At 48.0% G+C, this 57,671-nt stretch carries 50 protein-coding genes (1 of these 50 cut by a window edge); 19 read left to right on the top strand and 31 right to left on the bottom strand.

Annotated features, from left to right (window positions below):
• From Pan54_RS03155 to Pan54_RS03145, 3 genes are all read right to left on the bottom strand, one after another.
• Positions 1–3, bottom strand: partial view of a biotin/lipoyl-containing protein gene (locus tag Pan54_RS03155; protein WP_146502121.1) — the 5' end (the start) only. 297 nt of this gene lie to the left of the window's left edge; only the first 3 of its 300 coding nucleotides appear in the window; it begins with the start codon at positions 1–3; its stop codon lies off the left edge, out of view.
• Between the two features lie 15 nt (positions 4–18).
• Positions 19–912 carry a lipoyl synthase gene (gene lipA, locus Pan54_RS03150; protein WP_146502120.1) on the bottom strand — a complete coding sequence of 298 codons (894 nt, stop codon included), beginning with the start codon at positions 910–912 and terminating at the stop codon, positions 19–21.
• A gap of 139 nt (positions 913–1,051) precedes the next feature.
• Positions 1,052–1,771: a hypothetical protein gene (locus tag Pan54_RS03145; protein ID WP_146502119.1), complete on the bottom strand. Its 720-nt coding sequence runs from the start codon at positions 1,769–1,771 to the stop codon at positions 1,052–1,054.
• A 339-nt stretch (positions 1,772–2,110) separates the two neighbouring features.
• Here Pan54_RS03145 and Pan54_RS03140 point away from each other — a divergent pair, with 339 nt between their 5' ends.
• The 7 genes from Pan54_RS03140 to frr all read left to right on the top strand — a co-directional run bounded on the left by Pan54_RS03140 (position 2,111) and on the right by frr (position 8,249).
• Complete coding sequence (locus Pan54_RS03140; protein WP_146502118.1) at positions 2,111–3,151, top strand: DUF1559 domain-containing protein; 1,041 nt, start codon at positions 2,111–2,113, stop codon at positions 3,149–3,151.
• Between the two features lie 116 nt (positions 3,152–3,267).
• Complete coding sequence (locus tag Pan54_RS03135) at positions 3,268–3,705, top strand: hypothetical protein (protein ID WP_146502117.1); 438 nt, start codon at positions 3,268–3,270, stop codon at positions 3,703–3,705.
• Positions 3,706–3,921: 216 nt separating this feature from the next.
• Complete coding sequence (locus Pan54_RS03130) at positions 3,922–4,410, top strand: hypothetical protein (protein WP_146502116.1); 489 nt, start codon at positions 3,922–3,924, stop codon at positions 4,408–4,410.
• Between the two features lie 206 nt (positions 4,411–4,616).
• Positions 4,617–5,366, top strand: a complete 750-nt coding sequence (gene rpsB, locus Pan54_RS03125) for a 30S ribosomal protein S2 (protein WP_146502115.1) — start codon at positions 4,617–4,619, stop codon at positions 5,364–5,366.
• 326 nt (positions 5,367–5,692) lie between these two features.
• Positions 5,693–6,523 (top strand): translation elongation factor Ts, encoded by an 831-nt coding sequence (gene tsf, locus Pan54_RS03120; protein WP_146502114.1) that lies wholly within the window; start codon positions 5,693–5,695, stop codon positions 6,521–6,523.
• A 100-nt stretch (positions 6,524–6,623) separates the two neighbouring features.
• The gene (gene pyrH, locus Pan54_RS03115; protein ID WP_146502113.1) at positions 6,624–7,370 is read left to right on the top strand and encodes a UMP kinase; all 747 of its coding nucleotides are present in this window, start codon (positions 6,624–6,626) and stop codon (positions 7,368–7,370) included.
• Positions 7,371–7,688: 318 nt separating this feature from the next.
• The gene (frr, locus tag Pan54_RS03110; RefSeq protein ID WP_146502112.1) at positions 7,689–8,249 is read left to right on the top strand and encodes a ribosome recycling factor; all 561 of its coding nucleotides are present in this window, start codon (positions 7,689–7,691) and stop codon (positions 8,247–8,249) included.
• A 191-nt stretch (positions 8,250–8,440) separates the two neighbouring features.
• Here the strand turns inward: frr and Pan54_RS03105 are convergent, their stop codons facing one another.
• From Pan54_RS03105 to Pan54_RS03050, 12 genes are all read right to left on the bottom strand, one after another.
• Positions 8,441–12,631, bottom strand: a complete 4,191-nt coding sequence (locus Pan54_RS03105) for a c-type cytochrome (protein WP_146502111.1) — start codon at positions 12,629–12,631, stop codon at positions 8,441–8,443.
• An 18-nt stretch (positions 12,632–12,649) separates the two neighbouring features.
• On the bottom strand, positions 12,650–13,456 hold the full coding sequence (locus Pan54_RS03100) for a PDZ domain-containing protein (RefSeq protein ID WP_146502110.1): 807 nt from the start codon (positions 13,454–13,456) through the stop codon (positions 12,650–12,652).
• Positions 13,457–13,720: 264 nt separating this feature from the next.
• On the bottom strand, positions 13,721–14,218 hold the full coding sequence (locus tag Pan54_RS03095) for a hypothetical protein (protein WP_146502109.1): 498 nt from the start codon (positions 14,216–14,218) through the stop codon (positions 13,721–13,723).
• Positions 14,211–14,813: a type 4a pilus biogenesis protein PilO gene (gene pilO, locus Pan54_RS03090; RefSeq protein WP_146502108.1), complete on the bottom strand. Its 603-nt coding sequence runs from the start codon at positions 14,811–14,813 to the stop codon at positions 14,211–14,213. Before pilO ends, Pan54_RS03095 begins: the two co-directional genes overlap by 8 nt.
• Positions 14,810–15,445 carry a PilN domain-containing protein gene (locus Pan54_RS03085; RefSeq protein ID WP_146502107.1) on the bottom strand — a complete coding sequence of 212 codons (636 nt, stop codon included), beginning with the start codon at positions 15,443–15,445 and terminating at the stop codon, positions 14,810–14,812. Before Pan54_RS03085 ends, pilO begins: the two co-directional genes overlap by 4 nt.
• Positions 15,442–16,512 carry a hypothetical protein gene (locus Pan54_RS03080; RefSeq protein ID WP_146502106.1) on the bottom strand — a complete coding sequence of 357 codons (1,071 nt, stop codon included), beginning with the start codon at positions 16,510–16,512 and terminating at the stop codon, positions 15,442–15,444. The genes Pan54_RS03085 and Pan54_RS03080 overlap by 4 nt, the downstream gene beginning before the upstream one ends.
• A gap of 11 nt (positions 16,513–16,523) precedes the next feature.
• Positions 16,524–17,735: a type II secretion system F family protein gene (locus Pan54_RS03075; protein WP_146502105.1), complete on the bottom strand. Its 1,212-nt coding sequence runs from the start codon at positions 17,733–17,735 to the stop codon at positions 16,524–16,526.
• Positions 17,736–17,759: 24 nt separating this feature from the next.
• Entirely contained in the window at positions 17,760–19,508 is a 1,749-nt protein-coding gene (locus Pan54_RS03070; RefSeq protein WP_146502104.1) for a GspE/PulE family protein, read from the bottom strand.
• Positions 19,505–19,840 (bottom strand): STAS domain-containing protein, encoded by a 336-nt coding sequence (locus Pan54_RS03065; protein WP_146502103.1) that lies wholly within the window; start codon positions 19,838–19,840, stop codon positions 19,505–19,507. The genes Pan54_RS03070 and Pan54_RS03065 overlap by 4 nt, the downstream gene beginning before the upstream one ends.
• Positions 19,837–21,261 (bottom strand): sensor histidine kinase, encoded by a 1,425-nt coding sequence (locus Pan54_RS03060; protein WP_165441555.1) that lies wholly within the window; start codon positions 21,259–21,261, stop codon positions 19,837–19,839. Before Pan54_RS03060 ends, Pan54_RS03065 begins: the two co-directional genes overlap by 4 nt.
• A gap of 58 nt (positions 21,262–21,319) precedes the next feature.
• The gene (locus Pan54_RS03055) at positions 21,320–21,715 is read right to left on the bottom strand and encodes a response regulator (RefSeq protein WP_146502101.1); all 396 of its coding nucleotides are present in this window, start codon (positions 21,713–21,715) and stop codon (positions 21,320–21,322) included.
• A gap of 54 nt (positions 21,716–21,769) precedes the next feature.
• Positions 21,770–22,198, bottom strand: a complete 429-nt coding sequence (locus Pan54_RS03050; protein WP_146502100.1) for a type II secretion system protein — start codon at positions 22,196–22,198, stop codon at positions 21,770–21,772.
• A gap of 276 nt (positions 22,199–22,474) precedes the next feature.
• Here Pan54_RS03050 and Pan54_RS03045 point away from each other — a divergent pair, with 276 nt between their 5' ends.
• The 5 genes from Pan54_RS03045 (at position 22,475) to Pan54_RS03025 (ending at position 26,810) form a co-directional block, all read left to right on the top strand.
• On the top strand, positions 22,475–24,124 hold the full coding sequence (locus Pan54_RS03045; RefSeq protein WP_146502099.1) for an HD-GYP domain-containing protein: 1,650 nt from the start codon (positions 22,475–22,477) through the stop codon (positions 24,122–24,124).
• 23 nt (positions 24,125–24,147) lie between these two features.
• Entirely contained in the window at positions 24,148–24,618 is a 471-nt protein-coding gene (locus Pan54_RS03040; RefSeq protein ID WP_146502098.1) for a GspH/FimT family pseudopilin, read from the top strand.
• Between the two features lie 11 nt (positions 24,619–24,629).
• Complete coding sequence (locus tag Pan54_RS03035; protein ID WP_146502097.1) at positions 24,630–25,124, top strand: hypothetical protein; 495 nt, start codon at positions 24,630–24,632, stop codon at positions 25,122–25,124.
• A 7-nt stretch (positions 25,125–25,131) separates the two neighbouring features.
• On the top strand, positions 25,132–25,668 hold the full coding sequence (locus Pan54_RS03030; RefSeq protein WP_146502096.1) for a type IV pilus modification PilV family protein: 537 nt from the start codon (positions 25,132–25,134) through the stop codon (positions 25,666–25,668).
• A gap of 146 nt (positions 25,669–25,814) precedes the next feature.
• Entirely contained in the window at positions 25,815–26,810 is a 996-nt protein-coding gene (locus Pan54_RS03025) for a hypothetical protein (RefSeq protein ID WP_146502095.1), read from the top strand.
• Between the two features lie 8 nt (positions 26,811–26,818).
• Here the strand turns inward: Pan54_RS03025 and Pan54_RS03020 are convergent, their stop codons facing one another.
• The 5 genes from Pan54_RS03020 to Pan54_RS03000 all read right to left on the bottom strand — a co-directional run bounded on the left by Pan54_RS03020 (position 26,819) and on the right by Pan54_RS03000 (position 35,011).
• On the bottom strand, positions 26,819–29,017 hold the full coding sequence (locus tag Pan54_RS03020; RefSeq protein ID WP_146502094.1) for an alpha-amylase/4-alpha-glucanotransferase domain-containing protein: 2,199 nt from the start codon (positions 29,015–29,017) through the stop codon (positions 26,819–26,821).
• A 281-nt stretch (positions 29,018–29,298) separates the two neighbouring features.
• Positions 29,299–30,654, bottom strand: coding sequence for an ABC transporter permease (locus Pan54_RS03015; RefSeq protein ID WP_207310026.1), 1,356 nt, complete (start codon positions 30,652–30,654; stop codon positions 29,299–29,301).
• A gap of 109 nt (positions 30,655–30,763) precedes the next feature.
• Complete coding sequence (locus Pan54_RS03010) at positions 30,764–31,510, bottom strand: ion transporter (protein WP_146502093.1); 747 nt, start codon at positions 31,508–31,510, stop codon at positions 30,764–30,766.
• 167 nt (positions 31,511–31,677) lie between these two features.
• Positions 31,678–33,678, bottom strand: a complete 2,001-nt coding sequence (locus tag Pan54_RS03005) for an ABC transporter transmembrane domain-containing protein (RefSeq protein WP_146502092.1) — start codon at positions 33,676–33,678, stop codon at positions 31,678–31,680.
• A 322-nt stretch (positions 33,679–34,000) separates the two neighbouring features.
• The gene (locus Pan54_RS03000) at positions 34,001–35,011 is read right to left on the bottom strand and encodes an ABC transporter permease subunit (protein ID WP_146502091.1); all 1,011 of its coding nucleotides are present in this window, start codon (positions 35,009–35,011) and stop codon (positions 34,001–34,003) included.
• A gap of 349 nt (positions 35,012–35,360) precedes the next feature.
• Between Pan54_RS03000 and Pan54_RS02995 the strand changes: the two genes are divergently transcribed.
• Complete coding sequence (locus Pan54_RS02995; RefSeq protein WP_146502090.1) at positions 35,361–35,924, top strand: TlpA family protein disulfide reductase; 564 nt, start codon at positions 35,361–35,363, stop codon at positions 35,922–35,924.
• Between the two features lie 182 nt (positions 35,925–36,106).
• Here Pan54_RS02995 and Pan54_RS02990 read toward each other — a convergent pair whose 3' ends face one another.
• Entirely contained in the window at positions 36,107–36,673 is a 567-nt protein-coding gene (locus Pan54_RS02990; protein ID WP_146502089.1) for a hypothetical protein, read from the bottom strand.
• Between the two features lie 193 nt (positions 36,674–36,866).
• On the opposite strand from Pan54_RS02990, the gene Pan54_RS02985 reads away from it, so the two are divergent.
• Positions 36,867–38,702, top strand: coding sequence for a cytochrome c peroxidase (locus tag Pan54_RS02985; protein WP_146502088.1), 1,836 nt, complete (start codon positions 36,867–36,869; stop codon positions 38,700–38,702).
• A 318-nt stretch (positions 38,703–39,020) separates the two neighbouring features.
• Positions 39,021–39,503 (top strand): hypothetical protein, encoded by a 483-nt coding sequence (locus tag Pan54_RS02980; RefSeq protein WP_146502087.1) that lies wholly within the window; start codon positions 39,021–39,023, stop codon positions 39,501–39,503.
• 75 nt (positions 39,504–39,578) lie between these two features.
• Here Pan54_RS02980 and Pan54_RS02975 read toward each other — a convergent pair whose 3' ends face one another.
• Positions 39,579–40,412: a sensor histidine kinase gene (locus Pan54_RS02975; RefSeq protein WP_146502086.1), complete on the bottom strand. Its 834-nt coding sequence runs from the start codon at positions 40,410–40,412 to the stop codon at positions 39,579–39,581.
• Positions 40,413–40,771: 359 nt separating this feature from the next.
• Here Pan54_RS02975 and Pan54_RS02970 point away from each other — a divergent pair, with 359 nt between their 5' ends.
• On the top strand, positions 40,772–41,728 hold the full coding sequence (locus Pan54_RS02970) for a hypothetical protein (RefSeq protein WP_146502085.1): 957 nt from the start codon (positions 40,772–40,774) through the stop codon (positions 41,726–41,728).
• 158 nt (positions 41,729–41,886) lie between these two features.
• Here Pan54_RS02970 and Pan54_RS02965 read toward each other — a convergent pair whose 3' ends face one another.
• Positions 41,887–43,164, bottom strand: coding sequence for a tetratricopeptide repeat protein (locus Pan54_RS02965; RefSeq protein WP_146502084.1), 1,278 nt, complete (start codon positions 43,162–43,164; stop codon positions 41,887–41,889).
• A gap of 357 nt (positions 43,165–43,521) precedes the next feature.
• On the opposite strand from Pan54_RS02965, the gene rpsU reads away from it, so the two are divergent.
• Positions 43,522–43,713: a 30S ribosomal protein S21 gene (gene rpsU, locus Pan54_RS02960; protein WP_146502083.1), complete on the top strand. Its 192-nt coding sequence runs from the start codon at positions 43,522–43,524 to the stop codon at positions 43,711–43,713.
• Between the two features lie 238 nt (positions 43,714–43,951).
• Here the strand turns inward: rpsU and Pan54_RS02955 are convergent, their stop codons facing one another.
• The 5 genes from Pan54_RS02955 to Pan54_RS02935 form a co-directional block, all read right to left on the bottom strand.
• Entirely contained in the window at positions 43,952–45,034 is a 1,083-nt protein-coding gene (locus Pan54_RS02955) for a DUF1559 family PulG-like putative transporter (RefSeq protein WP_146502082.1), read from the bottom strand.
• A 383-nt stretch (positions 45,035–45,417) separates the two neighbouring features.
• On the bottom strand, positions 45,418–46,020 hold the full coding sequence (locus Pan54_RS02950; protein WP_165441554.1) for a glycosyltransferase family A protein: 603 nt from the start codon (positions 46,018–46,020) through the stop codon (positions 45,418–45,420).
• Between the two features lie 243 nt (positions 46,021–46,263).
• Complete coding sequence (folP, locus tag Pan54_RS02945) at positions 46,264–47,139, bottom strand: dihydropteroate synthase (RefSeq protein WP_242631204.1); 876 nt, start codon at positions 47,137–47,139, stop codon at positions 46,264–46,266.
• On the bottom strand, positions 47,136–48,611 hold the full coding sequence (locus Pan54_RS02940) for a DUF1501 domain-containing protein (RefSeq protein ID WP_146502080.1): 1,476 nt from the start codon (positions 48,609–48,611) through the stop codon (positions 47,136–47,138). Before Pan54_RS02940 ends, folP begins: the two co-directional genes overlap by 4 nt.
• A 126-nt stretch (positions 48,612–48,737) precedes the next feature.
• Positions 48,738–49,547 carry an HAD-IIB family hydrolase gene (locus tag Pan54_RS02935; RefSeq protein WP_146502079.1) on the bottom strand — a complete coding sequence of 270 codons (810 nt, stop codon included), beginning with the start codon at positions 49,545–49,547 and terminating at the stop codon, positions 48,738–48,740.
• 247 nt (positions 49,548–49,794) lie between these two features.
• Between Pan54_RS02935 and Pan54_RS02930 the strand changes: the two genes are divergently transcribed.
• Both Pan54_RS02930 and Pan54_RS02925 read left to right on the top strand, forming a co-directional pair.
• The gene (locus Pan54_RS02930) at positions 49,795–51,975 is read left to right on the top strand and encodes an HAD-IIB family hydrolase (protein WP_146502078.1); all 2,181 of its coding nucleotides are present in this window, start codon (positions 49,795–49,797) and stop codon (positions 51,973–51,975) included.
• Positions 51,947–53,911 (top strand): alpha-amylase family glycosyl hydrolase, encoded by a 1,965-nt coding sequence (locus tag Pan54_RS02925; protein ID WP_146502077.1) that lies wholly within the window; start codon positions 51,947–51,949, stop codon positions 53,909–53,911. Before Pan54_RS02930 ends, Pan54_RS02925 begins: the two co-directional genes overlap by 29 nt.
• Positions 53,912–54,034: 123 nt before the next feature.
• Here the strand turns inward: Pan54_RS02925 and rdgB are convergent, their stop codons facing one another.
• The 3 genes from rdgB to Pan54_RS02910 all read right to left on the bottom strand — a co-directional run bounded on the left by rdgB (position 54,035) and on the right by Pan54_RS02910 (position 57,598).
• Positions 54,035–54,655 (bottom strand): RdgB/HAM1 family non-canonical purine NTP pyrophosphatase, encoded by a 621-nt coding sequence (rdgB, locus tag Pan54_RS02920; protein ID WP_146502076.1) that lies wholly within the window; start codon positions 54,653–54,655, stop codon positions 54,035–54,037.
• 51 nt (positions 54,656–54,706) lie between these two features.
• Positions 54,707–56,410, bottom strand: coding sequence for a GH3 auxin-responsive promoter family protein (locus Pan54_RS02915; protein ID WP_146502075.1), 1,704 nt, complete (start codon positions 56,408–56,410; stop codon positions 54,707–54,709).
• A gap of 111 nt (positions 56,411–56,521) precedes the next feature.
• A complete protein-coding gene (locus Pan54_RS02910; protein WP_146502074.1) occupies positions 56,522–57,598 on the bottom strand; it encodes a GNAT family N-acetyltransferase in 1,077 nt (358 codons plus the stop codon).
• Positions 57,599–57,671 lie beyond the last annotated feature (73 nt).

Below are 57,671 nucleotides of genomic sequence, written 5' to 3'. Positions count from 1 at the left end.
CATGAGAAGTATTATACTTCAGGAAGTCGCCTCTGCCGCCATTTCACCGGCATGGTAACTTGATCTGACAAACGGTCCACTCGCAACCATCGAAAACCCAAGTTTCCGGCACTGTTCGCCGAGTTCATCAAACTCTTCTGGCGGAACGAATCGCTCGACAGGAAGTTGATCTGCGGAAGGTTGCAGATATTGTCCCATCGTGAGCATATCGCATCCAACGGCTCTCAAGTCTGCGGCCACATCGAGAACTTCATCAAAGGTTTCTCCCAGGCCAAGCATTAACCCACTCTTGGTTGGCATGTCGGGAGCTTCATCCTTAACTTGCTTCAGTAAATCGAGTGATCGCTGATAAATAGCATTTCTGCGAACCCGACTGTACAAGCGGGGAACAGATTCGACATTGTGATTGAAAACATCGGGGCGAGCTTCAACCACACGGGAAATTGCGGCACGATTGCCGCGAAAGTCGGAAGTCAGAACTTCGACATCGGCTCCGGTCTTTGCCCGGACCGCCTGCACACACTCATAAAAATGCTCGGCTCCCCCATCGGGCAGATCATCGCGTGTCACGCAGGTGATCACGACATATTTCAAGCCGAGACGAGCGGCTGCTTCAGCAACGCGTTCCGGTTCATCGATCAGAATCTCACCAGTTTTCCCTTTAGGCACGGAACAGAACCCGCAAGGGCGAGTACAGACATTCCCAAGAATCATGAACGTAGCAGTTTTTTGGGCCCAGCATTCTGTTCGATTCGGACATTTTGCACTCTCGCAAACCGTTTCCAAATTCAGATCTTCGATAACATTTGAGGTAAATGCCATTTCGGTACTAGGCAGCGGACGCTTCAACCACTTAGGTAATCGGCGTTTAGGACGTTCTGGCTGCGGAGTAACGATGGTTAACTGTTGCATAGGATTCGACTCAGGAAGCGTGGTTCAAATTAAGGAGCGTGCATCTGAAACGATTATAGACCTTCTCCTCTGCTCTGCGTACCGTCTGATGAGAGTTCGTCTCAAAATGAGCAAATTTGTTTGCGATTGAACTCAAAAATCAGTCGAGTTCATCCAGATTGGGTAAATCACTCAAACGATACTTTTTAAGAAGTGGATGCGTCGTGAAAATAGAAATTTTTGAATCCGTCAACCATTGGCTGAATTGATCAACAATTGCGGTTTTAAGGGATTGAATCGATATTTTCTGCATTATTTCTGCAGAGAGACTTGAATTTTGAGGCCGTGAACTGATTCGATAATTATGACTCACATTCAAGTAAATCACACTTTGTACGATGGAATCTCGAACCGTAAACGCCGTTCTGGCGACTACTCCCGAACGCCCGTGAATCCCGAAACCCGGCTCAAGAGTAAGGTTACGAATTCCAACTTGCATACAGGCCTCTTTGACGAGAACTTCAACCGCCCGACAGAATGACAAGGGCGACAGTTCTGTTTTTTCGAGGGAGAAGGTCACAAACACTCCCAACTGCCCTGGTCCATGCTCCCACAAACCACCCGGTCGATTGACGGCAATCGCCTGTCTGCGAGCAGCTAGTAATTCAGAACTGACTGAAGACGTTTCCCGAAATTCCTCGGCTGAATTTCCTGCAGAACGACACGCGGAGTGCTCTGTCAGAACAGCAACCCCACTATGAATCACTTGTTGCCGAACCTCCAAAGCAAAGTGCTTTTGCATTAACAGAAGCGAAGAGAGATCGAGATACCTCAACAAAAAGCAATCGAGTGTTCGAGGAGCCCTGAGAATTGTTGTCATAATTGAGATCCGTTGTCAAAAACGGCTACGATCTGATACGAGCAGTAAAATGAGAAATGAAATCCCAAAAACGACATTTATCGCTATAAATGAGATTAATTTGGGTCGTCGATATTCTTTTTCAAGTGGGTGTTTATAAAATTTCAGGATTTTTTGATATTTTCCGAAACTTTGGTCTTGATATATTGATTCGCATCGACGAAGGTCGATATGGCGATTCCGCCACTTTTACGCGTACATAATCAATTTAATGTCTTTCGACATTGAGCTTCCCATCTACATATCTTCTTAAGTACGCAAACGGGAAGATTCTATCATCCAATTCAAGGAGTACTTGAGATGAGTAAGAATTTCAGTGCCTTTCAGTTTCGTAAGGCGTTCACATTAATCGAGCTACTTGTAGTGATCGCAATCATTGCAATCCTGGTTGCTCTTCTTCTCCCCGCAGTGCAACAAGCCCGAGAAGCGGCTCGCCGATCTTCCTGCAAGAACAATCTGAAACAGATCGGATTAGCACTTCATAATTATCACGATACTTATCGTGTCATGCCACCGGGATATATTGGAGATTATGGTCATTACAGCAATTCCGGCGGCACGCCTCTTGTTCATCCCAAAGGAGCAAATAATAACGTGGGACAATGGACCTGGACGGCTATGATCGCTCCGATGATTGAGCAGAGTGCTGCTTTTGATGCTCTCAATGTCAGTGGTCGCAGCGGAGCCGCAGCGCTGAACAACTGGGCAAACACTCAAGCTGTCTTCCAAACTCCAGTCGCCTCGTTACGTTGTCCATCCGATACTGGTCCAGATACTGCGGGTGGGCTCAGACGACCTTCTACAGCAGGTGGAACAAGACGCAACGTGGCTGTTGTGAATTATGTTGGAGTGAATCGTGGTGCCAACAGCCATAATGTCCGAGCCAGGAAAAATCAGTCGAACGGTATCTTCTACGTGGACAGTAAGGTCCGTTTCCGAGACATCACAGACGGGACAAGTAACACATTGATTGTTGGAGAAAGAGCATGGAGATACAAGGTGACGAATCCTTCCACCGGGGGTCTGGATAATGTCGATTCCCGAGCATCAAACCTCTGGATCACGAGATCATCTAACGATCCGAATAATGAATGTGGTGGCTGTGGCTATTCAGATGCCCTGGGAGTGACCGGCATCGGGGTCAACGGCAAGGATCTTTACAATGCATCCTTTGTCTTACAGCAAGGCCGAGCCAGAGGAAAGTTCTCATCATTTCATGATGGAGGAGCTCAGTTTGTGCTTTCTGATGGATCCGTTCGATTTCTTTCTGAGAATCTCAGCACGACGACTTATAGTCGATTGGGCAATAAATCAGACGGAAATCTAATCGGTGAATTCTAATTCTCTCGGCTGGATTTTACTCTTTTCAGCAGTCGGCTACTTTTCAAAGGTGTCGGCTGTTTTTATGTACCGTTTTTACTCCGTTTTACTTGGGCCCGATGTAATTGGAATCATTGATGTCACCATCGTCATATTTTAAAACTGTGTTGTTTATCGTTGTGCTTATTGTATTTTCAGGATGCAGTGGAGGGGCCAGTGGACCTGAGCGACTTGCTGTTTCTGGCTCGGTTAATGTTGATGATGCTCCACTCCAATTTGCCAAAATTGAATTTCACCCCAATACTGGAGACTTGGCCAATTCTCCGACTGCGTTCGGGTATATCGAAGATGGAAAATATGAAATCAGCGAAATTACGGGAGCCGTTGTAGGGCCTCATGATGTCATTATACGACCATTACAGGTAAATAATGACGACGATTCTGAAGAGGCTGGCGAAATCGTGTTAGGCGAATATCTCGGAGTTGCCAAAGTTGAAAAAAATGGGGAAAACGTATTCAACTTCCAATTTAAGCAAGCTGAAATGCGACCAGATCGAAATGCAGTGGAAGAATAGCTTGGGATTTCATTGATTCTCAGCAGAGCGATCAATTTAGACTGCTCGCAATGAAGACAGGTGCAGCTCACGGACGATATAACCGTTATAATTAAACCTTATCTCGGCTATTGTGACATGCCTGTTCTTATCAAAACTCCCATGCTGACTTTGCTTCTTATCCTGCTTATCCTCCCAGGGTGTGCAGGGGTACATAATCCTGCAAATCTATTTTATATGTCTTGGGACTCGAATACCTATTTTCGGCCGGGTCTGGTATATGAACGCATCAGCCACGACAGTTCCAGTCATGCCTCAGTGAATTATTTTCGCTGGCTTCACGGCCCGATTCCTTACGAGCCAGGCCCCTCCGAGTATGCACGGATCACGAATTCTGCGAGACCGGAACCTCTAAAGGCTCCACAACTCAGGGTCGATCCTCCCATGCAGAATCAAATTCCGCAATCAGGCCCTCAATTTCAGCCAGATTCCAATCCACCGCAAGCACCTCCAGTTGAGATCGTTGTTCCTCCAGAACTGACGCCTTATCCTGAACGAAATCTTCAAATACCTGTCCCACCCGCTCCATTTGAGGACCAATCGCTCCAGCCACCTACTAAGGATGGACCGACTGCATATCAATCAGGTCCGAAACGTGTTCAACCTGCGGGTTACCGCGGCAGTTCTCGTCTGTCGATGACAAATGTCATTTTTGCCAGACCGTGAACAACATCAGTGGAACTGTGTCGAACTTCACGAGCAACTGCCTGCTTTGTACAGGGCTCGTCGTTGACCGAGTCGTCTTCAGGCGTTAACCTGTTGCTTCATTCTTTGCCAATTGCTGTTCGAAGAGCCAATCTTAGCCTTCGTAAAACCAGATCGTCTTCGTGGCGTTGCACGATCGGTTCAGCACACTCAGGAGTTAAATTTCGATGGCTGACATTAACGTAAAAGACATTCTCGATGCTGGTGTTCACTTCGGTCACCCGGCTGCACGCTGGAATCCTAAAATGCGACCTTATATTTATGGTCGCCGTAACCGAATTCATATCATCGACTTAAAAGAAACAGTCCGCGGCTTGATTAGAGCCCAGCGGTATCTGGAAAAGGTCTCTTCACAAGGGAGCCTCGTACTCTTTGTAGGCACCAAGCGACAAGCAGCAGCAACCGTCAAAGAATGTGCGCTAGCCTGTGGTATGCCTTATGTGAGTGAGCGTTGGCTGGGCGGAATGCTGACCAATTACCGCACCATCCGTAACCGCATCAAAAAACTTGAGGAACTCGAAGCAATTCAGGAATCTGGCGATATGGCCAGCTTTTCAAAGAAGGCTCAGTCCAAGATGCTGCGTGAGTACAAGAAAATTAACCGTAACCTCGGTGGTATTCGAGATTTGAATCGGCTCCCTGAAGCGTTGGTAGTAATCGATCCGACGAAAGAGCATAACGCAGTCCATGAAGCACGCCTGCTAGGCATTAAAATTGTTGCATTGATCGATACCGATTCTGACCCCGATCTTGTCGACCTGCCAGTTCCTGGTAACGATGACAGCATGCGATCGGTTCGTCTGATCACAACGCATCTTTCGAACGCAATTATCAGTGGAAAAAGTAAGCTGCCTCAGGATAAGGAACGATCCAACCCAGCTGAAGATTCCATGAAGCCTGTTCCAACGATTTCTTAATTCATGATAAAGGGCAAATCTAACTTTGCCTTCACTGAAATCATACAATGTTCATAACCGTATGTTACGATTTCTGAATCGAACAGCGGTTATGGCTTTGAATGATCTAACTGCACTGTTCGTCAGAGCAAAGATCATCAACGCGATGGAGCGGAATGCTAATCCAGGTCGCTTATCCTTTGAAAATGAATTTCGACAATACGATCGTCAACGTTGAAAATTCGGTTAGACAATTACATAAAGCATGACACTGGGAGTGCTTTACAGAGAATTGACCACCAAAATCATGCCCAGAGTGGGCACAACAAACACAGGAGAATAGTCTGATGGCCGAGATTACGGCTGCTGCAGTTCGCTCACTACGCGAACGAACCGACCTACCCATGATGCGCTGCAAGAAAGCCCTTGTTGAAGCTGGCGGCGATGAAGAAAAGGCCATTGCAATCCTGGCCTCTGAAACTCAGAGTATCAAGGATAAGCGAGCCGACAATAAAACGACCGAAGGTCGAATATTTGTCGCCATGAAAGAAGACGGCAGTGAAGCTGCAATCGTCGATTTTCAATGCGAAACCGCCCCAGTTGCTTCCAACGAAGGTTTTATTACTCTCGGCGAGATGATGGCCAAGCAATTGCTTGAAGGCCCTGGAGCGGAAACTACCGAAGAACTGATGTCCCAGAAAGCACCTGGTCAGGATCGCACTTTACAGGAAGTGCTCGATGAACTGGTCAACAAAATTGCAGAAAAATTCAGTGTCGAGTTTGCGAAACGCGTTCCTGGTCCTGTTGGGTTTTACATTCACCACGATGGCAAATCTGGTGCATTGTTCCAGGCCGAAGGAGAACCTTCAACCGATCCTGTCCTGCGGGATGTCGCGATGCATGTCACGGCTATTCGTCCGATTCATGCGAGTGTTGCCGATCTGGATCCAGCCATTGTGAAAGCAGAAAAAGATCGACTGTCTGAAGAAGCCCGCAGTACAGGCAAACCGGAAAACATCATTGAAAAGATGGTGGAAGGCCGCATGAAGAACTTCTATTCCGAACAGGGAGTTCTCGAAGCTCAGGCATTCGCAAAAGACGAAACGAAAACTGTTGGTAAGATTCTCGAAGAAAAGAAACTCAAACCAAAAGCGTTTTATCTACGCGTGATTGGTTAATTTCTCGTTATTCATTAAATTACGGGCCGATCAGAATTTTCTGACGGTCCGTTTTTGTTTGATATTCGCTATTACTCACAACGATCTTTGAGGTCCGACCATGTCCGAATCGACAGCTCCCCTGGCATACAAGCGCGTACTCCTGAAATTGACTGGCGAAAGTTTTTGCCGGGATCGTAAGGGAGGGATCAGCATGACGGAAATCACTCGCCTCTCCGAAGAGATCCGCAATATTGTAGAATCGGGAGTTGAACTGGCGATTGTGTGTGGCGGTGGAAATATCCTGCGAGGAAAACAATTCTCCGATGGCAGCGAAGCGATCAAGCCGGCGACTGCCCATTATATGGGAATGCTCGCAACGGTGATTAACGGTCTGGCCTTGCAGGATGCTCTCGAACATATTGGTGTTCCAACTCGTCTGCAATCGGCCATCAGTATGGATAGCGTTGCCGAGCCCTTCATTCGTCGGCGATGTGTGCGACATCTTGAAAAAGGACGTGTTGTCATTCTGGCGGGAGGGACTGGGAGTCCCTATGTGACAACCGATACCGCTGCCGCTTTAAGAGCCCGTGAAATTGAAGCCGATATTGTGATGAAGGCCACGCGGGTCGATGGCGTTTATTCGGATGACCCCGAGAAAAATCCACATGCGATTCGATACGATCGTATCTCTTTCCAGGATGTCATCGCCCAACGTCTGCAAGTGATGGACGCGCAAGCATTCCATCACTGCATGGAACACGATATCCCGATTCTGATCTTCGATTTCCAGAAGGCAGGCAACATCATTAATGCCGCACGTGGCGTACAGGTGGGAACATTGGTTAACAGCAATGCTGCCTCCTGATCGAGTTGAACTCCATTGATCGCATTGAGTTTAAGTGTATCGCATTAAAGCCTACAATTTCAGGTTTATTTGCATCACCAGCCGCTAAAGTAAAAGTAGACTTGGTCTAGAGCATATTCAAAAATTACCTGCAGCGTTCAGCAGGAGCAATCACATCGTTTTTAGGACATTTGATGTCCATGCGACTGCAGATACCATTTGAAAATGGCCTAAAGAATGCAAACGCTGGCATGAGTGAACGGGGATGCGTTATGCTTTATAATGGAGCACAAAGTCATCGCTTCCGACATCAAACGTATCGAATAATTTGAGGGTATTATGAACAGTGACGAAATTCTGCTCGATTGTGAAGAGCGTATGGAAAAAGCGGCCAGTGTGCTGCAGGATCAACTCAAAGGGCTGAGAACCGGACGAGCCAATCCTGGTCTGGTCGATTCCATTCGCGTCGACTACTACGGCTCCCCGACACCGCTCAAGCAATTGGCAAACATCAGCGTGCCTGAGCCACAGCAAATAGTAATTCGTCCATTCGATGCTTCTGCTCTTGGAGAAATCGCTAAAGCGATCCAGGCCAGTGATGTTGGACTAGCTCCCAACAATGATGGCAAACTCATTCGTCTGACAATTCCCCCCCTATCAACAGAACGTCGTAAGCAACTCGTTTCTCGCGTTAAAGAGTTCGCTGAGGAAGCACGGATTTCAATTCGCAATATCCGTCGGGATGCGAATAAACACGCGGATCAAAGTGCAAAAGATAAACTTATGTCGGAAGACGAACGTGATACCGCCAAGGATGATGTTCAGAAGCTGACTAAAAAATATGAAGGCGTCGTCAACGATGCCGCCAACGCCAAAGAAAAAGATGTCATGGATGAATAAGATCGAACGTTATGTTTGACTACACCAAACCAAGAAACGCTTCGAATCCACAAATGGTTTCGGGGCGTTTTTTGTTGGGTGAATCCGTGAGAGTTCTTAATGCTTCCGCAAAACAGACATCCTGCTTGCCAGATCTCATATGTGGTTCGCATTCTGTGAATTGACTGACTGGAAGCCTGTCCTACGGATTACTATGGTTTGGGAATCTGGTTCATCGTGTAGTAAGCAGATGCGGGAAACACTTCCAATGCTTCGTTCAGGTGCAACTCATAGACGAAGCTGGGCTTGAGTTGATCGACATTGATTCGGACAGTTTTTCCACCGTCGCCCACTTCCAGAGATTTGATTTCTGGTCGATAGCGGCCGGAATCGGGTGAGGCATAGGCTCCTTCCCAAATACGGGTATAACCGACCAGGTCATACGTTTCTTTTTTCTGCAACGCCTCTTCGGAAACCGGCTCCAGAAATTCCAGTTCAAAACCGGTACTGGTTGCTCGAAGTTCGCGGATTCCGTTGGGAAGTTTATCCTGAGGCGTCAGTCGGATAATTTCCCCGGTGTTTTGTCCACCCAGCCAGCCGCTGTCGTGAATGTTGCCAATATAAATCAGACCATCTGGACTCACACCGCCGCAGATGGGGCCGAGAAAGACTGGAGCATCCGTTGGCAGGTTCTCTGCTGATTTCGTCAACTCGTAACAGGCCCCCTGCAGTTCTCCGTTGACTTCCTGAAGTGAAAACCGCACCAGAAAACGATTGTTGTATTCGCAGCCGACGCCATGACCCCGAAATGCGGAAAGCGCGCCAAGGCCATCACGATCGGGAATGAAAAAGATGCCGTTTACGCTGCGTGTCCAGGGATGTGGAATCTGAATGGCTGCCCGTTTTTCTTGACCGGGACTGGTTCGCTGTCCTGGCACGCCATAAGTTGCATCTGGAACAATGTAATTGATCTCATTGAAACAGTTCTGCACCCCCTGCTGGTCAGAAACAAATACCCGACCTTTGCTGTCAGAAGCAATTCCAATCGGATATCGCAATGCGGAGGCTATCGGGGTTAATTCAGAATCCTGCTCCAACCGCAGGACATCGCCTCGCCAGAGTGTTAACTCTCTTTCACGATCTTTCTGAGTGTAATCGCTTCCGGTCGCGATCAGGAGTTTTCCATTCTTGTCTTGTGCAAAGCCGGTGACCCAGTCGTGATAATTTTCACTGTGCCCCCAGCCATCGGCGATAACGTTCAATTGCGGGCGATCAGACTGAAATTGATCGATCCGTAAAATCTCCGGTTTGTGAGCAACGTATAAACTGTCTCCTTCACAGTACACACCGAAGGGAGCCGCCAAGCCACTTTGAATCAACTGGAGTTGATCATCGAGTCCATCTCGATCACTATCCTTTAATGAGAAGACATCCCCTTTCAAAGAGGAAGCAATCATCTGCCGATCTTTCGACCAGGCCAAAGCTGTCGGCATGAGAGTACTGGTTAACGGCAAACGATGAGCATCAAACCCGGGAGTGCCGGTAATGACTTCAGGGCGACCTGCCACTTGGGGTTTATCGGGATAAGGAGTCGTAGCGCGGGTATAAAGCTTTGTCCAATATTCGAGGTTCAGATCTTGGGATCCATTCGCGCCTGCCTGAAATAAGATCGGATCCGGTTCTTTCGAGCCGAGGGGAATCTGTTTTCCTTCGACAATCAATTCAGGTTGTGCAACCGAAGTCGGTTCGATCGATTGCTGCAAGGCGAGATGATACCCCTGAGGAACATCCGTTGCTTCAATTCTACGTGCAAAGCCTGATTGCTTATCATCCGTCAGGGGCAGCATATGTTCGGAGATCTTAACGATGTGGAGTTGACCATCAATGCGAAAATCGATCTCATAATGTAAAACGACTCCTTGAGATTCCACACGGTAATCCCGTAGCCGTCCCGTACGAAATCCTTCTTTGGAGGGTTGAATCAACAATGCCGAAGGTTCATTGGATTTCCTTAATACGAAATCTGCCTGTTGCGTAAACTCTTTAACAACTGGAGCACCAGCCATGTGCCAGAACCAGGATTTGCCTTCGGTTTGCTGAAAGGCGAAATCACCATAAGTCCACTCGCGTAGACTTACGGCATCCAGATCAAATAACAGGCTGTGTCCGTTATCGAGTCCAATTGCCAGTGGCCTTGCAAGAAATTCTCGATCTTTTTTTGAGCCAGTTCTCTCAAAGACATCTCGTACAATTCTTGAAGGTTCGCCGGGCTGAACGACCAAATACTTTTCCACAACAGTCGGATTTGAGGGAGCCTTAAATTCCGGATGATTCATTCCCTGCCACAGAACAGTAAGTTGCTCGTGGATCGTTTCGATCGGGAAGCCGTGCTTCGGCTGATTGTAACTGGGCATCTCCATGCCAGGGACAATGCGTAATGGCGAAGAGGTCCATCGCAGAAAATAGGGCGATCTCATTCGGCTGGCCAGCCCGAGCAAATCGGAACCACGAGTTCCCAATGCGGTGTTCCTCGGCTCGTATTCACCAAATTTATGACAAGCGATGCAATTGAATGCGCGTCCGCCAATCAACTCTCGTCCTGTCAAGAGGACCTCAGCTGATGTCAAATTGACTTCTGCTAACTGCAGGCGTTCATCAGGAATGGTGTCAGGCAGGCGATCATGGCCGATCAGATAGCTCAACAATTGTTTGGATTCGGACTCCGTGTGATTGAACTTTGGCATGCGAACAGACAACCACGGCAAGCGTTTCGGTAACTCTCCACGGATACCTTTTGCGAGCGATTCCGTCAGCATCCGATCTCCCACGGCTGTTAAGTGGGGTGGAATTAATCCCTGGCTTTGCCCAGTGAGACGGGGATCCTTTTTAGAAACTTTTCCAGCCACTGCAACAAGTCCAGCTTCTCGATCTCGGGGATGACAAGCCGTGCAGTTTTTTTCAATCAGCAAATCGGCCCCACGGAAATAATCCATTGTTTGATGATGTGCATTCTGCTCACGGACTTCTGGATAAGTTTTCATCCAGGCACGAATTGCCTCGACATTGGCTTGAGGATAATAAGGCTGGTGGGCAGCTGAGTTTTCCTTACGCTCTGCAAGACAGCCGAGTAAATTCGAATTTTCTGGCAATTCTTCATAGACACGAATGTGGTATTCATAAGGCAGGGGTTCGCCATTGATCTCCTGCTCGAAACCAGAGATTTCGTGGCAGGAGACGCAACCAAAAAATTGAATCGCTTTTTTACCGCGAGACAATTGTTCTTCATCTGCCAGAGTCGGTAGTGACTTTTTTTGATGGTCAGTCTTACCTTTGAGCGAAGAAAGATAGACCGCAAGTTGCTGAGTTTCTTTTTGATCCAGTTGAAATACGGGCATGCGGTGATGTGTATTCAGAGAAGCCGGGTCTTTCAGCCAGGCGGCGATCCATTCCAGACTACGTTTGGACCCCACTTCATCAAGTGTTCCTCCACCAAAGTCGCCACTGGTGCCCAAGTCTCCAATTGTATGACAAGCCAGGCAGCCGGTTGAGAATGCCAGCAATTCACCAGCCACGGTTTCGTCATCTTTCGATTTGACTTTGACTTTGGCAAGTTTGGATAGACTTTGTTTGTGATGTAGTAAATAAGCAGCAATGTCAGCCGCCTGCTCGCTGGTCATCTTGAAATGTGGCATATTGTCCGTGCCGGAGGGTTTCTCCAACAGTTTTTGAGAGATCCAGGAATCTTTCAAGCCGATCGCCGCATGTATGAGTGATGGAGCAGGACTGCTTTGCGTATTTCGATCCAATGCATGACAACGATCGCAATGCAATGCGCGGAACTGGTGTCGTCCAACTTCGATTTCTGTCAGATCGGGACGCCCCTCTTCCCGATACAGAAGGTAGGTCGAGACTGGTTCAATCGGAAATTTTTCACTCGACCAGAATAATTTGATCGCGCCCACATTCCCTGTTTTTCGGTAACGGATATCAAGTTCTTTTTCGCCAAAGGAGAGAGGAATTTCCTCTCCTGAGATCCACTGGGGTTGATCAGAAAATCCCTTTAATACAGTATTGCCATCGATCAGGATTTCAACTTCACCAGCCAGATAGACATGAAAACGATGCCCCCCCTGACTCTTGACCAGTAGCAGACCCTGCCAGTTTGCAGAAAATGGTCCGGGCCCCATTCGCGGATCAGGAGAACTCGACTGCCAGTCAAATGAGACATCGGCATCGATTCTTTCCAGTCTGGTGTCGCCAACTTTGTAAGTGCCGAGCAATCCAGGTGGAAAATCGCTTTCTTCTGGATTCTCAACTTCGGGAGCAGCCGAGACAAAGTTGGTTACATTAAAAATCAGCAGTAATGAGAATAGGAGGGGAATTCGGAGGGAGTTCGTCTGCACGAGGGGCTCAACTTTCAGTCAAAATTCTTTGTTGGACCAGGCATTCAATTTGCAAATGATCGGAACTTCTTCCTCCTGGCGGCTAATCCGAATTCTGACATGGTCTTCGGGGGAATACCTGGCCAGTTTCATCACAAGTTCCGTGAATGATGAAATTTCCGAATCTTCAACCGCAATGATGATGTCACCAGGAAGTAAACCACTACTTTCAGCGGCACTGCCGGGCTGCACATACATGACAATGCATCCCTTTTGATCAGGATCCACTATGTTTGCAGAGATGCCCAGATAAGCAGTTCCTCGATAATTAATAGTCACTGAGGGATGCGACAAACGGGATTTCTGGACCCAATCCGGGGTGATATTTTTGCAATTGATAATAGTCAGCCCAGTGAGTTCGGGCAAATCAGTGAAAACATTATCGAGTGCCGTCGTCGAGACATTCGCAGATTGCATTGAGAGAGCTTGCAATTCGGGATATCTGCTCAAACTGGCAATTGTTTGATCGGTGACCGGATATTTCTGAAAGTGTATTTGTCGAACTTCTTCAAGAGTGGGCAACTCATAGTCTGTAAACTTATGGAAATAATCCGACAGCGACGTCCACATACCAGGCTGAATTATTGTGTAAACAATGGCACCCTGGTTTCTCAAGTGTGCCAGATGTCTCTTCTGATTCTGGATCGGAAGCAAAGTGACTGCGACCACAACGACAATTAGAAATACAATCGAGCCGAAAACCAGCCAGAAACTCTTTCGTTGTGACGAGGGATCGACCCGCACAATTCCTTCAGAGTAAAATTCGGATTCTGGGTCGAATGTCATCAAAAAGCCTGAGTCGAAAAAATACGAGGTGAATATTTTGCCCGCATGGAATGACGGAACCGGATTGCACTTGTTTCATCAAAAATATCTTATGATGAATGAGGGGATCATTTCCAGTAATAAAAATATTTCGATAGGAGTGCAGCACGATCGAGTGATCGTTTGTGAGCGAGGCGGTTGGAATTGTAATGAATATTTTTACAAATCACAACCCGCTTATTTGTGAATAATCTTCTAGATTTTAACTATGAGGATCAAAAGTATTCACTTTGCGGGCGAAGCCGAAGGAACGAAGCGAACATATGTTGAGTGAATTTCAGCAATTTGCTGGCCACTGGGAAGAACTCCCCCTTCCGGGTAGAGCACGTTATCAATCAAAGCGAACCGCTTAGTCTCGGAGTAGAGAATTGCGGTAATATCGACAGTAGGAGGTTTGAACTCTTTCGATCCCTCCATGAGACGTTGCTGCTCAGTCGTGATATTGATTTCAGAGACTTCTTCCACAGATTTGGACTTCTGGAACGGATTGTGTTCGATAAGTTGTTCCAAATCGAACTTGGCCAGATCGAGATCAGGCTCGGAGTAGAGCAGACCAGTTGTATTTCCACCCGTCAATTGCTGAATGGCCACGTCCGTCAATTGTGTTGTGACTGAAGTTTCCTCACCTCGAGGAAAGACTAAATACAGCACTCCCGAAAGAGTGAGAATCAACAATAGTTTTCCGGGACTGATTTTCTGGGAGATTTTTGATTTGTTAAACATCGATTTTTTCCCGAACATTTTCTGCGATCGCAGCAGGTGGTAGGGTGTAAAGCTCCAGAACCATGGAGACAGAACAGTTCTCTCCTGCTGCCCCCTGAGGAGAAATCTGGGCCGATTTCACTCGATTCATCCGATCAAAATCTTCGAGTTCGTTAAAGAACTTGCAGATCCCGGCAAACGGTCCAGAGAGTGTCATGCTGACCGTCAGGGCCTGATAGTCCCCGTGCTTCGCAAAATTTCCCGGTCGAAATTCCTGAATGTGAACCTTGTGCACCTCTGCCAAATTTCCAATTTCCTGTAAAAATTGATCAATCACCAGTTTGTCAGATACTTTTCGAGTGATTGCCTCAACATGAGTGTTAGCCAACTGCAGTTGACTTATCAATTCGGAATTCAATTTTTCCACATTGGAACGTTGGTCACCCAATTGATTGAATACTTCCACATGTGTTTGATTTACAGAGAGTTTTTTTTGCATCGGATGAATGAAGCAGATCCAGGCAACGATTATAGAACCAATAATCATCAAGCCGCCTGCGGAATGAATCAGCAGGGTCAATTGATTTATAGAGAATTTCTCTGTCAATGAATTCATGATGCCACCTCGGTTTCGCTGATGGCTTCGATGTGGAATTGTTTGGTCGTGTGGTTCTGGTCTTTTGTATGAGTCGCTGACTTCAATTCCACTTTATTAAACAGACCACTACTTTTCAGAGCCGAGATAAATTCCATAATCGCTTCGTCGTCTTCACCATTTCCGGCCATCGCAACCGTGCCAATTCTTTTACATTTCCTACTAACATTAGAAACATTGGTCGATTTGGCCGGTTGTTGTTCTTGGACATCCTGTGAATTACAGGAAAGACTAGTCACGACAACTTGCCCCGAGGCGTGGTGCGATGCGACGGCAATCGCTTTGAGGATATGCAAAGGCGTAGGACCAGAGACAAGGTTTTTCAGTTGAGTCTTCTGCTGTTCAATTTCCTTGAGTTGTTGACTGATCTTGGAGTTCTGGGACATCATATCTCTTACTGGTTGATATCGCATTTCTTTTTGGTGCAACACGACTGTCGAGACATGCAGTTCGGAGACTTGCCAGAGTATGATGATGGCCAGGCCACAAATCACAAATCCAATTGTTTTGACCCAGCGTCTCAACTGACTGCGAAGAATTAATTCAAACTGAGTCGAGAGTGGGACGAGATTCAATCGTTTGAAGCCGCTCATGATCTCCCCTCCTCACATGCTGCCATCGCCAGGATGAACTCAGACATCCCGGCTGTGGAATACTTCTCACTGAGATATTCCGTCTGGACAGGATATGGCAACAGATGATTGATCTCACTCTTCACAAAAGGCAAACCTGCACCGGAACCAATCAGCAGGATCTGCTCTGGGACAGAAAAGATTTTCTTCTGATGTGCAAAATCAATCGTCCGTTTGGCTTCGACAGCCAGGCGGATAAACAGCTCGCGTGACACATTCAGATATAAGTCTTTCAGTTCCGCCAACCCAGTTGTTTGTTTGAGTTCGTGATGACGCAGTCGATTTAAAAGTGCCTCACAATCAGCAAGTGAAATTGACCAATGCTGTGTGAGCTCCTCGAACAATTGACGGGTATGACAGTCACGTAGCTTGCGGGAATAAAATGGCTGACCAGATTCACATAGTATGAGGGTGACCTCATCCAGACCCCAATCGATCACAACGGAAAGTGAAGTTGAATTTTCAGGAATCAATTGAGCCAGTGAATTCGATCGGGAATCAATTCTGTCACAGCGATAACCGACCGCGAGAAACTGAGACACAATTTCTTTGACGACCTTAGATCGGATGCACTCTGCATGCACCTTGACCATACCTTCGGCGTTGGGATTCTCTTCCATCCAGAAATCGAACGTCAATTCATCGAGGGAAAACTCCTGCTGATCTGCCAGTTCCTGGGCGACGAGATCGTGAGTTTCGGCTTCGTTACCCATAGGCAGCTCAATGATACAAGCGTGTGTTAACGATTCCGGTAAAATGCAGGAAATCGATTCTCCACCAAAGTGTGAGAATTGTTTTCGGTATTTTTGCAGAACTTCATGCAACCCGCCCGATAGAATCCAATGTTCGAGTGAACAATCTCGATCTGGAAACGGAATGATCATGCCTTCAATTTTGTTTTCGACTCGTTTGTTTGAACTGAGACGAGCACAAATAAGCCGGGATGATTGAAAATCGACTCCAATTCTCGAATTTATATCTGACGACCCCATGGTGAATAGAGAGGTCGGTTTCGTGATGAACTTCACCTGTATCTCCTTTAATATCCTGAGGTCGATGACATATCGAGCAGCGGTAAAATGACTGAAATGACAACGACAGCCACAACTCCACCCATCACTACAATGATGGCTGGCTCGATGACTTTGGCCAGATCGCGAACGTAGTTTTCTCCTTCGTCTTCGTAGAACTCCCCGACAATTTCCATGACTCCTCCCAGGTCGCCACTTTTTTCTGAGGTGGAAATCATTTCGACCGCTCCATCGGGGAGAAAATTGGCTTGCATCATGGCGATCGTAATCCCGTTGCCACGCGTGACCTCCAATTCGATGGATTCAAAGAGTTTCTGGTACTGACGGTTTTTGATCGAGCGACGACAGAGACGAACTGCTTCCAGAAGCGGGACTCCACTTTGTAGCATCGTTCCGATCAGTCGAAACATTCTCCCGGCCAGTAACGTGCGAGTCGCTTTACCGAAACCTGGAGCATACAGCATGAAAAGATCGAGACGACTGCGGAACCAGTCAGTTTTAATCAGAACGCTCACACCGAAAAGGATGATTCCGACTCCAATTCCAATAAACAGAACATTTGAACGTACAAATTCTCCAATCATCAGAAGAACTTGAGTCGTAATGGGCGGAGTTTTTTCGAGATCCCGGAACACCTTGGCGAACTGTGGCAAGACGAAAAACATTAATGCATTGACGACCATACTCGCCACGAACATCAGGATGACCGGATAGGTGGCAATGGACTTTATGGTGTTGATTAAGCGGACTTCGTTTCGCAGGAGAGTTGTCAGTCTTGCCAGGACGTGTCCGAGAGTTCCTGAAGCTTCTCCCGCAGCAATTCCTGCGACATAGGCATCGCCGAATATGCCAGACTGGCTTTGTAATGCATTCGAGAACGATTTCCCGTCCTCAATATCGATCACAATCTGATTGAGTGCCGTTGCGAGACGTTTGTTGGAGACCTGACGTGCGACAGTCTTAATCGATTCTGCCAGATCGACACCCGATTTTTGCATGATAGAAAGTTGAGTCGTCATCAACATCAGATCACGTTTGGAAACGCGTTTATTTGAACCGGCAGATTTTACTCGTCGTTCAGAACCGGCTTTCGTAATGGCCATCGGAAACAGACCACGTCCGCGCAAATCCTGCCGCGCAGCAGCAAGCGTCTCGGCTTCTAAGAGGCCGACCTGCAATTCACCGGTTCGTGATTTTGCCTGGTATTGAAACGCAATCATTACTGAACGTATTCTATCGTTTGATTATTCAAAATATGCCACGCGCATAATTTCATCTAAAGAGGTTATGCCCTCTTGAGCCAACCTTAGCCCTTCCTGCAGCAGGCTGGTTCCTCCGTGTGTTCGATGCCATTGACGAATTTTATCCACGGAAGCATCGGCTCCAATCAATTCACGGAGTTCGTTGTCCGCGTGCAGAATTTCATAGATCCCGATTCGACCTTTGAATCCTGTGTCATAACATTCGTGGCAACCTTCGCCTCGAATAAATTGTTGTTTCTTATCCCCTTTGTAATGCAACGTTTCGAGCATTTGAGCCTGCGGATAATAGGTTGTACGGCAATTCTGACAGACCCGACGCACCAGCCGCTGAGCAATGGCTCCGACAAACGCAGCTGCTGTTTTATAGGAGGCGATGCCCATGTCCATCAGTCTTGTGATGGCTCCTGCACTGTCGTTTGTGTGCAACGTAGAAAGAACCAGGTGCCCTGTGAGCGCAGCCTGGATGGCCACTTCTGCCGTTTCGCCATCTCGAATTTCCCCAATCATGATCACATCCGGATCCTGACGCAGAATCGCACGGAGGACCTTGGCAAAACTGAGTGATGTTCCTGCGTTCGCATGCACCTGATTAATCAGGCTGAGTTGATACTCAACGGGATCCTCGACAGTCACGATGTTGCGATTCACATTTTTGATCAGTTCAATCGCGGAATACAACGTGGTTGTTTTTCCACTTCCTGTGGGGCCCGTCACCAGCGCCAGCCCATAGGGTTTGGCCAGAATTTCTTTCATTGATTTCAGTTGATTGTTGGGAATTCCGAGTTCATTCAGATTGAAAGTAACGCTGGAACGATCCAGAACTCGCAGCACAACTTTCTCCCCTTGAACCGTCGGCAATGTCGAACAACGCAAATCGATATCACGTCGGTCAACCACAACGTGAATTCGTCCATCCTGAGGCATACGATGCTCAGCAATGTCCATTTTCGCCATCACTTTGATACGCGATACTATTGCCGGATGAAACTCACGTCGGGGTCGCAAGACTTCGCGTAACATTCCATCGACACGAAATCGAACCGTCGATTGATTTGCTCCAGGCTCAATATGAATATCACTGGCTCCCTGTCGAGCAGCCTGTAGAATCATATAATTGACCAGATTGACGATCGGACTGCCGTCTCCGATTGACTCAACGGATTGCAGTTGAACATGGATGGCGTCATCCTGGACGGAAATCGCTTCCTGATCCATATCAGCAGTTACGGCATCGACTTCGAAGCCTTCGTCGTAACAACGGGGGAGCAGTTGTTCGATTGCCGACTTCATTGCCAGGACAGGTCGAACACGGCATTTCGTCAAACGTTCAATCTCATCGATGTAGTCGAGTTGTTGCGGGTTTCGCATGGCGACGGTTAAAACGTCGCGCACTTTGAACAGGACAATCGCTTCAAATTCCTCGGCTTTACGCCTTGGAATTGTAAGTACAGAACGCGGATCAATCAGACCATCACGCAGAGTAACATGAGGGATATTGAGTTGCTCGGCCAGATAGGGGAGCAATTGTTCCTCTTCAATAAACCCAAGTTCAACAAGTGTTTCTCCGACACGCTGCCCATTGACGGATTGCTGCTGCAGAGCCGATTCCAACTCGTCTGATGTAAGAATCCCCGCGCTGACCAGCCTTTCGCCGAGCCGTTGGCGGGGCTTATTACGCTGAGCGACAGACGCGCTTGCTCGTCTGTTTTCTGAATGAACCAATGATGTCATAGTGCAAAACTCCCTGCCGCTTGTACGGAGTTTTCATAATGTTCAATTTGATCGAGGACGCCCGTAATCTGTAGTATGTCCAGACACAGATGACTGGCCGATGCCAGTTTGAACATTCCGCCACATTTCACACACCGGTCGCGCAAATCGAGTATGAACTCCAGCCCGCGGCTATCACACAAGGCAACATCCTTCATGTTGAGGACAACACGCGGCTGACCAGCTTTGAGGAGTTGATCGACTTCAAGTTGCATTTTGTCGATATGCAGATAGACCATTGATTCTTCGACGCTGAGAATATCGACTGCTCCCTGTTTTGTATGACGAATCATGCTTCCACTCCAATCTTGAGTGGTAAGACCAGACTGAAGGTCGAACCTTGATTCAATTCGCTGGATACATCAATCCGCCCCTGATGAAGACGTGCCACTTCATGACTGAACGCCAGCCCTAGTCCACTACCGTTGACTCCCCTGACGCGACCATCATCACTGCGGAAAAATTTCTCAAAGACATGCGGCAATTCCTCTTCAGCAATACCGATGCCGGAATCCTGAACCTTGAATTGAATTTCGTTATCTTCAACGAGCACTGTAAAGCAGACGTTTCCACCTTCAGGAGTATATTTAACGGCATTTCCGAGCAGGTTCACCAGAGCAGCGACGATGGCATCCTTATCGACTTCAATCTGAGGCAATTTGGGAGGAATCTCAATACTGAAATCGAGTTCTTTCCGATTCATTTCGGGTTGGATCTTATCGCAGATTTCTTTGAGCAAACGATCAAGTTCTGTAATACGACAATTGATCGACATGGATCCGGCTTCCATGCGACTGATATCAAGAAGTTCATCCACAAAACGTGCCAGACGCGTCGCTTCCGATTGGATGATGTTGTAAAACTCCTTTTGCTGCTCAATGTCGATATCGTCTGCCATGGTCAACGTTTCCGCGTACGCATTGATATTGGCTAACGGCGTTCGTAGTTCGTGAGTTGCCATCGACACAAATTCTTCCCGCATTTTTTCAGCGAGCTTTTGTTGAGTGATATCGCGAATTAACCAGACATGCCCATTCGGCTCACAGTGCTGGTCCAATCTCGGGCGTCGGCTCCAACGGAAAAACACAGTACCTTCATCGGTTCGAGTATGTGACTCAAACGTTACAGGGATAGATCGTGCAATCGCATCGAGTATTTTAGGAGAAATCTCTGAGGGAAGAACGTCCAGGATCGAAGAGTTGAGCAGCTTGGTATCTTCCGTATTCAGAATCGCTTTGAATGCCGAGTTCACAAAAGTGAAATGACCGTTAAGATCGGTCACGCCAACACCTTCAGCCAGACTGTCCAGGACGGCAGTGTCATCTGAAGATTGATGGTCGGACAGTTTCTCATCAATCCGAGCTTCAAGAGCCGTTAGTGCCTGAAAGGTTCGTATCTCCTCAACAATGGTATTCCAGCCTTGAGAGTGCGGATCCTGCCAATGAACCAAATTCAGTGTCGACTTATCCTGAAACTCGGGAGAAGAGTACGATTCGAGTTGATTGAGTATTTCGACAGGCAAAGAGGCTGAGTTCTGCTTTTTGACAACCGTCAGAAAGCCAAGAAACAAACTGCAGATCGCCGCTGCAACCAGCAAGCGGATGGCCCAGAATTCATGAGACTCAACGAAGAATAACACCACTGCAGTGCCGGACAGGAGTAATGTCAGCAAGCCAATGGCGCGCAGATAGTGTGCAATAGATTGATCGTTCACAAGTCTCTCCATAGGGTCTTGCTGCTGCGAATCCCAATTTCGCAGAAGGAACTTCGGATCAGAGTCCGTTTACAACGGCCGCTCCATTGAGCCGTTCCTCGACGACCGCCAATACTTCTCGAGGGCTGAACGGTTTCAGTAAAACACGTTCGATCCCATATTGGGTTCGCAAGCGTTCCGCATTCAGTTCAAAGCCTTTAGCAGAACACATTATGACTGGCACATCCTGATAGTTTGCCAGTTTTCGCAACTCGGCACAAAATTCTTCACCCTTCATTCGCGGCATCTGAGAATCAGTAATGACCAGATCAAATTGTCTTGATTTTGTAATTTCAAGAGCCTCTAATCCATCACCTGCGACAACCACTTCGAAGCCAGCTCGAACAAGGTTGAATCGAACGACATCGGCCATCACCCGATTATCTTCGGCAATGAGAATCGATTTCTTATTCATCGTTCGTCTCCTGAAGTAACAGAGTTTAATGCGCGAATGGGAATCGGAAGAAAATTACAGCGTGTTATAGCTGCTGGTTGTATCGTTGATGATGAAACCGCCGTCTGAAGTATCGTATGCCCAGGCTTCTGTACCAGATGGCGTTGGCGAACCGGAATGAATTCGGACATCATTCCCCCCCTTATTCGCGCCGACTTCCACATTCGGGAATTGCCCACGTACATACGGCGACAAATCCGTGTGAAATGCAGTGGAGTTGGCGCTTGAGGGATAGCTGCCATTTTGAGCTTTATACAGTTCAATCGCATCGCGAATGACAGTTAGCGACTGTCTTGTGCCGTTCAAACGGGCATCGCTAGCCGTATTGAACATTTTGGGCCCTGCGACGGCTGCGATGATCCCCATCACAAGCACAACGACGACTAATTCTACCAGCGAAAATCCTCGGCGGTTCATTTCGCCTCTGCAAACAGATGTTTTCATAATTCTACCTCGTTTAAGGTGAAAGCCACATGCATTCGACCCTGACAAATGAAGGTCTTATCAAAACGTAGGTCGGGATATATCCCTAAGCAAAAAAATTCGTCGACTTTTTACAACATCAGCAAATATTTTCAGTCCGCTGCCCATCTGTGACCTAGGATTTAGGGAGCATTACCGAATTCAGAGGTCGTTACGTTCCTCTCACTGTGTTGCAGATAAACACTTCTATATTCAGTAACCAGTGAATTTCCTGCACGAAGTTAGAGAATTTGAAACATGTCCATCATCGAGAATACCCAAATGCAACCCGAGCATCCTTCAATGCCAATCGCACGGAAACTTTCGGAATGCTTTGAAAATAGTGTGGAAATCTGGCAACTCACGCATGACTGGGTGCAGCAATTCACAATTGGCGAAGCCCCTTATCCTTCCGATCAAAGCGACATTCATTTCTACATTCATAAATCGCAGGGGGATGCAGAACCTTTCCTGTTGCCATTGGATGATCAACGCACCTTGTTCATCCTTCCGATCCAAGCCGAGACTGGATTTGATACGGTAGCGGTTGGTATTTCCCGTCTCTCACAAACGGAAATGTTACGAACTCTGCTCAAGCAGGAATTCCACTTACAGCGAATTGAAGAACGAAACGAATTTCAAGCCGATCAAATCGATCTTTACGCGGCTCAAGTTTCGGCTGATTTTGAAGAAATGACCTGGCTGCGGGCTTTGGCCGATCAACTTGGAGTTTGCACTGTTGAACGCAGTCTCAACTCACTGGCAGAATCGGCCCTGGAACTTCTTGGCGATCTGATCCACTGTCGAACTGTTGCGCTCATCACTCCAGGTTCCGGGACTGATGCGACCTCTGAGTTAAATATCAAAACCTGGGGTGAAAATATCCCTGAAGAGAGCTGTCGTGAACTGGTTGCGCATTGGAGAAATTCCGAAAGTTCGGTTCCGATAGTCTGCAATGATGGACTCATTCCAGACAGTAACACTCAGTGTCCAGAAGGGATTAACAGTTATATTTTAACGGCTCTGATGAAAGATGGAAAAACTTATGGCTGGGTGGCCACTTTGAATAAGAAGAATACCGGTCATATTCGGACTCATTTTCACGATCAAATGGATGCGGCAAGTGAACTCGAGTTTGGTACTTCGGAAGCCACCCTGATCCGCTCAACGGCGAATATCCTGGCCAGCCATGCGAAGAACCTCGACCTCTTCGAACAACGACAGGAACTACTTATCGGCATCATTCGCACGATGATGAACTCACTCGATGCGAAAGACCCCTATACCTGCGGGCATAGCGATCGCGTCGCTCAGTATGCCCGAATCATCGCGGAAAATATGCAATTGCCGGTAAAGGAGTGTCACGATATTTATGTGACGGGACTGGTCCACGATATCGGTAAGGTAGGTGTGCCCGATCATGTTCTGAAAAAGCCTGGCAAACTTACCGATGAGGAATTTGCTGAAATCAAAAAGCATCCGGAAATTGGATACAAAATTCTCAAAAGTCTCGATGCGTTTTCCTACGTGCTTCCCGGAGTGCTCCATCATCACGAATCAGTAGATGGATCGGGATATCCGCATCAACTCAAAGGAGATGCAATTCCATTAATGGCCCGCATACTGGCGGTTGCCGATGCCTACGATGCCATGACGAGCACGAGACCCTATCGAGATGGCATGCCCGTTAAAAAAGCTGTCAGTATTTTGCTCGAAGGAGCAGGATCGCAGTGGGACAAAGCCTGCGTCGAGGCCTTCTTCGATGGCATGCCGCAGATTCTCGAAATCACCATCGAATCCGATCAGCAAAAAGATCACTACCTCAAACAGTATCCTTCCCGAGCTCATGCGCTGCAAAGCGAAATCAACTCCGTACAGGCAGCAGTGGCGGCTGCCACACTTGTGTAAAGAAAAGTCAAGAAGACATTCTCATGAACAATTATGCTCTCAATAAACGATCAGGATTGTCTCTGATCGAAATGGTGACGGTCGTTCTCATCATCGGAATTCTCTCTGCGGTGGCAGTCCCCAAAATTTACGATTCCATAGACGCCTATCGTCTCAAGCAGGCTGCCGAGACCATTGCAGGAGATCTGCAATATGCACGGCAGCAGGCGATTTCCCGAAGTCAATCGATCACCGTTAGTTTCGATATTGTCAATGAAAGCTATACGATTTCTGACATCTCGGACCGCAATCATCCCGATCAAGCCTATGTCGTTTCCTTGACAGATTCCGCTTGCCCTGCTGATATCGTCAGCGTTTCATCAACACCGACAACTGCGATCACGTTCAATCAATACGGAATTCCCTCCAGCGAGGCAACGGTTACGCTGGATGTGAACGGGGCACAAAAAACTGTCATTGTTCATGCCTCCTCCGGTCGAATTTCAATCCCATGAGAACTAATGGTATGAGAAATATCCGAAGCGGCTTCAGCATGATGGAAATTGTGGTCTCGTTAGTCGCGACCTCCGTATTAACGACCGGACTGATGTCGGCGATGTTTCTCACGTTGAAATCAACCGATTTATCCCTCACCAATGCCGACGAGCTGATCGATGTTGCCGATGTCTTAACGGAAATGTCAGAGCTGCAATTCACGACCGAAATTTTAACAAGTGAAATTGCAAAATTTGAAGTATATGTTCCCGATCGAGACAACGATGGCAATGAAGAGACAATTCAATACCAATGGAGCGGAATTTCCGGCGATCCCCTCAAGCGTAAAATTGGATTGAACGAATATGATATTTTACAAAACGTTAATCTTTTTGAAGTGAATTATGTTGTCGATGGGACACGCACTGTTGCCATCATTGTGAAACTCAGAGCCGGCAGTTCCACAGCAAATACAATCCAAACGGAAATTCCGCTGCTGAACATGAACGCAATGGTTGCCAACTAGGAACAACATGCACAGAAAGCATCATCAATTCGAAACTCGCAAAGGGTTCAGCCTGCTGGAAGTCAGCATCTCGACTCTGTTGGTGGCGGTGTTGATGATCACCTCTCTCAAGTGTGTTGGAGCAGTCGTGAGAGGCCGGGGGATGACGGCCAGATATGTTCAGGCCGAGCAACTCGCTCAGGAAATGATGACAGAGATCATGCGGAAGCCCTACCGGGATAATTCCCTGCCTCTATTTGGCCTTGAACTCTTGGAAGCTGTCTATATCAACGGACCCCGCTCCAATTACGATGACGTTGACGACTACAATGGCTGGTCTGCCAGCCCTCCGAAAGATCGGACCAATACCACAATTACAAATACGACGGACTGGCAAAGACAAGTTTCAGTCGCGTGGGTGAATAAATCAGCCCCATCACAGGTGTTGCTTTATGAGTCCGGCCTCAAACGAATAACGGTGACCGTGAAATATCAGGGAACAACGATGGCAACTCTGGTGGCATTACGCAGCCAGGATTTTGAAATCGATGCCTCAGACCGTTAGTGGCCTGCTTCAATTGATTTTCCGGATGTGTGCCACTGGCTCCGCCAGTGCAAATTAAGACTCAAACGGAAGCATTGGCGTAGCCAGTGCCACCCTTCGTCAGAAGTTATGACAAGAATTACTTTGATCGATTGTTGAAATCTCCCATGCAGAGTCAATTTCAAATTCATTCTCTGACTAAGAATTCACGGCGACGCCGTGGGGCGGCTCTGTACATACTGATCGTGACCATGTCTGTCCTCATTTCCATGCTCGGACTGACCGGTATGAATCTAATGCGACTGCAGCGGGATCAGATGCTGACTGGCGTCGAAAGGCAACGCGCCCGCCTGCTCTCCCGATCGGCTGTTGAACTGGGGCTGTATCAACTCAAAAACGATCCCAACTGGCGTACCAGCTACAGCAATGGGGTCGAAACAACTCCTTCGAATATTCATGCCAGCGTGAACGGCACCATCAGTTGGATCGTTCAGGATAGTGACGGCAATTTGCAAAATGCCGATGTCGCATTGCAGCTGCTCGGAATTGGGCGGCTTGATAATACCGTGCAGGTCACTAGTATCGACTTAATGGCCCAGGAAACGTTCGGCCCTCAAGTTCTCCGTAATTACACATCCCTTTTAAGCCTTAGCGTCAACTATATCAGTTCAAATAATTCTGCTGGTCAATACTTCAAAGCGACTCTTCCCGCCGAAGCCATCAGCTGGAAAATTACAGAAATTGACTTGTATTGTATGAAGAATAAAAAGGACAAAACAGTAACCGTAAGAATTTGCCAGCCGGATGCCTTCAATTTGCCAACGGCAACAAATTACGACTCTCTAACATTCTTAAGTAATGACGCACCCGTTGGCTTTCCGGGCTGGGTGACTTTCTCGTTCTCTGGAGAGACTACAATTGATGCCAATGATGGAGTCTGCTTAATGCTTGAATCCGATTCGCTTCAGGCACCAATCCAATACTTCCATAAGCAGGGAGATTTGACGGCTACTAATTCTGCCTACATCGCTGGCCCGCCAGATTTTCTGACCAGTTATTCCGATTCCTCACTTATCTATGAAGTACGCGGCGTCTATTACACCGATTCTCAGAATGGACCTTTCGCAATTGCAGGCACTTGGCAATGGGCTTCTGCTCCTTAATCATCAAATTACGATTCTACTGTCATGCGGGTCGATCCTGGAGCTGCAGCTAACCGTCGAGCCCGTGCAGCAGACGTATCAATATTGAGTCGCAGTGACGTTTCCCAGACTGAAGAATCTGGTGTGAATTCCCAGTGCAGAATCACAGCACAACTCTGGTGGACCAGTTCAAAGCCCCCTTCCGACTGGCTGACCGTTTCCAGCGGATACGTCCAGATGCCAGCTGGCTGAGACGATTCGAGAGACGCATCCAGTCCCAGCCATTCATCAACCAGACCGATCCGGGTATGTTCGGCCAGATCCTGATCGGTTCCCAGATATCCAATGGTCGAGCCATCTTCGCCATAGAAGTATCGATTGTCGACACCAGCAGCCATCGCTGCAAAATTGAATTCAACAGCCAGATGCACAGGTTTACCGGGGACCAGATCATCGAGCCGATAATGAATTTCCAGCTCCGAGGGAGCCGAATTCGATACTGCGACCGACTTGGTGAGCAGCGGTGTTTGTCCCTTCCAGCGACAACGTCGCGACATCACCGCTTCCACACGATCGGCTGAACGCTTGAGTGAGGTTTTGAAAACAGCTTTTTCCGCTTCGCCGACAAACTCTCCGCCGAGACGGAATTCTTCCATCGTCATTCCGGTAGGCAGTACGTGATCGACCAGGCTCTTTCGTGCCCATTGATCGTAAGAAAGTTTCAAATGCAGATCTTCCTGCTTGAAGACGATTTCATCAGAAACAGAAGCGGTTTCATTCTGACCACCCAACTCACCAGAGGCATGAGCCAGAATTGTTTCATGATAAGGTTCCGGACGTCGATCCAGTGTTGCCAGCAGATTTACAAACGAACCTCGGGCATCCAACTCATAAATGTGTCCACCCCGAGCCGGTGCCAGATAGGCGACTAGTTGATCGCTCGCGATCCGGATTTCCTGTCGGGCATCGAGATTCATATCCCGAGACGAGATTTCGACCCAGCGTCCCGTTTTGCCAGCCATCTGTTCGACCAGACAATCGGCTTCAATCAAATGATGATATATCGCATTCCGCAAATGCGGTAAATACAGCCCCCCAAACGCCCCGTGCCAGTAAGGACAATTGCATTGACCACGATAGAGATGATCCTGAGCGGACTGGAATTTCTCCGTCTGTTCGAGTTCGGGAGCATCCTGCAATAATTGGTGCAGGCGATCGCTGATTTCCCGCATCCGGCAATACATCTCATGAGCCTCTGGATATTTCACCAGAAAGTTTCGCCAGAACCCACCACGCAATCGCTGCCGCACTTCCGGCCAGTCCGGTTCATTTTTGTGCTTGCGCTGCAGATGGATCAACTCGAGTTGACGATCTGTCGGTAACGCCCACTCCGTCATTTCGCGATAACTGCAGTCAGGCAGATAACACCGTCCCAGTGGAGAAACTTCTTCGACAGCCTGCGCGAAAGTGACAACTCGAATCCAGTCCTGATTATCGGTCAGTAACTGGAAGAATCGCGTCAGCCAGCCGTCTCCGTAAACGTGTTGCTTCGAGCCCGGCCATGTGCCGAACTTCTCACCATCATCACCAAACGCGACGACTGCTTCCGGCTGTTTTTCGTAAACTTCCTTGAGCCACTCAATTGTTTCTTCCGGCTCGGCAAACGGAATCGTATAGCGAAGTTTTTCACTGATCGGAAAGACCGACAACATTTTGCCATCGTCTTCAGTCACGAAGTAGCCGTAGAGTTCTTCTTCGCCAAAGCCGGCATTTTTGAAGTGGAAGTCGTCCAGCACGGTATATTTCAGACCTGCGGCGACCGCATCGCGAGTGAAGGATTGCTCCCAGACTCGCTCCGGCACCCACATGCCTCGTGGCGTTTGACCGAAAATCGATTCCAGATGTTTCCGATAAGCCTGCATCTGTCCGACACGATCCCGGGAAGGAATACTGGCCAGAATCGGTTCGTAAAATGGTCCCCCCAGAATTTCAACCTGACCGGCATCGACCCGTTCTTTGAGTTGCTCGATATATTCGGGGCGATGCTGTTCGATCCAGTCGAGTAAACTGCCGGAGTTATGCAGCGACAATTTCACAGCCGGATAATCGGCCAATGTTTCGAGCATTGGACGATAACTGTCCTGATAAGCCTCTTCGACAACGTGATCGAAATTGCCAACAGGCTGATGATTATGAATCGCCAAAATCAGGCGAATGGGACCAGACATTCCAGGACTTCCTCAAACAGTAGGACAGTTTGAATAATGTGCTTGCTTTGCCCCCTCGGTTTTTCATTCGAGAAGACTCATCACGAATTTGTTTTCAACCTGCGAGACGCTCTTTCGAGATGGCGATTCGAGTATCATACACCGTCTGTGTCGGTTCGGAAATGAGAGTTTGCCTGAGATTCTCATCAGTGACAGGAATCTACACGCCTCGATAAGTTGGGTAAGCTATGAGGCCCACTGACTTATCCACACTTACTTGCGCTTTACGATAAGATCCAGTCTTACTCGTGACGCAGAGCTTCGATCGGATCGAGCCGGGCAGCTGAGCGAGCAGGATAAACTCCGAAGATAATTCCAATTGCCACCGAAATGCCGAAGGCCATCGGGAGACTCCAGATTGCAATTTGGGGCTGCATTTCCAGAAAGATTTTGCTGAATTCCGAATCGCCACCGGAGGCATCCAGGTTGAGGATGCGAATTGCCACAAACTTAATCGCATTAAACGCCCAGGGCGTGAGCAGTCCCATAATGATCCCGATCACGCCTCCCGTCCCAGCCAATACAATTGTTTCCGTCAAAAACTGCTGAACAATATCCTTTCGCGTGGCTCCGAGAGCGCGACGGATTCCAATTTCCCGCGTTCGTTCGGTCACTGTTGCAAGCATGATGTTCATGATCCCAATCCCCCCCACGACCAGTGAAATGGCCGCGATTGAGCCGAGCACCATGTTGAAAATCGCCCGAATCTGATCCGCCTGTTTCAGGAGTTCCAGAGGGACGACAATCGCGTAGTCATTATCGGTGGCATGATTTCTTTTGAGCGATTCTTTCACCACTTCAGCGGTCGGCATCACATCATTACGGTCTTTCACCTGCAGGGTAATCTGATTCAACTCCACTTGTTCAGCAGTGAATGACCCCGAAGTGAAGCGAATGATCAAATCGCCAAAGCGGCTACTGAAGGTTTTGAGCGGGATGTAAATATCGCTGTTAAAATCCTGAGCGGTCAAACTTCCGCCGATTCCCCCCGACTCCTGCCGTTGCTTCATATAGCCAACGACCTGATACGGCTGGTTACTGATCATGACCGTTTTGCCAATCGGATTCTCATAAGGAAACAGTGTATCGGCAGTCGCGGAGCCGAGGATGGCCACGTTTTCGGCAAGAAATTCATCCTGATCGGTGACAAATCGTCCACGCGAGACTTCCAGATGATTCACATCGAGATATTTGGGATTGCAACCAACGACCCGCACCGCCAGTTTGCGATCGCGATAGCGTGCTTCATGCGAGGTTTCGCGAATCGGGATGGCATCGGAAACCGTTGGAATAGAATCGTGCAGCAGTTTGTAATCAGCTCGCAGCAAACCGTATCGCAAAACTCGGGCACCACTGCTCCCGCTGTTCGAGGTCGACCCTTCCGGCGGCTTCTTACTGCGAACAATAATATTATTCGCCCCCAGCTTGAGGACCTGTTCCTGTGCCTGCTGACTGGCCCCCTCTCCGATGGCAAGCATCGCAATCACAGAAAAAACGCCGAACACAATCCCGAGCATCGTCAAACCCGAGCGCAATCGCTGCAGCAGCAGGCTTTTCAAGGCCAGGTCGATCGCACGTAAATTTCGTGTCACGTTCATGGTGGGAATGAGCCGCTCATCGGTTCAGGTGGGATTTCTTCTCTGCAACAGACCATTCTATTCATTAAGACTGGCAGAAGAAAGGCATAACATCGCGTTGATTTGTGGATCAGCTTTCAATTTCCTCTTTGAGAGGATCCTCGAGAGGTGTCATTTCCAGTTTTCGGGCTTCGATCAAGGCTGATGAAAATAATCCTGTTGGTACTGCAACAATTCCCAGTCCAATCAGGAGTACAAAAAAAGTAAACACTCGCCCTCCTACTGTCACAGGGAAAATATCACCATACCCCACAGTCGTTAACGTTACGACTGACCACCAAAGAGAATGAAAAACTGAAGCGAATTTGTCAGGCTGAGCTTCATTTTCAAAATAGTAAATTCCGACCGCGGATAAATAAATCAGCATGAGCATGACAATGCCAAATAGGATGAGTTCTTCGCGAGATAATAATAATGCTCGATGAAATCTTCTGATTGCGGCACTGTAACGGACTAATTTAAGAATTCGCACAAGACGCAAAAGGCGGAAAACACGTAATGATCTCAAATCAAAATTTGCAGAAACATAAAATGGAAGAATCGAAATTAGATCGATCAATCCAAAAAAACTGAAGATAAACTTAAGTCGATTTTTCGCAAATAATATTCTTAACAAATATTCAATCGAAAATATTGCGACCGTGCAAACTTCAATAACATATAAAACAGATTGAGTTTTTTTGGAAAGATTTGGCAGTGTTTCTATAGAAAACGTGACTAGGGAAACAAGTATGAGAAATTGAATGATCAGACTAAAAATACGACTCGAACGACTCTCCGTACCATTAATTATTTCTTGAAAATCATCGGTTCTCATAGTTGCTCAAAACTTAAACCTGTACTCACAAACTGGATTATTAATGACGAAGTCGAGAAAGTAATCTTCGACGTAAATTGGCTATACTGAAATAAGTTAGTCAATGGCGGGGGCTTCTTATAACGCGAAGCAACCCCGCCACCCATTTGACTCTGAATATGGTAGTCCTACTTCCCAAGATGCCGGAAGACATTGAAGCGGGTGTATTCCCAGTGGCGATACAGTTCGTTGCCAGCGAGTAAATTGGCCTGAGTATTGACGGTCGCAATTTTGCCTTCGTGCAACAGCACAATTCGATCCGAGCGGCGGATGGTGCTCATTCGGCTTGGGATCACATACACGGTTCGCCCCAGGCAAATCTGATCGTAGGCATCGTCGATCATGGATTTGTCTTCTTCAGTCAAATCCTTGTCGGGTTCTTCTAGAATCAGAATAGCGGGATTTCGCAAGAGAGCGCGAGCCAGTCCGAGCCGGAATTCTTCTCCGACACTTAATCGCTCGCCATGTTCACCAAGAACGGTTTCATATCCTTGAGGTAATCGTTGAATGAAATTGTGTGCGTGAACTCGCTTGGCAGCTGAAATCGCATCGGCTTGTGTGAAATTTGCCTGTCCACACGTAATGTTTTCGAGGACCGATCCCGTGAAATAAATTTCGCGTCCACCTACATACAACACTTCTGCACGGAGTGATTCGAGTGTCACCCAAGCGATATCTTCTCCATCGATCAGCACTCGACCTTCATGTGGTTCGAGAAATCGAGGGAGCATATACATCATCGCTTGAGCTTCGAGAGGATTCGGAGCAGCAATCACGGTTAAACCGCCAGCCGGTAACTTCACTTCCAGGTGATCCAGGATTTTCCTTCCAGTTGCACCTGGCAAACTGTAACTGACATTTTCGAACGCAAGCCATTTGCTCAGCGGATCCAGGAATTTTGCTCCGACAGCTTGTCCCACTTCAGGAATCTGGGCCATGTAGCGGTAGATTCTCTCGGCTGCCAAAGCGGTATCTTTGCGAATCTCTCGCAGGTCACGAAGTCGTAATAATGGTTTGAAGGCAAAGCCGAAGACAAGGCTCAGCAGTATCACCTCAGACAACTGTAAACTCTGAGGATTCTCTTCCGGAAGTAGAACTTTCACCCCCATCAGCAACACCAGTATCAGCATACAACCGAGCACCAGTCCCCAACAGAGCCAACTGGAAACGACTTCCCTGCGACGAACTGTTGAAGTCGATGTTGAGAGTTGATCCAGATGTTTGCTGAAGTTGTTGTTGTCGAACTCTTCCATGGAATAGCCACGGATCAGACGTGTTTTTGTTAAACTTTCCGCCAGCACATTTGATCGTAATTGATCTTCCGATTCGGCCAGCTTGCGAGCTTTCTGAAATCGAGTTCGTTCCCGTACCACCATTAACCAGCAAGCGAGCAACGGAACGACCATTTGCAGAAACAGTCGTGGACTGATCGTCAAACCCAGAAAAAACAGGACAGCCAATGAAACCGGGTGCAATGTCAGTCGATAAATATTCGCAGTGATACCATCCCGAATTTGTGAAGTGTCATTGCGAAATAAATCATACGCCTGATGAATTTGATGATCGAGCAGATCGCCAGGACCGAGTCTCATCGCCTGACGATGCAGGGAGCGACGCAATTGGTTGCTGACCGACATCCCCAATTGCGAAGCCTGAATTCGGCAGCGGGCCAGAATCAGTCCGCGTATCATTCCTAATGTCGCTCCAGCAATGAGAAGACAAATCAGAGCCGAGCTGTTTTCCCGGAGCAGAGGGAATTTCTGATACATTGAAATGAGTGGCTGAGCCCAGATTCGATCTCGTTTGAGAAAGTGCCAGAGCGAATGCAGTAAGCCACGATTCTCCAGACGGAGTTTTTCAGAGAAATTCAATCCTTCGGGCTGGGCAACCACGTCCAGGACATCACCAAATCGTTCGCGGGCGATTTCAATCTCATTTCCCTGCAAAACGACTGCACCCCGACTGACAAACAGGTCCGCAATCAGAAGACCAATCAGAAAGAGCATGATCAGCAGCACCCCAGAAATTATTGAGAGGCCAATCAGTTGTAATGAATTGCGTTGTCGCCACATCGATCGGGGAAACAGTCGTTTCCAGGTCGACGAGGTATCGCCATTTGATGTGTACACGTTGCAACCTCGAAAAACGCGTCAACGACTCTATCGAGTGTTGAATGCCCAGAGTTTCAGGAATGAAATTGGCTGTGCCGCAGGTCGAAAACTGAAAGAAAAGAATCCATCCCATTCACGCAGAAAACATAACCAGCGCATTCCATCTTACGGGATGGAACAGCAACAACCAGTATTGTTTTCAAGCATTTTCTTCAATCAATAGCAGAGTGATGAATTGAAGCCAATTATTCATGGGCCTCAATTCAATGCTGCCGATCATTGAAAAATTATTTGAGAAAGGCATCGTCTTCCAATGAGGAGGCTCAGCCAATGGATCAGACTACGCTAAGTCGCGGTCTTCGAACAGAATAAAAGCCAGTAAAATTGCAGCGACGCAATAAGCCACGCCATATAAAGCCGCAAAGCCGAGGTAATCGGGAGGAACCATCGAACCCGTTGCAATCGATGCAGACATATTAAACGCATCCAACTGCGGCAGAACCGTCGCAAACAGGCGAGCCACGAAGGAGACAAATTCCAGTTCCTGACGACCTTCACTCGAAGCAACCAGCACGGGAGTGAGGTGACCGAAGACGAAAATGGAGAACATCACCGAGAAATTCACCACCATCGGCAGTCGAGTCGAAACAACAACGCTGATCGCGGCCAGCACGGCCACTTCCAGGAAGATCAGCAGAATCCCTGGCAAAACCTGCAGAACCGGTGCAATCCGATCCGCCTGGAACCAGAGATATTGCATTCCGTTTGAAGTATCAATCCAGTTGAAATACTCGACCGCCTGTTTTCCAGACTCCTTCATGTCGTACCCGACTTTGTAGTATGTCAAACAGACGAAGACGATGACGACGGGAATCAGGAAAATGACGACGCCCTGTAACAATCCCAGATATTTCCCGATGATGAACTGCCGACGATTGATCGGCTTGCTCAGCAACGTCATCGCAGTTTTTCCTTCGATTTCATCGGCGATACTCATACTGGAAGTCCAGATCGCCAGCAGCATGCTGCAGATCAGGATGGTCGCCAGTCCGCAATCGAGGAACATTTTGGTGTCGTCACCCAGCGAGAAAAATGGGATCCATGTGTTGAGCAGCATCACCAGGATCGCCACAGCCAGAAGCGAGAAGAACATCGGTTGTCGCACCGATTCCTTACTCGTCGCACGGGCAATTACGCCAATTTTTGTAAATCGATTGATGGCAAAGAGCAGAATTAATGCTGCAATCGATATTCCGGTAATCCAGCCATAAGAGGCTTGACCACTTTGTAATGTCTCAATTTCACTAACTTCTTGAGCTAACAGAGAAATTTGCAGTGGGATAATATTCACGGAAGACCTGACGCAAAATCGATGCTGTAAAATTAATGGTTCATTGGGGCGCAGTATGCCCCTGTCTCAATTAGATATTCCTGTTACGTGTTAACGCTGGCAAGTGTTGGCAAAACTTTTTTTGAGGATTCGAAAAGTTTTTTGTTCTCAGCATGACTGAACCGCAAGGTTCTCATGATTTGACACCATTCTGCCCCCGGTAAATATTCCTTTGAACACTACTAAGGATAAGATTAGAGTTCCTGCAATAAAAAAGTGTAACACATTCCACAGATCCTACCCTTTGGATTTGGTATGATTCCACCTGCAGATTTCGGAATTCTCAAAAGCATTAATCAAAGGAGAAAATATGATACGTCATCTCAGCTCAGGTTCGGCATTTTTGATTTTATTGATGGTTTTCAGTCTGAATCGGATTTCCGCAGAGGAGCAGCCAAAGGGTTCAGTTGCAGACGTTTCCGTGCATATGCAGAGCTGGGAGGAATTGCAGGACTGGGTGGCAAGCCAAAAGGGGAAGGTCGTTGTTGTGGATGTCTGGTCGACATTTTGCCTGCCGTGTGTACGAGAGTTTCCTCACTTTGTTGAGTTTCATGAGAATCACAAGGATCACGTTGCCTGTGCTTCGCTGAATATCGATTATTACGGCGGCAAAGGTCAGAAACCGGAAGACAACCGGGAAAAAGTCCTGAAGTTCCTGAAATCACGAAATGCAACTATGCACAACATCATCGCGATTAATCCAGACGAAGTCGTGCTGCAGCAGATCAAAACCGCAGCGATTCCGGCTGCCATCATTTATGATCGCAATGGCAAACTTCACAAATTCTTCAACAACGATGAAGACCTGTATGGACCGAAAGGTTTCAACTACGAGCAGCACATCACACCACTGGTCGAAAAATTACTCAAATAATAGATCGATCTATAAATAAAGTTGTAGGTCAGGCATTGCCTGAGCTACTGGTGTCCAATCATTGCTCACACTGATGTAGATCGAACCATAAAAAATAGCCGCAGTCAGAAATTCCGACCGCGGCTATTTTTGTTCGCTGATTCAGGTCAGGTTGTGCCTGACTGATGAAACAGGATGTTGAGTTAGTTCAAGATTTTTGACAGATCGTCAACAACAGCTTGAACATCCAGATCTTTTGCAGATCCTGCAGCATGGTTGGCGATAACTTTGCCACCGTCGACCATAATGATGGTGACGTCAGCTTTAGGATTGATGCCATAGTCGGCTGGGCCATTTTCGAATTCGTTAGGCAGAACGAAAGGCACATTCTTGGCTTCAGAAGAAGTGGCCAATTTTTTAGCAGTCGATTTGCCAGCTGTTTTGTCTTCACCGAGGACATTCACAAACGCACGGAGTTGTTTGCTATCGTTTTCGGGAATCGCTTTGTCGAGTTGACGAACCAGTTTGACGACATTTTCGTCAGAAGAACGAGTGAAAACCATCACTTGTGGGCGACCACCGTTCTTGCAACGATAGCACAGATTCTTTCCAACGGTAACGCCATCTTCATCGGCACCGCAGAGCTTTGTGACATAGAATGGCCCAACATGTTCGCCTGATTGCAGACCGCTTTTGGTCTCTTCAGCTGTTAACAGTGACACTCCTGAAAACAAAACAATAGCCATTGTGAACATAGTCAACTGTTTCATCAAACTCTCCTAAAACTAAACGAGGTGGGAAACGTATGGTTGGTGACCTGCTTCAGGTCATGGATTCCGACACGAGTATATTATCCAGATTTCCACTCCAACCTACAAGGTTCAGACCAATATATTCGCGTTCTCACGAAAGTTCTGTAAGATATGATACAAAGTCAAAAACGAACACAGGGAGGCCTGCCAGATGCTGCAATGCTCATTCGGTTCTTTGTTATCCACAGCCACGACGGCTTTCACAATTCTTTTTTCACTGCTCCTGCACAGTCCGATTTCTCTTTGCGCTGACCAGTCTACTCTAGTAGATATTGCTCATCGTTCTCCTGTCGATGTGGTCCTGGCCAAAGATGAATCCTGGCTGGTAACGGCTAATGAAACCTCCGATTCGATCACTCTTGTCGACCTGGTCTCAGGCAACTGCATTGATGAATTGAAGTGTGGCGGGCAACCTGCATCAATCGTTTTATGTCTGAATGGTCAACACCTCCTCGTCAGTTGTACGGGTAGTGGAGAGATACTGCTCGTCCAGATTGATCAGAGTAAACTTCTCAAGAAAGCCACCATTTCCGTCGGCTACGAACCTGTCGGACTAACCGTTACTCCCGATGGTCAAACCGCATTTGTCGGATTGACCGCGACTGGCGAAGTCGCTCAGCTGAATTTGCAGGAAGCACGAGTCGAGCAAAAATTTGCCGTCGGAGCCTGGCCGCGATATCTCGCAATTTCTCCAGATGGAACTCGCCTGGCCATCGCCTGCAGTGGGGACAGCAAAATCGTCGTTGCCGACGCTATCAAAGGCGAAGTCCTCTACGAAGAACGTCTCATCGGCGGCATTAACATTGGGCACATGCAATGCTCCGAAGATGGAAAGTATGTTTACTTCCCATGGATGGTCTATCGCAGCAATCCAATTACCGTCGGAAATATTCAACGGGGCTGGGTACTCGCCAGCCGAATTGGAAGAGTCCGGCTCGATGGCCCGGCTTATCGGGAAGCAATCTCTCTGGATGTACCCCAGATGGCAATCGCCGATCCGCATGGGCTGGCAATGAGCAGCGATGGCAATCGGCTCGTCGTCTCCGCTTCGGGCACCCACGAGTTATTGATTTATCGACGTCCCGACCTCCCCTTCATTGGGGCTGGTGGTCCGGGGGATTTGATCGATTCTACATTGTTGCGAGATCGCGATATTTTTTCCCGCGTCGATGTGGGGGGGCGTCCCATGGGCATGGCCATTTCAGCCGACAATAAAACTGTGTATGTCGCCAACTATATCAACGACAGTGTGCAGAAAGTGGATGTCGAGTCTCGAAAAATCGTTCAGGAAATCTCACTGGGACGCACTCCTGAAAAGACCTTGGCCCGACATGGGATGGAACTGTTTTACGATGGTCAGAGAAGTCTGGATCAGTGGTACAGCTGTCACAGTTGCCATTACAACAGCGGCGTCAATTCCAAAGCGATGGACACGATGAACGACGGCAGCACGCTGACGATGAAAACCGTCCTGCCGTTGTATCATTTGCAGCAAACCAGCCCCTGGACCTGGCATGGCTGGCAATCCGATCTGCAGGATGCCATGCACACCTCATTCACAACAACCATGCTGGGTAATAGCATTAATGATGAAGAAGCCAGAGCCGTAATGGCGTATCTGAATGAACTCCAACTCCCGCAGAATCCCTTCAGGAATCCTGATGGTTCCTTAACCGAAGCTGCAGTTCGAGGAGAAAAGATTTTCCGTAGTGAGCAGGCTGCCTGTGCCAGTTGCCACAATGGCCCCTATTTTACAGACGGAAAAATTCACGACGTCGGCCTCGGTTCCGCAGAGGATTACTACAATGGCTACAACACCCCGACACTGATCGGCCTCTATCGAAAAGTTCGCTACCTGCACGACGGTCGATCCAAAAGCCTGGAAGATGTCCTGACTGGAGACCACGCTCCCGAAAAGGTGAGCGGAGAAAGAGCGTTATCCCCAGAGGAGTTGAGCGATCTGGTTGCTTATTTGAAGTCTCTTTGAGTCACAAATGATTCAGTATTTTTTGAACCACAGAGGCACAGAGAACACAGAGATTTGTCGGTTAGAACCGGCGGGTAGCTGGGGTCTTAACGCAGCCACCCGGCCAATAACCTCAAACGTCTTCATGACCATTGTTATGAAACACAAATGAATATGCAAAAATCAAAATTTCGTCACGGTGATATTTTTGCAGTTCCTCTTCCTGATGGAACCTTTCTCCCCGGGCGAATTATGTTAGATATTTATGGATGCCTGAAAAGACGGCTATTTCCGGAAGATTCCCCTTTGCCGGGACTCGGGTGAGCGGTTGTTGTTGAGATGTACTCAAAGCCAATTACCGATTTGGAATTTCAGAAGTCTGAGATTTTGATTCCAGGAGCCTATGTCGTTAATGATGAATTCGGAAATGGCTGGCCAATTATTGGAAATATTCCTGTTGATCCAAAAACCGTCAGTTTCCCAGAAACGTTAATTGGTCACATGCATGCTCGTGGGGAAGTCGCATTTGAGTGTGGCGAAATTAGCATTCCAATTAAAATGGATTTATCAAGGCAGCGAGAACTTGGTGTATACAAATCACCAAAGAGTACTTTTCTGTGGCCAATGATGTGTTTGACACAGATGGATCGGTTGGATTTAATTCCAGAAAAATATCGACATTGTTGTGGCTTATCCAACAGTGATCTTCGCTATTCCAAGTATCGCGACATGATCTATAAATTATTGCCGATCAAGAAAACGGATACATATTTCGAACAACAGAAGCAGATGGGTTTAGATTTTGATCGTTTGTACGATTAGCTGAGCAAGATGCGTTCAATTGATGACTATGGAGGTGCCACGGCTCACAGAGCCGTGGCACGATTTACGCATCGATCATCCAGCCTTGTTGGTCAGACCATCGGTTTGCACGAAACCTGTTGCCTGTGCCTGAGGCAGTTTCAATGTGAAGCAAGTTCCTTCGCCGACTTTGCTGTCGACTCGGATGCGGCCGTGGTGGGCTTCCATGATGTCTTTGCATAATGAGAGTCCGAGTCCGCTGCCCCCCTGCCCCGATTCATCAGCCGTTTTTGTCGTGTAGAAGGTCTCAAAGATATGAGGCAATTTCTCGGAAGGAATGCCGCTGCCGGTATCTTTGACGGAAAGAATTGACCACGGGCCAGAAGGATCTGAGCCAATTGTAATGGTCATGGTGCCGCCTGGTTCCATTGCCTGGCGGGCATTGATGATCAGATTCAAAAGGATCTGTTGAATCTGACTTGGATTCACATTCGCTTGGGCGTTGGCCGTAATGTTTTTTACCAGGCTGATGCGATGTTTCTGCAGATCTTTTTCGACCAACACGAGCACATCATCTGTCAGTTGAACAAGGCTGTGCACATCGGTTTGACTGCCGCGATCCTTCGCATAAGCCAACATTCCGGTCGTAATTTTCGCGGCGCGCTGACCAGCGGCCAAGATTTTGTCGAATGCTTTATCGCGTGTGGCGGCATCCTGATGACGCAGGCCCATTTTCGCGTAATTGATGACCGTCGTGAGAATGTTGTTGAATTCGTGTGTGATCGAAGAGGCAAGCACGCCGACGGTGCTCATCTTTTCGAGATGCAGCAACTGCTTCTGCATTTCCGCGAGCCGGGCCTCAAGCTGAGAAATTTTCGAGGCTTCGTGGGAAGATTGCGATGCGGTGTTGTGGTCGGAAGATTGTGACATTGAAGAAACAGAGTCCTTTCTGGTTGCCGCGGGATCTGGCGGCTCACTGATTTTGTACCTCATTGAACCAGGTACAGTTGCAGGCAGGTGCGATTCCTTTCACACGTATCAGCAACATCGACTTCCCAACGCGATTACTTTTCATGCAAGTCTTGCGAAAACATGCTCGGCTTGAAAAGCTGTCTGCTATCCCGATTACGGCAACTTCGGACTCTAGGCAATTCGGGGAATTCTCTGTCGATTTCATGATTGTAAATTTTACAAACATCACTCATAACTGTAACCTCAAGAGTGCGTTCGCCACTCGATACAATCACTTTGCACTGCCGCCATTAAATCCATAAAGTCAAGGGCTTTTCATGTCTCAATTCGATCAGGATGAAGTCTTTTCCCCCGTGGACAATGAGCCGACGGCTCAAACTCGATTGAAAGAACTCAAAGCCACTTTGCCAGAAGGAGTCGCTTTCCATCTGGAATCTGTCTTTCCGAAAGTTAAGGGGTGGGGTTGGAAAAAAGCATTCAAAACCAAACTGCAGTACATAAAAAACACTCAGGAAATCCTGCAGGATTCTCTGCATGAAGGTGAAGAAGTCCTCTACATCTCCAAAGGGACGCGCTATTCCTTTCTGGAGTATTACTTCATGGGGATTTGGGCGATGATGATCAATCACACCGTCTTTGTGCTGACGAATCTCCGACTGGTGATGATTCATTCCAGTTCTAAAGGCAAACCCAAAAAAACACTCTGGATGATTTACTACAGTCAGATCGAAAAGTTCAAAGGATCCTGGAATGGAATGCTGAACCTGAAACTCAAAGATGGGAAAAAACTTGCGTTCAGCGGTTTTCCGAAAGCGGACCGAAAAACAATGCCTGTGATTTTTCAGGAGGCGTTGGATCGGTATCGGGAATCCGGGTTTGATCCAGAGTCTTCACAATCCCTGGAGAATTTGTGCACGCATTGCAAAGATAAAGTGCCTAAACATGAACATGATTGTGACAATTGTGGAGCGACATACTGGAAGCCCTCCGAATTGGCCTGGCGGAGTTTTATCTTCCCCTCCTGGGGGGATTTTCTAATGGGGCATACCACAATTGCCATCCTCGAAATGTTTGGCGGCATTATGACCTGGACGACCTTTGTCGTCCTGTTGGTCTCGGGGATTCAAAATAGTAATCCCGAGGATATTATTGTCGCATTTTTTGTGGTTGGTATTGCTCATGGTATCGATGCTGCAATTACCGCTCATATTGCAGGAAAAGGGTTGCATCCGAAAAAAGGACCGACTCCGCTGGAAACAGAATCGCCTGCATGAATAGCAAACAACTTTTGTGGTACGCTCTGTGCCCCTTATGAGCTTCAGACGCATCGTACTTGTAAATATCTAGATCTGAGGCGGTATTACAAAAAAAATCGACTGCGAGAACTATCAATTCACGCAGTCGATTAAATTTGAGCTTGTTCTACTCACTCTCAAAACGCCTGGAGATGGGGAACATTCTGAGACATTTGTGGCATCCATTCCGCGTGAGCCTGTGGTCCATGATGGCTGCTCATTGGCTGGAAACTCTGCTGCGGAATATAGCTTTGTGAAGGCTGATAAGGCATCGATGAGTGATACCCGGGGCCTTGCTGATCCAGCTGCATATTAGGCATACCTGGCTGATACCCAGGAATGCTGGACTGATAATGCGGGTTGGTGGCAATCCGTGGAGCCGGAGCCCAACCTTGTGTCATTGAGGGATTCGGAATATGCCCCAGCATTGGTTGTGAGTATTGAGGTTGAGCCTGATTCTGTGGTGTCCATTGAGAATGGGCCACCTGATGGTGCTGATAAGGGTATTGAACGGGAGTCTGAACCATTGGATATGTTTGGGGCTGGTACTGCTGACTGATTTGAGGGGCAGCAAATTGCGGCTGATTCATGTTTGGTTGTACGTATTGAACAGTTGAGAATTGTGGCTGTCTCATCTGTGGATAAGTCTGCGTGAACTGCGGCATCTGCGGATTTGACCAACCAGCCTGCATGATCTGACCCTGATTGTTAGGCGTCATATTGGGAGAACCTGCCAGCATTGTGGGGGCAGCAGAGGTCGGACTGGAATATTGCCGCTGACGAGCAGAGGCAAGTTTCGATTGCACCTGGTGCTTTCCGGGAGAAACAAACAAAGCTCGTTCGTACATGGCAACCGCATCGTTTGTACGCCCCTGCTCCTCATAAACTTGCCCCAGTTGAGCAATTGCATATTCATTGCGTGGGTTCACTCTCAATGCCTGCTGCAACGACTGCTCGGCTCCTTGAGTATCGCCATTTTTCTGCTGAAGCCAGGCCAGTTCCACGTGCGATTCGGCCAGATAAGGCTGAGAACCTGCCCAGGCAGTCAAAAGCTGTTCGGCTTCTTCAGTTCGTCCTTCATCCACCATCAACGAGGCCAGCCCGTGATAGGAAGGCTGGTGTGAAGGATTAAGATTCAGCGCCTGATGATAAACCTGCTCGGCTTGAGCAGTATTTCCTTGCTTCTGCATGGCAGCTGCCAAATTGTATTGGTAATGAGGATTGGTTGGGTCGTCCATGACAGCTTTACGAAACTCATGTTGAGCCATCGCGTAGTTGCCAACTTCGTAATAACCTTGACCAGACTCATTCATCACAAAACCTGATGTTCGCATGCAGCCACACAAACTGAAAAGTGCGGCTGTTGACAGCACCGTTCCGGCGATAAGTCCAAGTCGATGAAGACAAGCAATCATGTGAAAACCTCTTTGGAAGACGTTCGAATCGAAAGGGGGGATCGAATTCAAGATGTCTCAGGGAAAGAGCAGCTCGAGAGGCTGCGGTGGGATTGGGGGGAAGGTAATTCCGCTCATCGAGTGAGTCGGGATATGATTTCGAATTAAAAGTTATCGGGTTTCCGGAATTCGCTCAAGAGGAATGAAAAACCAGCCGAACTGACTCCGATTGTGGTAATTGTTGCAAACGGTCGCTAAATTCTGCGTGAATCGCCTGCGGTTTTGGGTATCAAATCAGCAGAAAATTGGTTAACATATATGATTCGTACTTTTCGGATTGAAAACAGACTTTAAAAACAGTGAGGGGAGGTGAATTGCGTGGTTAAATTGCGTCTACGTGAAGGGGAAGCGGTGACCGATGCGGTCAAGCGTTTCCGTAAGCTCGTCGAGCATAGCGGCATCAAAAAAGAAATGCGCCGTCGTGAATATTATGAAAAACCGAGCGAAACCAAACGACGCGCCCGCAGACGTGCAGAACGTCGCGAGCAAATTAACCTACGTGCAAATTAAAGTGGAAACACTTTGAGTTCACCGCGTATCGAATATAAAAAGCACACTCAGTACTGAGTGTGCTTTTTTCATGGATCGAGTGATGTAAGAATCAATGAAAAAGGGACTGATCTTTCAGTCCCTGAAGTTAGCCACTGCCGACAATTCTAAATGCCGTGTGCCTTCGCATGTACGATTATTTCCCTAAATCGCTACATTTGCCCAGGCAGAACGCGGAAAATTAGATTTGGGAAATGTGCTAGAAATCAGAAATTCGCTCTCCGCCGTTACGTGTCGCTAAATTTCCAAGGACAGCCCGACTAACGACTTTACTAATGTCTCTTGTGGAACCATCGCACATTGAGAAGATGACAAGCCCATCGTGCCAACTTCCGAAAGTGAATGCGGGATTCGAACCAACTGCAACAGGAGGTCCACTGCCTCCGCCTCCAAAGACGTCGTCAAATTGATGAGTTGAGCTATCTCCTGAGCCTGGAACGACTGCACAACAGGAAGATCGCCCGTCAGCCCAGAAACCGAATAAGGAGTCACCAACCATTAAGGTAGTCGTCATTCCATCGGGAATATCTCTGTCAGAAACTGAACTGTTACGATAAAGAATTCCATTGTTAACCGGCGTACCATTTATAGCCTGAGTAGACCCTGGAGCCCAGTTCCGACCGGAATTCCCCTTGTAGGTTGTAAATCCAAATCCCTGCGGACGATTACTTGGTAATGATGCTGATGGGCATTTATAGGAGGGAATATCCACTTTGGCCGCTTGCAGATTATTACTGTACCAAGCCCCTGCGACATTAAACTTGGGAATGTTGGTATCTGCACCAACCGAAACCTTCAGATCCATTTCAGACATCATCAGAGCATGCCATGACCAGTAATTTTCGATATACCAATTATTGACCTGATATTGTGGATTTGATTCGATATTAAAAATTGCGGGTTCCTGGAACTGAAGTGGATACACGGTACTGTACGTAAGCCCAAACCCTACTGGATATGAGGTCCCATCAATGAATCCGTCCCCGTCGTTATCGATATCAGCAACTCCGTTGTTATCGACGTCTAGTGGATCGACGTAAATGTAGCCGGAGGGGAAGCTTTTGTGAGAATCGAGATAGTTGTGAGCTGCGAGTACAATTTGGTGCAAATTGTTACGGCAGCCGGTTCTTCTCGCAGCTTCGCGGGCGCGTTGAACAGCTGGTAACAGCAGAGCGACCAGGGTCCCAATGATGGCGATAACCACCAGCAGTTCCACCAGTGTAAAGCCAGCCTGACTTCTGCTCTTTCGGTTTTTATGCGGGTGACCTTGCATCGGCACCATGGAAATTTCTCCAGAAAAATGTTCGCGTTGACCTGCAGAATTGTCTGCGGAGTATGAAACTCTGGCCTTGCTGAAATTGTTACCTTGGATTGCTTAACCAGTGATTTAATTGGTGGAGATTGCTAAATCGTTGAATCGACTTAACCAACTCCACCATCAGCTCACTCTAAGTTGTGTTCAGATTACCATGCTCATTAAATAAATGCAAATTGTTACATTCGTCATGATCCGGAAAGTTATGAAACGGAATTTCTCCCGCTTAGGATCATTAACGCAGGAAAAAACCGTCGATCTACAGAAAACATCGATTTTCATTAATGGAATTGGAAAATCAAGATCTTCAGCGGGGAAAAAGTTACCAGTCGCGGCAAATGAATTCTATTTTAAAAAGTCAAATGCTTACCGATCACAATTTTAACATGATTAACATCTCTCGGTTCAGCCAGCAGACGGCTTAACCAGCGATGGTCTGTCCCACGCTTGTGCGGCGGAGAATTCCAGGGAACTACTTTGGCCAGTTCCGTTCGCACGCAAAGGCACATGGTATCGATATCCCCGGGCTGGACTTTTCCCGACCAGGTTCTGGGAATCTGCACAAAACGTCTGTTGGTGACTGACCAGTGCTCCGCCTGAACAATGCCAATATCATGTCCTTTGGTGGTGCAATATAAGGCAGTCAGAGCGTGAGGTTCGTACAGATTATCATCATCCCAGAAGCAGACATATTCCCCCTGAGCGTGAGCGATTCCCAGATCCTTAGCGGCTACGCCATAGCATCCCTGGTTAGTTTCTAACTCGAAGTATCGTGAATTGGAATGCTTCACCAGAGCAGCCGCGATGGGATCGGGACCATCGGAAATGACGAGATGCTCAATGGATAATCCACCAAGTGACTGCTGAGAGAGTTGCTGAAGTAAACCAGCCAGATGTTTTTGACGCTGCCAGGTACTTGTGATGACAGAAAGTTGAATGGTTGTGGCCGACATAATTTGCATCTCCTCAGGACATCATCGAATCGTCTTGTGAAGATGGTTTAGCACTACTATTCAGGGATGCAACAAGTAATTCCGATATTCACTGTTTGAATAATAAACTGGACTCGCATTTTAATACTACAAGCACGAAGCGCAAGCGAGTGTGTCAGGTTTGAAAAAACTCACTCGCTTGCGCTTCGTGCTTGTATTTTGTGTAATGGCATCGAGCGTCAATTTCATCAAGCACAGCCTGACCTACTGTTGCCACTCGCGAACGGTTTTCCAAGCGAGCAGTGCATCTTGAATCGCAGCGACATCGTGCACGCGGATAATATCGGTCTGTTGTTCAGCCAGGGCAATGGCCACTCCAATCGTCCCAGCCAGGCGTTCTTCCATTTCCCGATTGAGGACTTTTTTTAGAAATCGCTTGCGGGAATGTCCGATCAGAACAGGACGCCCCGATTTCCTCAGCTGCTTAATCGAAGAGAGAATTTCCAGATTATGCTCAGCGGTTTTTCCGAAGCCGATGCCAGGGTCGAGGACAAGTCGAGTGGAATCGATTCCCTGTTCGTTGAGCATTTTCAAACGAGCCTGCAGCCACTCATCAATTTCCTGCACACAATTTTCATAATGCGGGTTTTCCTGCATTGTTTGCGGCGTCCCCTTGATATGCATGCAGACAATCCCCGCATCAGCTTCCCGGCAGACTTCCGGCATCTGTTCATCGAAAGTCAATCCAGAAATATCATTGATGATTTCCGCTCCTGCAGACAAACAGGCCTGAGCAACTTCGGCTTTGGTTGTGTCGATGGAAATCGGAATCGCTGTTTTCCCCGACAGTGCTTCAACGACTGGCAAAACTCGACTGATCTCGTCTTCGGTCGAAACAGGCTCTGCTCCCGGACGAGTCGATTCACCACCGATATCGAGGAAGTCTGCACCCTCTTCGACCAATTGCAGGGCATGCTCAACGGCTGACTGTGTTTGCAGAAATTGCCCGCCATCCGAAAAGCTGTCGGGAGTCACATTGACAATTCCCATGATGAGCGGATGTTTGCCTAGCTGATACTCACGCTTACCAAATTTCCAGGGGCGAATGGACAAATCCGAATTCAAATTCTGCGGATTCACGATTTCATGATCCCTTCGACAGGATGATGTTCTTCGACTCCAGTCAAACGCACATCCAGACCTTGCGCTCGGAAAGTGAATCGGGAATTGTCGATCCCCATACAGCGGAGGATTGTCGCATTCAAATCGTGAATGTGAACGGGATTTTCAATTGCGTTGTAACTGAAGTCATCGGTTTCGCCATAAACAACACCGGGCTTAACACCTCCGCCGGCCAGCCAGACACAAAAGTTTCTGGGGTGATGATCGCGACCATAATTTTCTCGCGTCAACTTCCCCTGGCAATAAACCGTTCTACCGAATTCCCCGCCCCAAACCACGAGCGTATCGTCAAGCATGCCCCGCTGTTTCAGATCCTGAATCAATGCCCAGGCTGGCTGATCGATATCGTGACATTGATTCGGCAGATCGCGGGCCATGTTTGCATGTTGGTCCCAACCTCGATGGAAGATCTGCACAAAACGGACATCCCGCTCAGCCATGCGACGAGCCAGCAAACAACTCGCTGCGAAGGTGCCCGGCTTGGTCACTTCGTCGCCATACATTTCGAGAGTCTCTTTTGTCTCCCCGGAAATATCGACGAGATCGGGAACAGAGGCCTGCATCCGAAATGCCATCTCTGCCTGTTCCACACGGGCACGCGTTTGGGGATCGCCCCACGATTCGTAAGTTTGGCGATTCAACTCAGCCGCCCGATCCAACATGCTGCGGCGAGTTTCCCGATCAATCCCCGGAGGATTTGAAAGAAACAGGACAGGATCACCTTGCGAGCGGAGTGAAACTCCCTGATATTTCGTTGGTAGAAATCCTGAACCCCACAAGCGGTTGTATAACGCTTGAGCTTCCGGGCGTCCTGTCCAGGTAGGAGTCATTACGACGAATGAAGGAAGATTATCGTTCATGGAACCGAGTCCATAGCTGAGCCACGCACCCAGGCTCGCTTTTCCCGGCAATTGATTTCCCGTGCAGATGTAAGTGATGGCGGGATCATGATTAATCGCTTCGGTATGAACCGTTTTCACGATGGCAATATCATCAACCATTTTCGCAGTGTAAGGGAGCAGGTCGCTCACCCAGGCGCGGGATTCGCCGTATTGAGCAAACTTGAATTTGGATGGGGCGATCGGCAGGGAAGACTGACCGGAAGTCATCGTTGTGATTCGTTGTCCTTTCTGGACATCAGGCATCTTGCGAAGATCTTCATTGAACAGATCGTTCAGCTTGGGTTTGTAATCGAAGGTGTCGAGTTGGGACGGTGCTCCAGCCATGAACAGATAAATGGCCCGCTTGGCTTTCGGAGCAAAGTGAGGCAACTCGGGGAGACCGGCATTATTGCTGGCCATCGCGAGGCCTCCCATATTCAGAGAAGCCAGAGCTGCGGTTCCCAATCCGAGCGAAGCCTGTCCGAACAGGTGCCGTCGCGTCATGTGCAATGCACGATTGAATTCGTCTCGCATGGGAATCGGATTCATGTCTTCAACCTCAGTCGATGGAGTGAAGGAGTTGTAACATATTGACACCAGCGAGCGATTGTTCATTCCTGGTGATAGTCGTATCAGTATGCGCTAAATTCATTCTTGTTGTCGAATCAGTGATCGTCAATCGAAAAGCTGATACGCCCGACAACCTTCCAGAACTCCGCTCGTGGCGGATGATTTGGCGTGATACATTCGGTTGGTGTAACCAAGTTTATGATGTTCCTGTGCGACTTGATCGACAATTTTCTGATTCGTGTTATTCACCAGGATCGCACGAAAGCCACTGACAAAAGCCGCGTAATCATTACCAGAATCGCCCGCGAACACGATTTGAGAATCTTCGTAACCAGCAAAGTCCGCCCACCATTTGAGAGCATAAGCCTTGGAGATATCCTGTGGCAATAAATCGACGAGTCCATCGCCATTGAAGGGATCGACACTACAAATCAGCGACCAGGGAATTTCCTGGTCTTCGAGAATTTCCAGCATGTTTTGTTCGATATCACTGAGCTGAGTTTCATCGGCATAGAAGCTGAGCTTGTAAGGCCCCTGCTTAAAGGCTTCCTGCTCTCTCAAACCAGGGATTTTGGAAGCATATTGCAGAACATCTGTTCGTGGACAGGCTTTGACAATTTCGTGTTGATGCTTTGCGTACTCGTGCAGCGGTTCGAGTTTGCCGGTGGCGTTGCGTCGACAGATTGTGCTGCCGACATCGCAAATCACCCAGTCAGGTTCCGGCAGTCGAAATTCCTGCTGAGCTTTCTCGACTGATTGCAAATGTCGTCCCGTTACATAAATAAGTGGAATGCGGTTCTCTTTCAGTGATTGCCCCAAGTGCTGCAGATCTCGTTGTTGCTCTGGTTGACCATCGAGGGGGATTAATGTTCCATCCAAATCGGACGCCAGAATCGCATGTGGACATAATGTCATTTAAATCTTAGCCTGAATTTGCTATTGTTTAAAAAGAATTATAGGACAAGATGGTTATACCATCGTAACGAATAGTCATATTTTCTGCGAACAGGCGTAGTGATTATCAGTTGAAAATGTGGCTAAAACCAGATTTTGACGGGCTCATACTGGACGTTGAACGGACAGTATCTTTGATCTCTTAGTGGTCAATGAAACTTTGTGGAAAATATCTAGCCAGTCAGAATCGCTTACTCTCCAGGATGACATGAGCGAAACGAAATTCTCCGACGCTAAAATTGCCTTGATCAGTCTGCATGGTTTAATTCGTGGCCATGAACCTGAACTGGGACGTGATGCCGATACCGGTGGGCAGGTCAAGTATGTGCTTGAGCTGGCTAAGGAACTTGGGCAGAGAAAAGATGTTTCCGAAGTCGAGTTGATTACCCGGCAGATTTTCGACAGTCGTGTCAGTGACGACTATGCTCAGGTCGAAGAACAACTGGCAGATAATGTCCGCATCATCCGTTTACCATTTGGCCCCAAAAAATATCTTCGCAAAGAAGCCCTCTGGCCTTACATTGAAATGTTTATCGACCAGGCTTTGATCCATTTCAAACGACATGGTTTGCCCGACATTATTCACGGACACTACGCCGATGCAGGTCTGGCAGGGGCTTACCTCTCCCGATTGCTGCATATTCCGTTTGTGTTCACGGGTCATTCACTTGGACGTGTGAAACGGGAACGCTTGATGGCTAATGCCTCCAATGCCGCGAATATCGAGAAGACATACAACCTGACCCAGCGAATTGAAGCGGAAGAATTCGCCCTCGAAACCGCGGCTATGGTGGTGACTAGTACGAATCAGGAAGTCGAACAGCAATATGGCATATACGATCACTACATTCCTGCTCGCATGGAAGTGATCCCGCCCGGTGTCGATCTGGATTCGTTTACAACGGATCCGGTTGATGCGGAGAAGACTCCCATTGTGCAACAACTCAATCGTTTTTTGCGAGAGCCAGACAAGCCAATTATTCTGGCGATGGCTCGTCCCGATGAGCGGAAAAATCTGGAAATGCTCGTCAAGATTTTTGGGGAAAGCGAGAGACTTCAGGAAGCCGCCAATCTGGTGATGATCCTCGGTACACGCGAGGACCTCCGCGATTTGCCCAAAAGTCAACGCAAGATTATCCGACACGTGATGACCATCATCGATGTCTATGATCTGTACGGAAAAATTGCCTATCCGAAATCACACCACCCTTCTGAAGTACCTTTGCTTTATCGGTACGTCACACAGACACGCGGCGTATTCGTGAATGCCGCTCTGACGGAACCATTTGGTCTCACTCTGCTTGAAGCGGCTGGCTCAGGACTGCCTATTGTCGCCACCAACGATGGGGGGCCGCGGGATATTATTGCCAACTGCAAAAACGGCTTGCTGGTCGATCCGCTCGATGAAAAAGCGATAGAACATGCCCTGCTCAGGATATTAACCGATCCTGAAAAATGGGATGAGTGGTCAAAAAATGGACTCGAAGGGGCTCGCGAACATTATGCCTGGTCGAATCATGCCCGTCGATATCTACGGGATTTGAATGATATTCTTTCGACTTCCCCACCACCGGCGTTGGCCAGCCCTGCGAATCGGCGGCAGATCCCCAAGTTTGATCGGATGATTATTACCGATCTCGACAACACGTTGACAGGCGATGATGAAGCCCTGCACGAGTTAATCGAAATGATCAAAGCGAACCCGAATGTCGGCTTCGGAATCGCGACGGGGCGGCCGCTGGCCAGTGCAAAGAAGCTGATTGAAGAATTAAACCTGCCGATGCCCGATTTTCTGGATATCGCCGTCGGAACCGAGCTGTATTACGGCAAAGATCTGGTACTCGATACCAGTTGGCGGAATCAGATTGGCTATCAGTGGAAACGGGATGAAATCTGCGAGGCTTTGTCGAGTTTACCGGGTTTCTACATGCAGTCGGACGATCATCAATCGGAATTCAAAATTAGTTACGAAATCGATAAATCCAAGGCTCCCAATCTGACCGAGATCAAACGCACATTGCGGCAGGCGGGTTTGAAGGCCAGTGTTGTTCTTTCGCTCGATATGTATCTGGATATCATTCCCGTTCGAGGCGGAAGTGAATACAGTATGCGACATTTTCTGTATCGCTGGGGTTTTGCTCCGGAAAAAGTGCTCGTTGGCGGAGATTGCGGTAATGATGAAGGAATGCTAAAAGGGCGGACGTTAGGTGTTGTCGTCGGAAACCACAGTCCTGAGTTGAATCGACTCAAGAAGTGGCCCCGAATTTACTTCGCAGAAGGGCATCACGCGCGGGGTATTATTGAAGGGATTCATTACTATCAATTCCTGGACAACATCATCATTCCAAACGACAGTGTCGATGAGCAACTTGTTGAAAACCAATCCTGAAGCTGAAATTTCACTAAGACGACTCCGACCACGACTTGAACGCTTCTGGCAAACGACCGAAGCGAGTCAGGAGGAAATCCGTGATTTTGATGAACGACTCACAGAGATCTGGCCGCGTTTATTTCGCCTGCTGATCGAACTGTATGGGGATCGCTACGATTTTTTCTATCATCTGGAAGAAATTCTCCTTTCAGCTGCCCGTGCCTGGTGTGACCGACCACAGGATCTGAAAGAACTCGATCGACATCGCGTCTATGAAGACAACTGGTTCCGCTCCGAAAAACTCGTTGGCGGGGCACTTTATGTCGATCTCTTCAGTGAAAATCTGGGACGGCTGCGCGACTGCATTCCCTACTTCAAAGATCTGGGACTGACCTATCTGCATCTGATGCCCCTGTTTGCCGTCCGCCCGGGCGATAACGATGGTGGTTATGCAATCAGCAATTATCGTTCAGTCGATCCCCGTCTCGGAACCATTGAAGATTTACGATTACTCGGAAAAGATTTACGGGAAGCCGGTATTTCACTCGTGCTCGATTTTGTGTTCAATCACACGTCTGATGATCACGAGTGGGCAAAACAGGCTCAGGCGAACGATCCTGAGTATCGAGACTTCTATTACATCTTTCCTGATCGCACAGTTCCCGATCAGTATGAGCGTACGTTACGTGAAATTTTCCCGACCGTACGGCGTGGGAATTTCACCTGGCACGATGGGATGGAACAATGGGTCTGGACGACCTTCAACAGCTATCAATGGGATTTAAAGTATCGTAATCCAGCCGTCTTCCGGGCGATGCTCGAAGAGATGTTGTTTCTGGCAAATGTGGGTGTCGATATCCTCAGGCTCGATGCGGTTGCCTTCATCTGGAAACAGATGGGAACCTCCTGCGAGAATCTTGAGCAGGCTCATTCGGTCATTCAGGCGTACAATGCACTAGCAAAACTGGCTGCTCCCGGACTTCTGTTTAAGTCGGAAGCGATTGTGCATCCCGATGATGTGGTCCGGTATATCTCCCCGGAAGAATGTCAGATTTCTTACAACCCAACGCTCATGGCGTTGTTGTGGGAGTCGCTGGCAACACGTGAGACAAAACTGATTCGACAATCAACCAGTCATCGGCATCAATTGCCTGAAGAAACGATTTGGGTGAACTATCTCCGCTGTCACGATGACATCGGCTGGACTTTCGATGACCAAGATGCTGCTCACGTCGGCATCAATGGATACGATCATCGTCAGTTCCTGAACAACTTCTACACGGGTCAATATCCTGGCTCATTCGCGCATGGTGTTCCCTTTCAGCATAACCACGAAACGGGTGATATGCGGATTTCCGGGACGATGGCTTCACTCGCCGGGCTGGAGCAGGCGATTCAACAAAACGATGATCAACTCAAAGATCTCGCGATTCGCCGTATTCAGTTGCTGCATGGAATCACGCTCTCAATCGGCGGGATTCCACTCTTATATCTCGGTGAAGAATGGGGCATGTTGAATGATTACGATTTCGTCAAAGACCCCGCCAAAGCCGGGGATACTCGTTGGATTCATCGCCCGAAAATGCGCTGGGAATTTCTCGAAGACCTTGGCGATCAACTCGGTTCCGATGAACGCATGATTCGTCGTCGCCTTTTCAATTCTGTTAAACGGATGATCGCCCTGCGAAAGTCGATCCCGGCCATCAGCGGCCTGGATTTGGAACTTGTCCCACTGGTCAACTCGCACGTCTTTTGTTTTGTCCGCAGTCAGGGAGGAGATCGCCTGATCGTAGCAGGTAACTTTTCAGAAGAACCTCAGGAGATCTCAGGAAACCTGCTCCGAACTGCAGGTCTGGGGCGATTCTTTGAAGATGTAATTTCAGAAACCACTTTCCAGACATCTTCCGACTTGAAACTGGATCCTTATCAAGTCGTCTGGCTGAAGCGAGTTTGATTGCTTTTTTCGAGGCGAGCCGAGCCAGTTATGGCTCGGGTACGGTCGATTCCACCTCGTCTTGATTGTTAATTTCGCATAATGATCGTGACAACACCCGAGTCATAACTGAGCCGGCTCGCCTTATTCTTGCGAGAAAAGATTTTCCCCCAACAACTTCGGGATAAGCTCGCCAAACGCACGGGCGCGATGGCTGATCGCTTTCTTGACGACCGGTGAGAGCTCGCCGAAGGTTTTTCCGTATTCGCGAATCAGAAAATAAGGATCATACCCGAAGCCGTTTTCGCCGCGTGGTTCGCGAATGATGACTCCATTACAGGTCCGTTCGACATGTAAACGCACCTCACCTGAAGGATCTGCCAAAGCAACGTGACAAACATAATGAGCAGTCCGCTTTGCTGAAGGAACATCCTGGAGTTGTTCCTGAAGAAATTGATTGTTCTTCTCATCGGTCGCATCGGGGCCACTGAATCGAGCCGAGTAGATTCCGGGGGCTCCTTTGAGAGCGTCGACACAGATTCCGCTGTCTTCGCCAATCGCCCAGAGACCAGTTTCTTTAGCTGTCTGACGGGCTTTCTTGGCAGCATTCTCTGAAAAACTTGTGCCGTCTTCCACCACTTCCGTGGCATTGGGGAAGTCAGAAACCGGACGCACGTGAATCCCATACGGCTGCAGCAGCACATCAATCTCAGCCGCTTTCTTCGCATTTCGACTTGCGAGAACTATTTCAGGTGTAGAGGACACAATTCGCTTTCATTGAATATTTACGAACGATTATTTATGAGATCGAGTGTCTCACAGGTTGATGATATCAACCGGGGAAAACTGCTCAACCCAGTTTTGCTTCAGCATCAAAGCGGGATGCTTGTACTGATAATCACCCGTGCCGCGGCGGGCACTTTCTTCAGTGATGTATTTCTCCCACGTGCCAGCTGGTAATCGCAACAATTGTGGATTTGCCAGCACACCTTCTTTTCGACGGGCTTTCCACAGGAAGTTCAAGCCCTCTAGTTTCTCATCGAGGATCTGTAAAAATTTTCGAGCCTGGTCCGCATTTGGTACTCGATCAATTTCGATCATGAAATCATAACGGGGATGTTGCCGTTCGAGTCTTAATGCGACGGCTGTAAATAAGCCGAGTTCCAGATTGAGTTCTTGAGCGGTCGCCTGAGCAGCCTCGACAATTTGATGCTCTGTCAGTTTTTCTCCTTCCAGATCGCCAACCTGCGTTCCCTTCTGAATAAACTCCAGCAGAGGAGCCTCGCCGACAAAACCTGTACAGCGGACGATATCGCCAATATTAAAACGGTAATAGCCCGCCGATGTCGTCATCAACAGATAGTAATCTGCTCCGACTTCCAACTCATGTCCCTCAACCACTTCAGGCTGAGCAGAACCTGATTCCGAGACCGGCAGGTATTCGTAGAATCCTGAAACAATCGAAGGCACACCTTCGGGCTTCCCATCTTCAATTGGAATCGTGTGACGTCCCTCACTGGAAACGAGCCCCATATCCCGCAGCGGAGAATTTCCAAAGTAGTCATTGATGTAACGTGATTGGAACCCGGCAGTTCCGCCAAGCCAGCAACTGATGACTGGATTTGGCCAGTAATCTTTCGGCAACAGAGTTCCGGTCTGTTCAACAATCTTAGCCAGACGACTTGCACCTGCTCGATTGACTTTACGAATTCGAGGAGCCAATTTCTCTCGCAATTCTTTAGAGATTTCAAATCGGTTCGTTAATGTGCCATCGTGAAAATCTTTGATGAGATCTTCTTTGAATTCATCTCCCACTTCAGCCAGACGAATTAACGTGCCGGGATTCATCAGCAGTATCCAGCCCATATCATCGAGCATACAAAGCCGCAAAGCCGCGTAGTAACGAATGATCGGATCTTTGATATCGTTCAGGTCACTGGGGATCGCATAAAACGGTCGCAGTAGTGGACTCTGATTTCTGGCAAGCAATGCACTGATCATACTGATCGAGTAACCGCCAGGAGTTTTACCCATCTCCCAGGTCCCTGCCATCTGCAGCATCTTTTTCCCTAAATAGGAAGGATGATCGGCAAACAGTTTCAATCCCCAGATTCGCCAGGCCTTTTTATACTCTTTGAGCCAAGTCGTAGTGACGGGATTCAATTTGGGTGTCCCGCTCGAACCAGTCGTAATCGTGAATCGCATCAGTTTTTCATGCGTGGGGATCAGAGCTTCTGGATTTCCAGCTGCGACTTCATCGATGTATGGTTTGAAGTAATCGTACTCGGAGATTGGCACCTGCTTGCGAAATGTCTCCAGATCGCGAATCCCAGCAAAATTGTGATCTCGACCAAAGCGGGTCTTTTCACAACTCCGGATCCGATTCAACAACCAGTTTTTCTGTTGAGAACTTGCCTGTTCGAGTTGCTTTCGGAATGCACCCCACTGCTGTTGGTTGAGCAGTTTGATTCCCATTCGCGACAACGGTGGGACAAGGGCATTGTTCGTTAAGGAGACCATGGTTTTCCTGATGACTCTGTGAGATTCACAAATAAATTAACCGACATACTGAGCATTCCCTGACCTACAACTGGGGAATTGGAATTGAGCAATCTTTCAAGGGTAAGTCCATTATCTCCAGAGTAAATGCGTCTTTGCGTTTTTGGGGACTTCTCTTTCCTCTCCAATCCATTGCATTACTAAATGCGATTCCGGTGCGCGGGGTGCAAAGTACGATCGCAGCATCAGTAAGAGATCTTCATCGCCACTGCGAAGCTTCAAGGCCACAATCGCTCCCTGATTGAGCATTTCCTGCATTGCTGCATACATTAGGTACAAACTTTTACGTGAGGAGAGCCTTTGCGTCGACATAACATCCAGTAGTCCCATCTGACCTTCGCATTTTGAGAAGGACGTCAGCAAATGAAAATTAATAAAACCTTCAATCTTTTCCTCTCGCTCGTACACAAGTGTCGTTGAGAGAGGACTTCCCAGCAATTGATTGCTGAGTGTTTCCTGATCCCAGTGGATTGCAAGCGGGAGTGAGTTTGTTTTCTCGTGGATCAATTCCAGACATTGAGGGATATCGTCTGGGGTGGCTTTTCGAATGTAATTCTCTTCCTTGCCGAGTTTGGGGAGCGGTGCCCAGGGTGAGGTCAATCGTGCTCCCCAGGCAGCAGCGGAACTTAGTGACCAGTCCCAGACGCCTTGTGGATTGAGTACGCGAACCCAGAAGCCGACTTTATTGTGAAACTTGGCGGTATTGTCACCCGAGTTCCGGTGTGGGCGTTCTGCAAGTGAATTTTTTGATCCGAAATATCGATAACTGACCACCAGATCGATGTGACGATCCTTCAGGCGGCGGATGCGTTCTTCGTTTAGAAGCTTGGCAAAGCCTTGACCTCGATACGCGGGGTCGATTGTCATCCAACTCCAGATCGAACCTGGTAGGATTTCATTGCCACAGCGGAAGGAATATTCAGAGCCGAGAAGTGTCGCAACCAGTCGAGAATCATCGTAAATGGCGATCAGATTGCGACGGAAATGCGGATTTTTCCAGCGAAGTTGCCATTCAAAATACTCGGCTGACCAGAGAGGGAAAGTCATCTTACCCTCGTAGGACTTCCGCCAGGTCGACGTAATAAATTCGGCCAGTTCAGAAGAACTTCTCTGATAGTCATCCAGTCGAATCATAAATGTCGGACTCACGGCTTTTCAATAACCGCACTAAAAGGCATAGAAAAAGCCTATTCTCAGGCAGTCTGCTAAGAATAGGCTGACA

The sequence above is a fragment of the Rubinisphaera italica genome (assembly GCF_007859715.1).
In the GTDB taxonomy this organism is placed as follows: Bacteria; Planctomycetota; Planctomycetia; order Planctomycetales; family Planctomycetaceae; genus Rubinisphaera; species Rubinisphaera italica.
This window is presented reverse-complemented; position numbering and strand designations above follow the sequence as displayed.

What these genes read in the sequence shown, in the direction of transcription:
- Pan54_RS02980 (WP_146502087.1), top strand. Translation starts at nt 39,021, where the DNA reads ATGTACTCAAAGCCAATTACCGATTTGGAATTTCAGAAGTCTGAGATT.
- Pan54_RS03030 (WP_146502096.1), top strand. Translation starts at nt 25,132, where the DNA reads ATGCACAGAAAGCATCATCAATTCGAAACTCGCAAAGGGTTCAGCCTG.
- Pan54_RS03045 (WP_146502099.1), top strand. Translation starts at nt 22,475, where the DNA reads ATGTCCATCATCGAGAATACCCAAATGCAACCCGAGCATCCTTCAATG.
- Pan54_RS02975 (WP_146502086.1), bottom strand. Translation starts at nt 40,412, where the DNA reads ATGTCACAATCTTCCGACCACAACACCGCATCGCAATCTTCCCACGAA.
- Pan54_RS02915 (WP_146502075.1), bottom strand. Translation starts at nt 56,410, where the DNA reads ATGGTCTCCTTAACGAACAATGCCCTTGTCCCACCGTTGTCGCGAATG.
- Pan54_RS02925 (WP_146502077.1), top strand. Translation starts at nt 51,947, where the DNA reads ATGAGCAACTTGTTGAAAACCAATCCTGAAGCTGAAATTTCACTAAGA.
- Pan54_RS02935 (WP_146502079.1), bottom strand. Translation starts at nt 49,547, where the DNA reads ATGACATTATGTCCACATGCGATTCTGGCGTCCGATTTGGATGGAACA.
- Pan54_RS03100 (WP_146502110.1), bottom strand. Translation starts at nt 13,456, where the DNA reads ATGACATTCGACCCAGAATCCGAATTTTACTCTGAAGGAATTGTGCGG.
- Pan54_RS03050 (WP_146502100.1), bottom strand. Translation starts at nt 22,198, where the DNA reads ATGAAAACATCTGTTTGCAGAGGCGAAATGAACCGCCGAGGATTTTCG.
- Pan54_RS03020 (WP_146502094.1), bottom strand. Translation starts at nt 29,017, where the DNA reads ATGTCTGGTCCCATTCGCCTGATTTTGGCGATTCATAATCATCAGCCT.
- Pan54_RS03135 (WP_146502117.1), top strand. Translation starts at nt 3,268, where the DNA reads ATGTCACCATCGTCATATTTTAAAACTGTGTTGTTTATCGTTGTGCTT.
- Pan54_RS03085 (WP_146502107.1), bottom strand. Translation starts at nt 15,445, where the DNA reads ATGAGCGGCTTCAAACGATTGAATCTCGTCCCACTCTCGACTCAGTTT.
- Pan54_RS03075 (WP_146502105.1), bottom strand. Translation starts at nt 17,735, where the DNA reads ATGATTGCGTTTCAATACCAGGCAAAATCACGAACCGGTGAATTGCAG.
- frr (WP_146502112.1), top strand. Translation starts at nt 7,689, where the DNA reads ATGAACAGTGACGAAATTCTGCTCGATTGTGAAGAGCGTATGGAAAAA.
- Pan54_RS03065 (WP_146502103.1), bottom strand. Translation starts at nt 19,840, where the DNA reads ATGATTCGTCATACAAAACAGGGAGCAGTCGATATTCTCAGCGTCGAA.
- Pan54_RS03055 (WP_146502101.1), bottom strand. Translation starts at nt 21,715, where the DNA reads ATGAATAAGAAATCGATTCTCATTGCCGAAGATAATCGGGTGATGGCC.
- Pan54_RS02995 (WP_146502090.1), top strand. Translation starts at nt 35,361, where the DNA reads ATGATACGTCATCTCAGCTCAGGTTCGGCATTTTTGATTTTATTGATG.
- Pan54_RS03140 (WP_146502118.1), top strand. Translation starts at nt 2,111, where the DNA reads ATGAGTAAGAATTTCAGTGCCTTTCAGTTTCGTAAGGCGTTCACATTA.
- rpsB (WP_146502115.1), top strand. Translation starts at nt 4,617, where the DNA reads ATGGCTGACATTAACGTAAAAGACATTCTCGATGCTGGTGTTCACTTC.
- Pan54_RS03130 (WP_146502116.1), top strand. Translation starts at nt 3,922, where the DNA reads ATGTCTTGGGACTCGAATACCTATTTTCGGCCGGGTCTGGTATATGAA.
- Pan54_RS02990 (WP_146502089.1), bottom strand. Translation starts at nt 36,673, where the DNA reads ATGAAACAGTTGACTATGTTCACAATGGCTATTGTTTTGTTTTCAGGA.
- Pan54_RS03035 (WP_146502097.1), top strand. Translation starts at nt 24,630, where the DNA reads ATGAGAAATATCCGAAGCGGCTTCAGCATGATGGAAATTGTGGTCTCG.
- Pan54_RS02950 (WP_165441554.1), bottom strand. Translation starts at nt 46,020, where the DNA reads ATGTCGGCCACAACCATTCAACTTTCTGTCATCACAAGTACCTGGCAG.
- Pan54_RS03095 (WP_146502109.1), bottom strand. Translation starts at nt 14,218, where the DNA reads ATGTTTAACAAATCAAAAATCTCCCAGAAAATCAGTCCCGGAAAACTA.
- Pan54_RS02985 (WP_146502088.1), top strand. Translation starts at nt 36,867, where the DNA reads ATGCTGCAATGCTCATTCGGTTCTTTGTTATCCACAGCCACGACGGCT.
- Pan54_RS02965 (WP_146502084.1), bottom strand. Translation starts at nt 43,164, where the DNA reads ATGATTGCTTGTCTTCATCGACTTGGACTTATCGCCGGAACGGTGCTG.
- pyrH (WP_146502113.1), top strand. Translation starts at nt 6,624, where the DNA reads ATGTCCGAATCGACAGCTCCCCTGGCATACAAGCGCGTACTCCTGAAA.
- Pan54_RS02955 (WP_146502082.1), bottom strand. Translation starts at nt 45,034, where the DNA reads ATGGTGCCGATGCAAGGTCACCCGCATAAAAACCGAAAGAGCAGAAGT.
- Pan54_RS03070 (WP_146502104.1), bottom strand. Translation starts at nt 19,508, where the DNA reads ATGACATCATTGGTTCATTCAGAAAACAGACGAGCAAGCGCGTCTGTC.
- Pan54_RS03025 (WP_146502095.1), top strand. Translation starts at nt 25,815, where the DNA reads ATGCAGAGTCAATTTCAAATTCATTCTCTGACTAAGAATTCACGGCGA.
- Pan54_RS03040 (WP_146502098.1), top strand. Translation starts at nt 24,148, where the DNA reads ATGAACAATTATGCTCTCAATAAACGATCAGGATTGTCTCTGATCGAA.
- Pan54_RS02940 (WP_146502080.1), bottom strand. Translation starts at nt 48,611, where the DNA reads ATGAATCCGATTCCCATGCGAGACGAATTCAATCGTGCATTGCACATG.
- Pan54_RS02970 (WP_146502085.1), top strand. Translation starts at nt 40,772, where the DNA reads ATGTCTCAATTCGATCAGGATGAAGTCTTTTCCCCCGTGGACAATGAG.
- pilO (WP_146502108.1), bottom strand. Translation starts at nt 14,813, where the DNA reads ATGAATTCATTGACAGAGAAATTCTCTATAAATCAATTGACCCTGCTG.
- Pan54_RS03015 (WP_207310026.1), bottom strand. Translation starts at nt 30,654, where the DNA reads ATGAACGTGACACGAAATTTACGTGCGATCGACCTGGCCTTGAAAAGC.
- Pan54_RS02930 (WP_146502078.1), top strand. Translation starts at nt 49,795, where the DNA reads ATGAGCGAAACGAAATTCTCCGACGCTAAAATTGCCTTGATCAGTCTG.
- Pan54_RS03010 (WP_146502093.1), bottom strand. Translation starts at nt 31,510, where the DNA reads ATGAGAACCGATGATTTTCAAGAAATAATTAATGGTACGGAGAGTCGT.
- Pan54_RS03145 (WP_146502119.1), bottom strand. Translation starts at nt 1,771, where the DNA reads ATGACAACAATTCTCAGGGCTCCTCGAACACTCGATTGCTTTTTGTTG.
- tsf (WP_146502114.1), top strand. Translation starts at nt 5,693, where the DNA reads ATGGCCGAGATTACGGCTGCTGCAGTTCGCTCACTACGCGAACGAACC.
- lipA (WP_146502120.1), bottom strand. Translation starts at nt 912, where the DNA reads ATGCAACAGTTAACCATCGTTACTCCGCAGCCAGAACGTCCTAAACGC.